40 protein-coding genes and 1 pseudogene (1 of these 41 running past the window's edge) are annotated in these 40,947 nt (G+C 68.5%); 13 read left to right on the top strand and 28 right to left on the bottom strand.

Annotated elements, in window-relative coordinates; genetic code table 11:
- The 4 genes and pseudogenes from LGN19_RS36740 to LGN19_RS36725 form a co-directional block, all read left to right on the top strand.
- A pseudogene (locus tag LGN19_RS36740) lies at positions 1 to 224 on the top strand (putrescine ABC transporter permease PotI); the annotation flags it as partial.
- A 115-nt stretch (positions 225 to 339) separates the two neighbouring features.
- The gene (locus tag LGN19_RS36735; RefSeq protein WP_122946441.1) at positions 340 to 1,917 is read left to right on the top strand and encodes a DUF3138 family protein; all 1,578 of its coding nucleotides are present in this window, start codon (positions 340 to 342) and stop codon (positions 1,915 to 1,917) included.
- Between the two features lie 110 nt (positions 1,918 to 2,027).
- Positions 2,028 to 3,332 carry an NAD(P)/FAD-dependent oxidoreductase gene (locus LGN19_RS36730; RefSeq protein ID WP_226219944.1) on the top strand — a complete coding sequence of 435 codons (1,305 nt, stop codon included), beginning with the start codon at positions 2,028 to 2,030 and terminating at the stop codon, positions 3,330 to 3,332.
- Positions 3,333 to 3,357: 25 nt separating this feature from the next.
- On the top strand, positions 3,358 to 4,659 hold the full coding sequence (locus LGN19_RS36725; protein ID WP_226219943.1) for an NAD(P)/FAD-dependent oxidoreductase: 1,302 nt from the start codon (positions 3,358 to 3,360) through the stop codon (positions 4,657 to 4,659).
- A gap of 113 nt (positions 4,660 to 4,772) precedes the next feature.
- Here the strand turns inward: LGN19_RS36725 and LGN19_RS36720 are convergent, their stop codons facing one another.
- From LGN19_RS36720 to LGN19_RS36690, 7 genes are all read right to left on the bottom strand, one after another.
- Positions 4,773 to 5,438 carry a DUF799 domain-containing protein gene (locus LGN19_RS36720; protein WP_174963246.1) on the bottom strand — a complete coding sequence of 222 codons (666 nt, stop codon included), beginning with the start codon at positions 5,436 to 5,438 and terminating at the stop codon, positions 4,773 to 4,775.
- A 10-nt stretch (positions 5,439 to 5,448) separates the two neighbouring features.
- Positions 5,449 to 5,892: a DUF4810 domain-containing protein gene (locus LGN19_RS36715; protein WP_174963245.1), complete on the bottom strand. Its 444-nt coding sequence runs from the start codon at positions 5,890 to 5,892 to the stop codon at positions 5,449 to 5,451.
- A gap of 67 nt (positions 5,893 to 5,959) precedes the next feature.
- On the bottom strand, positions 5,960 to 6,631 hold the full coding sequence (locus LGN19_RS36710) for a CsgG/HfaB family protein (protein WP_205819808.1): 672 nt from the start codon (positions 6,629 to 6,631) through the stop codon (positions 5,960 to 5,962).
- Between the two features lie 667 nt (positions 6,632 to 7,298).
- Positions 7,299 to 8,657: a glutathione-disulfide reductase gene (gor, locus tag LGN19_RS36705; protein WP_174963243.1), complete on the bottom strand. Its 1,359-nt coding sequence runs from the start codon at positions 8,655 to 8,657 to the stop codon at positions 7,299 to 7,301.
- A gap of 243 nt (positions 8,658 to 8,900) precedes the next feature.
- On the bottom strand, positions 8,901 to 9,125 hold the full coding sequence (locus tag LGN19_RS36700; RefSeq protein ID WP_043185162.1) for a hypothetical protein: 225 nt from the start codon (positions 9,123 to 9,125) through the stop codon (positions 8,901 to 8,903).
- A 375-nt stretch (positions 9,126 to 9,500) separates the two neighbouring features.
- On the bottom strand, positions 9,501 to 10,622 hold the full coding sequence (locus LGN19_RS36695) for a porin (protein WP_122946445.1): 1,122 nt from the start codon (positions 10,620 to 10,622) through the stop codon (positions 9,501 to 9,503).
- 318 nt (positions 10,623 to 10,940) lie between these two features.
- Complete coding sequence (locus tag LGN19_RS36690; protein WP_226219942.1) at positions 10,941 to 11,642, bottom strand: YoaK family protein; 702 nt, start codon at positions 11,640 to 11,642, stop codon at positions 10,941 to 10,943.
- 284 nt (positions 11,643 to 11,926) lie between these two features.
- Here LGN19_RS36690 and LGN19_RS36685 point away from each other — a divergent pair, with 284 nt between their 5' ends.
- Entirely contained in the window at positions 11,927 to 12,265 is a 339-nt protein-coding gene (locus LGN19_RS36685; protein ID WP_226219941.1) for a hypothetical protein, read from the top strand.
- A gap of 43 nt (positions 12,266 to 12,308) precedes the next feature.
- Here the strand turns inward: LGN19_RS36685 and LGN19_RS36680 are convergent, their stop codons facing one another.
- Both LGN19_RS36680 and LGN19_RS36675 read right to left on the bottom strand, forming a co-directional pair.
- Positions 12,309 to 12,836: a chromate transporter gene (locus tag LGN19_RS36680; protein ID WP_122946447.1), complete on the bottom strand. Its 528-nt coding sequence runs from the start codon at positions 12,834 to 12,836 to the stop codon at positions 12,309 to 12,311.
- Positions 12,833 to 13,480, bottom strand: coding sequence for a chromate transporter (locus tag LGN19_RS36675; RefSeq protein WP_226219940.1), 648 nt, complete (start codon positions 13,478 to 13,480; stop codon positions 12,833 to 12,835). Before LGN19_RS36675 ends, LGN19_RS36680 begins: the two co-directional genes overlap by 4 nt.
- A 96-nt stretch (positions 13,481 to 13,576) precedes the next feature.
- Between LGN19_RS36675 and LGN19_RS36670 the strand changes: the two genes are divergently transcribed.
- Positions 13,577 to 14,461, top strand: coding sequence for a transcriptional regulator GcvA (locus LGN19_RS36670; RefSeq protein WP_174963238.1), 885 nt, complete (start codon positions 13,577 to 13,579; stop codon positions 14,459 to 14,461).
- Between the two features lie 58 nt (positions 14,462 to 14,519).
- On the opposite strand, the gene LGN19_RS36665 is transcribed toward LGN19_RS36670, so the two are convergent.
- From LGN19_RS36665 to LGN19_RS36605, 13 genes are all read right to left on the bottom strand, one after another.
- Positions 14,520 to 15,827, bottom strand: a complete 1,308-nt coding sequence (locus LGN19_RS36665; protein ID WP_175222437.1) for a solute carrier family 23 protein — start codon at positions 15,825 to 15,827, stop codon at positions 14,520 to 14,522.
- Positions 15,828 to 16,096: 269 nt separating this feature from the next.
- Positions 16,097 to 17,332 carry a flagellar hook-associated protein FlgL gene (gene flgL / locus LGN19_RS36660; protein ID WP_122946451.1) on the bottom strand — a complete coding sequence of 412 codons (1,236 nt, stop codon included), beginning with the start codon at positions 17,330 to 17,332 and terminating at the stop codon, positions 16,097 to 16,099.
- 17 nt (positions 17,333 to 17,349) lie between these two features.
- Entirely contained in the window at positions 17,350 to 19,287 is a 1,938-nt protein-coding gene (gene flgK / locus LGN19_RS36655) for a flagellar hook-associated protein FlgK (RefSeq protein WP_226219939.1), read from the bottom strand.
- A gap of 195 nt (positions 19,288 to 19,482) precedes the next feature.
- Positions 19,483 to 20,238 (bottom strand): flagellar brake protein, encoded by a 756-nt coding sequence (locus tag LGN19_RS36650; protein ID WP_175017366.1) that lies wholly within the window; start codon positions 20,236 to 20,238, stop codon positions 19,483 to 19,485.
- A 219-nt stretch (positions 20,239 to 20,457) separates the two neighbouring features.
- Entirely contained in the window at positions 20,458 to 21,441 is a 984-nt protein-coding gene (gene flgJ / locus LGN19_RS36645; RefSeq protein WP_226219938.1) for a flagellar assembly peptidoglycan hydrolase FlgJ, read from the bottom strand.
- A complete protein-coding gene (locus LGN19_RS36640; RefSeq protein ID WP_226219937.1) occupies positions 21,442 to 22,620 on the bottom strand; it encodes a flagellar basal body P-ring protein FlgI in 1,179 nt (392 codons plus the stop codon).
- A 5-nt stretch (positions 22,621 to 22,625) separates the two neighbouring features.
- The gene (gene flgH / locus LGN19_RS36635; protein WP_122946455.1) at positions 22,626 to 23,318 is read right to left on the bottom strand and encodes a flagellar basal body L-ring protein FlgH; all 693 of its coding nucleotides are present in this window, start codon (positions 23,316 to 23,318) and stop codon (positions 22,626 to 22,628) included.
- 20 nt (positions 23,319 to 23,338) lie between these two features.
- Entirely contained in the window at positions 23,339 to 24,127 is a 789-nt protein-coding gene (gene flgG, locus LGN19_RS36630; RefSeq protein ID WP_043184643.1) for a flagellar basal-body rod protein FlgG, read from the bottom strand.
- A gap of 34 nt (positions 24,128 to 24,161) precedes the next feature.
- Complete coding sequence (gene flgF / locus LGN19_RS36625) at positions 24,162 to 24,920, bottom strand: flagellar basal-body rod protein FlgF (RefSeq protein ID WP_122946456.1); 759 nt, start codon at positions 24,918 to 24,920, stop codon at positions 24,162 to 24,164.
- 19 nt (positions 24,921 to 24,939) lie between these two features.
- Complete coding sequence (flgE, locus tag LGN19_RS36620) at positions 24,940 to 26,187, bottom strand: flagellar hook protein FlgE (protein ID WP_226219936.1); 1,248 nt, start codon at positions 26,185 to 26,187, stop codon at positions 24,940 to 24,942.
- A 33-nt stretch (positions 26,188 to 26,220) separates the two neighbouring features.
- A complete protein-coding gene (locus tag LGN19_RS36615; RefSeq protein ID WP_226219935.1) occupies positions 26,221 to 26,982 on the bottom strand; it encodes a flagellar hook assembly protein FlgD in 762 nt (253 codons plus the stop codon).
- A 63-nt stretch (positions 26,983 to 27,045) separates the two neighbouring features.
- On the bottom strand, positions 27,046 to 27,471 hold the full coding sequence (flgC, locus tag LGN19_RS36610) for a flagellar basal body rod protein FlgC (protein WP_021164156.1): 426 nt from the start codon (positions 27,469 to 27,471) through the stop codon (positions 27,046 to 27,048).
- 40 nt (positions 27,472 to 27,511) lie between these two features.
- Positions 27,512 to 28,000 (bottom strand): flagellar basal body rod protein FlgB, encoded by a 489-nt coding sequence (locus LGN19_RS36605; protein ID WP_122946459.1) that lies wholly within the window; start codon positions 27,998 to 28,000, stop codon positions 27,512 to 27,514.
- A 204-nt stretch (positions 28,001 to 28,204) separates the two neighbouring features.
- Between LGN19_RS36605 and flgA the strand changes: the two genes are divergently transcribed.
- The 3 genes from flgA (at position 28,205) to LGN19_RS36590 (ending at position 30,423) form a co-directional block, all read left to right on the top strand.
- The gene (gene flgA, locus LGN19_RS36600) at positions 28,205 to 29,464 is read left to right on the top strand and encodes a flagellar basal body P-ring formation chaperone FlgA (RefSeq protein WP_226219934.1); all 1,260 of its coding nucleotides are present in this window, start codon (positions 28,205 to 28,207) and stop codon (positions 29,462 to 29,464) included.
- 118 nt (positions 29,465 to 29,582) lie between these two features.
- Positions 29,583 to 29,912, top strand: a complete 330-nt coding sequence (flgM, locus tag LGN19_RS36595) for a flagellar biosynthesis anti-sigma factor FlgM (protein ID WP_122946460.1) — start codon at positions 29,583 to 29,585, stop codon at positions 29,910 to 29,912.
- A 70-nt stretch (positions 29,913 to 29,982) separates the two neighbouring features.
- A complete protein-coding gene (locus LGN19_RS36590) occupies positions 29,983 to 30,423 on the top strand; it encodes a flagella synthesis protein FlgN (RefSeq protein WP_226219933.1) in 441 nt (146 codons plus the stop codon).
- Between the two features lie 49 nt (positions 30,424 to 30,472).
- On the opposite strand, the gene LGN19_RS36585 is transcribed toward LGN19_RS36590, so the two are convergent.
- Positions 30,473 to 32,323, bottom strand: coding sequence for a M24 family metallopeptidase (locus LGN19_RS36585; protein ID WP_226219932.1), 1,851 nt, complete (start codon positions 32,321 to 32,323; stop codon positions 30,473 to 30,475).
- Between the two features lie 426 nt (positions 32,324 to 32,749).
- Between LGN19_RS36585 and LGN19_RS36580 the strand changes: the two genes are divergently transcribed.
- Positions 32,750 to 33,535: a helix-turn-helix domain-containing protein gene (locus LGN19_RS36580; protein WP_226219931.1), complete on the top strand. Its 786-nt coding sequence runs from the start codon at positions 32,750 to 32,752 to the stop codon at positions 33,533 to 33,535.
- Between the two features lie 45 nt (positions 33,536 to 33,580).
- Here the strand turns inward: LGN19_RS36580 and LGN19_RS36575 are convergent, their stop codons facing one another.
- From LGN19_RS36575 to LGN19_RS36560, 4 genes are all read right to left on the bottom strand, one after another.
- Positions 33,581 to 34,822 (bottom strand): multifunctional CCA addition/repair protein, encoded by a 1,242-nt coding sequence (locus LGN19_RS36575; protein ID WP_174963049.1) that lies wholly within the window; start codon positions 34,820 to 34,822, stop codon positions 33,581 to 33,583.
- Positions 34,819 to 35,466, bottom strand: a complete 648-nt coding sequence (locus tag LGN19_RS36570) for a glutathione S-transferase family protein (RefSeq protein ID WP_226219930.1) — start codon at positions 35,464 to 35,466, stop codon at positions 34,819 to 34,821. The genes LGN19_RS36575 and LGN19_RS36570 overlap by 4 nt, the downstream gene beginning before the upstream one ends.
- A gap of 47 nt (positions 35,467 to 35,513) precedes the next feature.
- A complete protein-coding gene (locus LGN19_RS36565) occupies positions 35,514 to 36,473 on the bottom strand; it encodes a complex I NDUFA9 subunit family protein (RefSeq protein ID WP_226219929.1) in 960 nt (319 codons plus the stop codon).
- 255 nt (positions 36,474 to 36,728) lie between these two features.
- Entirely contained in the window at positions 36,729 to 38,681 is a 1,953-nt protein-coding gene (locus LGN19_RS36560; RefSeq protein WP_226219928.1) for a lytic transglycosylase domain-containing protein, read from the bottom strand.
- An 8-nt stretch (positions 38,682 to 38,689) separates the two neighbouring features.
- Between LGN19_RS36560 and LGN19_RS36555 the strand changes: the two genes are divergently transcribed.
- Complete coding sequence (locus tag LGN19_RS36555) at positions 38,690 to 39,298, top strand: 5-formyltetrahydrofolate cyclo-ligase (RefSeq protein ID WP_226219927.1); 609 nt, start codon at positions 38,690 to 38,692, stop codon at positions 39,296 to 39,298.
- Between the two features lie 86 nt (positions 39,299 to 39,384).
- Here the strand turns inward: LGN19_RS36555 and LGN19_RS36550 are convergent, their stop codons facing one another.
- Complete coding sequence (locus LGN19_RS36550) at positions 39,385 to 39,897, bottom strand: winged helix DNA-binding protein (RefSeq protein ID WP_006483173.1); 513 nt, start codon at positions 39,895 to 39,897, stop codon at positions 39,385 to 39,387.
- 148 nt (positions 39,898 to 40,045) lie between these two features.
- On the opposite strand from LGN19_RS36550, the gene pxpB reads away from it, so the two are divergent.
- Together pxpB and LGN19_RS36540 are read left to right on the top strand one after the other, a co-directional pair.
- A complete protein-coding gene (gene pxpB / locus LGN19_RS36545; RefSeq protein WP_174963055.1) occupies positions 40,046 to 40,702 on the top strand; it encodes a 5-oxoprolinase subunit PxpB in 657 nt (218 codons plus the stop codon).
- On the top strand, positions 40,699 to 40,947 hold the 5' portion of the coding sequence (locus LGN19_RS36540) for a biotin-dependent carboxyltransferase family protein (RefSeq protein ID WP_122946470.1). 819 nt of this gene lie beyond the right edge of the window; the window shows 249 of its 1,068 coding nt (coding positions 1-249); it begins with the start codon at positions 40,699 to 40,701; the stop codon falls past the right edge of the window. Before pxpB ends, LGN19_RS36540 begins: the two co-directional genes overlap by 4 nt.

The raw sequence follows: 40,947 nt of genomic DNA, 5'->3' as shown, positions 1-40,947 counted from the left end.
TCGACGATCTGGTGCTGTCGGCGTTCCTGTCCGGGCCGGGCTCGACGACGCTGCCGCTGGTGGTGTTCTCGCGCGTGCGGCTGGGGCTGAACCCGGAGATGAACGCACTGGCGACGCTGTTCATCACGGCGGTGACGATCGGCGTGATCGTCGTGAACCGGATGATGATCGCGCGTGAGCGGCGCCGCGTGGCCGACATGAAGGCGGCGTTCGCGGTGGCGTGACGCCCCGCCGCCCGCCTCGAAGATAACAAGCACGGCAGACAAGCAAGACGCGCTGCCCCGGGGGGGCGCGCGATTCGATCCCGATTTGACAGGCGCACGACAAGGAGAATCCGCAATGAAGAAGAAACTGATCTGCCTGCTGGTGGCCGGCGCGTTGCCGGGCATCGCGCTGGCCGACTCGACATCCGCCGAGATCAAGGCGCTGCAGGCGCAGGTCACGGCGCTGCAGAAACAGATGAAGGCGATGCAGGCGCAACTGTCGGCGAAGGGCGGCACCGCCACCGCCCAGGCCGGCACGAAGGTCCAGGCCGGCGCCGCGCCGGTCGCGGTGGCCGTCGATCCGAGCTCGCCGGACTATGGCAAGGCACAGGCCACGCTGACCAACGACGAGGTCGGCGAAATGAAGCAGCAGATCGCGAACCAGCAGCTGAAGGTCGACTCGCTGACCGATGCGGCCAACACGGGCCCGCTCGCCGGCCTGTCGGTCACCGGCTACATCGATCCGACCTACATCTACAACCGCGCGCCCGGCACGTCGTCGTTCCTGTTCGCGAACCACGAGAACGCGTACAACTACTTCAACAGCACGTTCGGCGATCTCTACCTGGACATCAAGAAGACCTTCGGCGTCGGCCCGATGGCGCCGTCGGCGGAAATCACGCTGATGCCGAACCGCGGCAACGGCATCACGCTGCTGCAGAACTCGCGCGGCTCGATCACCGACAACCTGCTGAACACGGCGGTCGTCAACGTGCCGATCACCGCCGAGACGACGCTGGTCGCCGGCCTGATCCCGAGCTTCGGCGGCTACGAGGTGCAGCAGTCGAACCAGATGCTCACGCTCACGCACAACCTGCTGTACGATTTCTCGGATCCGGGCAGCTACGTCGGTATCGGCGCGAACTACACGAAGGGCAACTGGGCGTGGAAGTTCTTCCTCGGCAACGAGCAGTACCGCACGTACGGTTCGGTCACGACGACGGGCACCAACGCGCTCGGCGATCCGATCACCACCAGCAACAAGGTGCCGACCTTCACCGCGCGCGCGGACTACACGTGGTCGAGCGCGCTCGATCTCGGCGGTTCGTTCAACATCGGCCGCCAGACGCTCGCGAGCGCGATCGATGCGAACGGCGTCGTCCACTACGGCCCGGGCGGCGCGGCACCGAGCGCATACGGTTCGTTCTTCTTCGGCGAACTCGACGCGACTTACACGCTCGCCGATATTCAGTACAACGCGGAAGTCGACTACGGTCGTCAGCAACATGCGGCGTTCAACGGCGGGCTCGCGCAGTGGTACGGCCTGTCGCTGCTCGCGCACCGCAAGTTCAATGCGCCGGTGGTCGGCCGCATGGGCGTGACGCTGCGCTATGACCTGCTCGCCAACTCGAAGAACGGCGGCGGCGGTGGCGGCATCGCGCTGAACGGTAACGGGATGGATCCGAGCAACGGCTTCGGCGTCGACGCGGACTGCCTCGCGCAGTCGAAGGCCGGCGGCGGCCTGGGCTTCGAGTGCAAGGGGGCGGTACGCCAGGATGTCGCGCTCGACCTGCTGTTCTATCCGACCCAGCAGATCACCGTGAAGGTCGAATACCGGCACGACTGGGCGAACAACAAGGTGTTCCTGCGCAACGACGGGTCGTACGGCAAGTCCAACGACCTGCTCGCCACGCAGTTCATCTATTCGTTCTGACGCGGGGCGCGCGGGACGCCGTGCCGCGCGCACGGCGTCCCGCGCCGTTTTACCGGCCGGATGACGGTGCGCGATGCACCGCCACCGGCTGCAACGAGGGAGTCCGATTCATGACGCAGTCTTTCACCCGCCGCGCCGATGCGCTCGCGCGCGACTCGTACTACGAAGCGACGGCCGTGCGCCCCGCCGTGGACGACCCCGCGCTCGACGGGACGATCGACGTCGACGTCTGCGTGATCGGCGCCGGCTTCGCCGGCCTGTCGACGGCGCTCGACTGCCGCGCACGCGGGCTGTCCGTCGCGGTGATCGACGCCCACCGGCCCGGCTGGGGCGCGTCGGGCCGCAACGGCGGCCAGGCGATCACCGGCTTCGCGAAGGACGAGGAGATCGAGCGGCAACTCGGCGCCGACGGCGCGCGCGCCGCGTGGTCGCTGTCGCTCGACGGCGTCGCACTGATCGCCGAGCGGATCGCGCGCTACGGGATCGACTGCGATTTCACGCGCGGCTACCTGACCGTCGCGACGAAGCCGCGCCGCATCGACGACCTGCACGCGTGGATGGACGCCGCGACGTCACGCTGGGGCCATCCGTCGCTCGCGTGGCTCGAGACCACCGACATCCGCACGCGCATCGCGTCGACACGCTATCTGGCCGGCGTGCACGATCCGCTGTCGGGCCACCTGCATCCGCTCAAGTACTGCCTCGGCCTCGCCGATGCCGCGCGGCGCGAGGGCGTCGCGCTGTACGCGCAGACGCCCGCGCTCGACGTCGTGCGCGGTGCGCGGCCCGTCGTGCGCACGCCGTCGGGCGACGTGCGCTGCCGCTTCGTCGTGTCGTGCTGCAACGCGGGCCCCGGCGGCGTGCTGCCGGCCGCGACGGCCGCCCGCATCGCGCCGATCGCGTCTTACATCATCGCAACCGAGCCGCTCGGCCAGGCTCGCGCCGACGCGCTGATCGCGCAACGCGAAGCCGTGTGCGACAACAACTTCTTCCTCGACTACTTCCGGCTGTCGGCCGACCACCGGATGCTGTTCGGCGGCCGCGCGAATTCGGCCGGCGCGTCGCCCGCCACGCTCGCCGAAACGATCCGGCGCCGCATGGTCGGCGTGTTCCCGCAGCTCGGCGACGTGCGCGTCGACCACGCGTGGGGCGGCTTCGTCGACGTCACGCGCAACCGCGCGCCGGATTTCGGCGCGCTCGACCCGAACTTCTTCTACGTCCAGGGCTTCAGCGGTCATGGCGTCGCGCTCACCGGCATCGCCGGGCGCGCGGTGGCCGGCGCGATCGCGGGCGACTCGCGCGCGTTCGACCTGTTCGCGCGCATGCGTCACCGGCGCTTCCCCGGTGGCGACGCATGGCGGCAACCCGCGCTCGAACTCGGAATGCTGTACCACCGCGTGCGCGAGCTGTTCTGAGCCCAACTTTTCCGTTCTCCTGACCATGCAGACATTCGCCAACCAGCCGCACGTCGCGTCCTACTACGCGGCGACCGCCAACGATTCGACCCGCCACGCGCCGCTCGCCGGCACGATCGATGCCGACGTGTGCGTGATCGGCGCGGGCCTCACGGGCCTGTCCGCCGCGCTCAACCTCGCCGAGCGCGGCCATTCGGTGACCGTGCTCGAAGCGTCGCGGGTCGGATGGGCGGCAAGCGGCCGCAACGGCGGCCAGCTGATCGGCGGGTTTGCGTGCGACATCGACACGTTCGGGCAATTCATGCCGGAAGGCGACGTGAAGCGCATCTGGGACATGGGGCTCGAAACGCTGGCGCTCGTGAAGTCGCGCATCGCAAAGCACGACATCGATTGCGCGCTGGTGCCCGGCTACCTGACCGCCGCGAACACCGAGCGCGACGCCGATGCGCTGAAACGCTGGCGCGACGAGGCCGCGAAGCGCTTCGGCTACGACCGCTTCCACTTCGTCGAAGCCGACGAACTCGGCGACTACGTGCAGTCGGCCCGCTATTGCGGCGGGCTGTACGACCCCGACAGCGGCCACCTCCATCCGCTCAACTACACGCTCGGCCTCGCCCGCGCGGCGACCGACGCGGGCGTGCGGATCCACGAGGACAGCTGCGTGACGCGCGTGCGCGACGTCGCGGGCGGACATGTCGTCGAGACGAGCGGCGGCAATGTGCGGGCGCGCTTCGTCGTGCTCGCGTGCAATACCTTCGTCGGCACGCTCGCGCCCGCGCTGTCGAAGAAGATCATGCCGGTCGGCACCTACGTGATCGCGACCGAGCCGCTCGGCAACGCGCGCGCCGCCGCGCTGATGCCCGCGCGCGCGGCGATCTGCGACAGCCGCTTCGTGCTCGACTATTTCCGGCCGGCGCCCGACACGCGGCTCGTGTGGGGCGGCAAGGTCAGCTATTCGACGCGGGAGCCGCGCGATCTCGCGGCGGCGATGCGCGCGGACATGCTGAAGACGTTCCCGCAGCTCGCGGACGTGAAGGTCGACTACGCGTGGGGCGGCTTCGTCGACATCACGATGAACCGTGCGCCGCACTTCGGCCGCATCGCGCCGACGATGTATTTCGCGCAGGGGTTCTCGGGGCACGGCGTGAACACCACCGCGCTCGCGGGCAAGCTGATCGCCGAGGCGATCGACGGACAGGCGAGCCGCTTCGACCTGTTCGACAAGATCCGCCATCGCGACTTCCCGGGCGGCGAGGCATTGCGCACGCCGGCGCTGGTGCTCGCGATGAGCTGGTACCGGCTGCTCGACGCGTTCGGCGTGCATTGAGCGGCGGCGTACGCGCCGCTTTTCCGGCCCGCCACCCACGCAAAAGGCCGCGCATCCCCGCGCGGCCTTTTTTGCTTCAACGGCGCGCAGCGGCGTCCGTCATGCGTCGCCCGTCAGTCGGTGCCGTACTTCGGCGAGTGCGGGCCGTACAGCAGGCCGGTCGGCGGCCCTGCCGTCAGCAGCCGCCCGCTCGTGAACGCGGCGACGTCGTGGCTCTGGTCCATCAGCGTGTTCGCGATCTGCTTGACCGCCGCCACCACGAGCATGCCGATCAGGCCGCCGCCGCCGCTGTTGCCGCCTTCGTCGCTCGCCGCGCTGGCGTGGCCCTGCCACAGCACGTCGCCGGTGCGCAGGTCGACGAGCTTGGTCGACGCGGATACGACCGTCGCGCTCGCGATGATCCGGTACACGGTGCCGTACTGCGACACCTTCGTGTACAGCGCGGCGTCCGCGCCGAAGATCTCGCGCAGCTTCGCGGGCGGCGTCTCCTGGATCTCGGCCGCGTTGGTCAGGCCGTTCTGCTTGAAGGTCTCGTCCATCACCGCGACCGGCACCACGTAATAGCCGGACTCGGCGAGCGGCAGCGTCATCTGCGACAGCATCCCGTAGGTCGCGCCGACCTCGGAGGTTTCGTTGACCGGCGGCAGCACGAGGATCGAGCGCGGCTGGCTCTTCTTGAATGCCGTGTAGTCGGGGCGTTTCACCGGCTGCGCGCACGCGCTCAGCAGCGCGACGAGCGACAGCACGGACATCAGCTTGAATGAGAGAGACTTGAACATGGCGGGCGCGTCACTGTTTGGCGGTGGTCGGGTCGGCATTTTTCTGGCCGGCGATCGTCTGGCCGGCACCCTTCTGCACGGCGGCCTTCGGATCCGCGGCTTTCGGCGCGCCGGTTTTCTTCTTCAGCAGGAAATCCATGTAGGTCGAGGATTCCGGGAACAGCTGCTTCTCGGCCTGCAATTCCTGTTCAGCCTGCTGTTCGCTGCCGACGCTCGCGTACAGCATCCCCAGATGCGCATGGAAGCCCGGCGGCGGCGTATGGCCCTTCCCGCGGATCTCCTGCAGCGCCTTTTCGAGCGCGTCGATCTGCTCCTGCGGCGACTTCTGCCCCTTGAAGTACTCGTACACCTGCGGCTGATAGCCCGTCCACTGATACAGCGGCGGCGTCGAGCTCGCGCAGCCCGCGAGCAGCAATGCGGCGGCCGTCGCCGGCAGCCAGTTACCCCGTTTCATGGTCTCTTCTCTTTTGATGTCGTGGTGATTCGATCGCCTGCGGCGCCGGCCCCGGCGCGCGCGGCGTTTACGGCGCAGTCTTCAGTGCGCCGGCGTCAACCTGCTCGGTGAGATGGTTCACGGCTTCCTGGATCGCGAGATCGAGCACCTTGCCGTTCAGCGTCGAGTCGTAGCCGGCCGTGCCGCCGAAGCCGATCACCTCGCGGTTCGACAGGCTGAACTCGCCCGCGCCCTGGCTCGATGCGACAACTTCCGACGTCGTCGTGTCGACGATGTTCAGGTTGACCTTCGCGTACGCGACTTGCGTCTTGCCGCGGCCGAGAATGCCGAACAGCTGGTGATCGCCGACGTCCTTGCGGCCGAACTCGGTCACGTCGCCCGTCACCACGTAGTTCGCGCCCTTCACGGCCTGCGCCTTCTTCATGAAGCCCGCTTCCTGCTTGATCTCGTCGAGGTTCTCGCGATCGAGCACGTTGAAGCGGCGGCTCTGTTGAAGGCGCGTGACGAGGATCGTCTTCGCCTGCCCGCCGAGGCGGTCGATGCCGTCCGAGAAGATGCCGCGCATGTAGCTCGAGCGGTTGTCGAACTTGCCGACCGCGATCGCGACGGGTTTGCCCGCATACGGCTTCTGCGCACTGCTGACGGCCGGCACGTCGAGCGTGCGCGACGATTCGGTCGCGCAGCCTGACAGCGCTGCGACGACCGCGGCCGCCACGAGGACGGTACGTCGTGTCTGAATGTTCACTGCTGGTCTCCTTGCATGGAAAGATGGCCCTGTGCGGGCACGCCGGCTCGCGGACGAACCGGCAGTCGAATCGGCTACGGTACGAACATGCGTGCGCGCATCGGTGCGATGCACGCGTACGCATTCATCGCCAGGCTGGCGATCGCGGCAGGTGATGGACGGGTGCGTGCAACGGACGTGTTGCAACACGAAGACGATGCGGATGGGCAACGCGATACGCGACGGGCTCGCGTGCGTGCGTTACTTGTTGATTCTGGTAACTGCGCTGTTGATCGCGCATGATCGGCCCCGAATATGATTTTTCGCGATCATATCAAGCCTGTTTATCGAGACGAGGTGTCTTGATAAAAATTGACGATTTTCTTGCTGATATGAACGGCGCCGTCGAATTCGCCCCAAACCCTTTCCGGGCAATGATTCTCCAGCATCTGAACCGAGTGCCTTGATTATCTGTTTTTGCGGCGGCGCATCGATCGCTGGCCCGACAATATTGAGATATATCGCTTTCGGCGCTTCCCCGCATTGCCAATATATTGAAAACAATCATCGGAAATAATTGCGCTTTGCTAGGCCGACAAATCGCTCGCCGGCCCATTCCCGATCCGGCAATCCTGCGCACATTCGACGCACGCGCGCGCAGGCACGCGCGTGCCCGCTCCCGCTAATCAGCCACCTTCTGCCGCATCGTCACGAACTCCTCGGCCGCGGTCGGATGAATGCCGATCGTGTCGTCGAACTGCGCCTTCGTCGCGCCCGCGCGAATCGCGATCGCGATCCCCTGGATGATCTCGCCCGCATCGCGGCCGACCATGTGCGCGCCGACCACGCGCTGGCTGTCGCGCGCGACGACGAGCTTCATCAGCGTGCGTTCGTCGCGGCCCGACAGCGTATGGCGCAGCGCCTTGAACGACGTGCGGTAGATATCGACGTCGCCGTCGTACAGGTCGCGCGCGGTCGCTTCGGTGAGGCCGACCGTCGCGACTTCGGGCTGGCTGAACACCGCCGACGGCACCCATTCGTGATCGGCCGCGACGCGCGACCCGCCGAACAGCGTGCGGGCGAGCAGCCCGCCATCGCGCGTTGCCACCGGCGTGAGCTGCGGCCGCGACGTGACGTCGCCGATCGCATGGATCGACGGCACCGACGTCGCCGAATACGCATCGACGGCAATCGCGCCGCGCGCATCGAGCGCCACGCCCGCCTGCTCGAGCCCGAGCCCGTCGACGTTCGGCACGCGGCCGGTCGCGTAGAGCACTTGGTCGTACGGCCCGTGCCGCGCATCGCCGACGCGCACGCTCAGCGTGCCGTCGTCCGCGCGCTCGATCGACTCGACCACCGAGCGCGCGTGGATCGCGACGCCCTGCTTCGTCATCTCGTCGGTCAGGAACTGGCGCACGTCGTCGTCGAAGCCGCGCAGGATCTTCTCGCCGCGATAGAACAGGTCGACGTGGCAGCCTAAGCCGTTGAAGATGCCCGCGAACTCGACCGCGATATAGCCGCCGCCGACCACCGCGATGCGTTTGGGCAGCGCGGCGAGCGACAGCGCCTCGCGCGACGTGATCGCGTGCTCGATGCCGGGCCGCGCCGGGTGCGACGGGCGCGAGCCGGTCGCGATCGCGATGTGGCGCGCGCGGATCGTGCGTTCGCCGATCGCGACCGTATGCGCATCGACGAGCGTCGCGCGCCCGGCGTGCATCTCGACGCCCGATTGCCGCAGCAGGTTGATGTAGATGTCGCTGAGCCGGTTGATCTCGCGATCCTTCGCGGCGATCAGCGCGGGCCAGTCGAGCGTGCCGGCGCCAAAGGTCCAGCCGAAGCCCTTCGCGTCCTCGACTTCGTGCGGGTAGTGCGATGCGTAGACGAGCAGCTTCTTCGGGATGCAGCCGCGCAGCACGCAGGTGCCGCCGATCTGCTCCTCTTCCGCTATGCCGACACGCGCGCCGTATGACGCGGACATGCGCGCGAGCCGCACGCCGCCCGAGCCGGCGCCGATGACGAACAGGTCGTAGTCGAATTCCATCGCATTCCCTCATCGCAGTTCGGATGAAGGCACGATAGCAAGATTCCGGCATTCTTGCGGCGCACGGTGCAGCCGGGGGCGCGCCCAATAAAAAACGGCGAGAGACGTGGCCTCTCGCCGATCAAACCAGCTGCCGGGTGTGCCATGCGTCACCGATCGACCGCATGCCCGACTGCCGGCTGCGCGGCACCGGTCCGCCCGGGCGCGCGAAGGGCGCGCCCGCGGCCGGACCAGCCGCCATGCTCAGGCCTGCGACGTGTCGCTGCCGTCCGTCGCCTGCGTGTCGTCCGCCTGCTGCGGCTGCTCTTCCTTCTTCTCGAGCATGCCTTCGATCGCTTCCGCACCCTTGAAGCCGGCGACGGCTGCCGCCGCCTTGGTCAGCAGGCCCGCATCCGGATCCAGCTTTTCCGCGCCTTCGACAGCTGCGACTGCGCCAGCGATTTCACCCACGGTGTTCAGGATACCCATCGTCATCCCCTTTCAAGAAAATCGTGAGCGCATCGTCCCACGAAAAAAACCGGCGGACCGCGATTGTCATCACCGGATACACAAGTTACGCACCTGGCCGGCCGCACTCGCCGAGCGCGACCGGAACGACGCACGCGCGCGCCTCACGGCACGCAACGGGCGATGCACGCAGCGTAGCGGAAAGCCTGCGCGCGTACTGTAAAAGTATGTTCTGGATTGCCGACGGAACCCTTACGGCGCAGGGGTCTCGTGATGAAGCATTCGCCGAATAGTCGTGCGCGCGTATGAAGGTCGCGTGACGAAAAAAAAGAGGCGCCTGGCGGCGCCCCTTCGATGCGTGCCGGACGAGTGCCGGCGCGTGCGTTCCGACGTTCGTCAGAAGATATTGCGCAGGCCGATCGCGATGCCGGTCTGGTTGCTGCGACCCGGCAGCTCGACGTTCGCCGCGCCGGTCGTCTTGTTGAAGTCGACGGTGCCGTAGACTTCCGTGCGCTTGCTGAGCGCGTACTCGGCGATGCCGACGACCGCGTAACGGTTGCCGCTCGCGAGCGTGCCGTTGGTGGTCATCGCGTTACGCATATGGTCGTAGTAGAACGCGCCCGTCAGCGTCAGCGGCGCGCTGACCTGCCAGCTCACGCCGGCGAACGGACCGTCGTCGATCCGGCCGGTGCCCTTCGCGACCGGAATCGACTGCTGCGCGAGCAGGCTGTCGACGAAGCCCGTGTCGTCCTTCGAGCGCAGGTAGCCCGCGTAGATCTTCGCCTTGCTGAACGCATACACGACGTTCGCGTGGTAGATCGTCTGCTTGCGCGCCGAGTTGTCGCTGTTCTGCTGCGCGCCGGCCGCGATGCTGAGCGGGCCCATCACGTACGACAGCGACACGCCCCACGCATTGCCCTTGCCGAGCGAACCCGGGATCTGGCCCGAGAAGCCGCCGGCGCCGGTCGATTCGTAGTTGGTGCCGGTCGAGTACATCGCCTTCGCGGTCAGGCCTTCGAACTTGCCCGTGTACTTGATCTGGTTGTCCGCATACAGGCCGCCGCCGAGTGCGACCGGCAGCCACGCGTTTTCGAGGTAGTTACCGACCGTCAGCGGATCGTAGGTGTCCGACAGCAGGTCGAACAGCGGCGTCTTCTGGCGGCCGAGGGTCACCGTGCCGTACGGGCTCTGCAGGCCGACGTACGCAGCGCGGTTGAACAGGCGGCCGCTGTCGGCGAATCCGCCGTTCTGCAGGTTCACGCCGCTCTCGAGGTTGAACACGGCCTTCAGGCCGCCGCCGAGATCTTCCGTGCCGTAGATGCCGAAGCGGCTGTTCGTGATCGCGCCGTTGGCCATCGACAGCAGGCCGTCGTTCTTGGCGTTGGCGTTGGTCAGGTAGCGGATGCTGGCGTCGGCGACGCCCCAGAGCGTGACCGAGCTTTGTGCGGCCGCGTACTGGCTGGCGAATGCGAGCGCGGCGCCCCCTGCGATGGCTGCGAGTCGGGTGGTCTGCTTCATGAGCTTTCCTATTTGTAGGTGTCTCCATTCATGGCCGGCCGCGTGCGCAGCCGGGTGGCGATCGCTCACGTTCTTGGCGCGCGCGATGTGGGCTGAATCATATGACGAGTGCCATCGCTGAAAGAAATTGAAATGCGCGGTAACGGCGGAACTGTCGCCCGCGCACAACGCCGCGCGTGCGAGGCTTGCCCGGCGGGCGTCAGGTGCCGCGCAGCAGCGTTCGGCCACGCGGCTTACGGTACGTCGGGTCTGTAAGACTCACCCGGCGGCGGGCGCAGGGGAACACGCAGCCGCCGGGCGCACCGGCGGGATGCCCCGTTACGCCGCGACCGGCGGCTCGCCGGGCGTCGCGCGGCGACGCCACGCACGCCGCACGATTTCCGCGAACGCGCCGACGAGCAGCAGCACGGCGCCCCACAACGCGACGTCCGGCATGAGCCGCGTAACGAGGCCGCCGACCACCGCGCCGGCCAGGAAGCAGAAGCTGATCGTCGCGAGCAGCGCCGAGTCGTGCAGCGCGCCCGCGTCGTAGCGCGGGATCAGCCCGACGAACAGCTTCTGCGCGGCGCGCCGCAGGTTGCCGGTCGTCATCACCGACGTATACGACAGTTCCTCGAGATGGGTGAACGACAGTGTCTGCAGCGTCGCGACGAACGAAATCCCCGGAATCAGCCAGGCACTCGACGCGCCGACGAGGCCGCTCGCGGCGACGCCGAGAAAGGCGATCTCGACGAGCAGGCTCGTGAACGCCGTGTGCCGCATCCAGCCGCGCTGCGCGGCGAGGCCGAGCAGGTGCGCGACGAACACCGCGACCACGAAGCCGCCGAGCGGCGGCACGTGATGCAGCGCGGCGGCCCATTCGCCGGCCGACAGGTTGATGCCGAGCAGCGCGACGTTGCCGGTCATCGTGTTCGCGAACACGTGGCCGTGGCCGACATACGTGTACGCGTCGAGGTAACCGCCGGACAGCGTCAGCAACGCGGCGACAGTGAGATTGCGGCTGGCGCCGTCGAGATCCATCGAGCCTCCCGTGGTGCGCGCCGCCCGGCCGCGCGCGGCGGGCGGCGCGAAATTCAGTCCTGCCGGCTGGCGCGAACGCCGCCGGCGCTGCGCGGCCGGGCATCGCCGCGTGCCGCGCGCCAATATAATGCTCGCCGTCGGGGTGCGGATTCCCGCCGCGCGTCGCCGCGCCGGAACGTGTCCATCGCGCAGGTTTCGCCGCCGCGGCGCCGGCCGAGTATACCGGGCGGCCTGAAGCCGGTTGCCCCCGGCGGCGGCCCCGCGCCTCCTCACCGAGTCTTCGAATGACCCTCGCGAAGTTCTTCCTGCGCTTCACCGTGATCCCGTTCGCCGCGATCGTGCTGGTGGCCGTCTGGGCGTTCAACCGTGAATCGGGCGAGATCGATGCGCGCCAGTACGCGGCGCTGGTGGCCGCCTATCCGTCGTTCACGCCGAAGCTGAAACACGAGGTGGCCGACACGTTGCGCGGCGGCAAGATCGCGAAGGCCGACTACGGCACGATCATGCGCGATGCGCTCGAGGCCGGTTACGTGGTCGACTGGCCCGCTGCGACGGACGACGTCGGCAGCGAGCGGGGACGGCTGCTCGGGATCGTGAACGGCGACCTGCCGGCGTCGCAGTAGCCCGCAGTGGCGGTCGGCAACGGCCGGCTGCGGGAAGGACCGCTCACTGCCCGATGCCCGTGAGCCCGATCAGCGCGCCGCCCGCGAGCAGCCACAGCGGATGGATGCGCGTGCGCCACGCGAGCACCGCACACGCGGCCGTGATGCCCCACTGGATCGCCGTGCGGTTCGACGCCTCGGAGATCAGCACCGCGCTCGCCGCGACCAGCCCGGCCGTGACGGGCATCATCCCCTGCTGCACGTAGCGGCGCCACGGCCGGTCGCGAAAGCGCTCCCACGCATGCAGCGCGAGCACGGTGACGATCGACGACGGCCCGAACTTCGCGAGCGACGCGACCAGCAACCCGCTCCAGCCGGCCACGTGCCAGCCGACCAGCGACACGATCATCATGTTCGGCCCGGGCGCCGCCTGGGCCAGCGCGAACAGCGCGGTGAACTCGTGCGCGCTCATCCAGTGATGGACATCGACGACCTCCCGCTGCATCTCCGGCAGGATCGTGTTGCCGCCGCCGAACGCGAGCAGCGACAACTGGCTGAAGATCGTCGCGATGGCGATCAGCGTGTCGTTCATGGCCGGCCCCCTCGCTGCGTGTCGCGCGCCGCGGCCGGGGCCGGCTGCGGCGTATCCGCGTCGCGGCGCCGCGACGCGAGCCAGATGCTGACCGGCGTCAGCACGAGCATCGCGGTCAGCAGCGGGATGCGCAGCACCGCGATCGCGACGAACGCGAGCGCCGCGATGCCGGCTGCCGCGCGGGCATGCCGCAGCGGCTTCGCGACCTTCACGGCCATCGCGACGAGCAGCCCGGCCGCCGCCGCGGCGAGCCCCGCGAACAGGTGCTGCACGCGCGGATCGTTCTGCGTCTTCGCGTACAGCACGCCGAGCGCGACGACGACGAGCGTCGGGCCCGCAATCAGCCCGAGAATGCCGGCGAACGCGCCGGCGACGCCGCGAAAGCGCATGCCGACGGCCACCGACAGGTTGATCACGTTGCCGCCCGGCAGGAACTGGCACAGCCCGAGCAGATCGGTGAATTCGTCGGCGGAGAGCCATTTGCGCTCGTCGACGATGGTGCGGCGCGCGAACGGCAGCGCGCCGCCGAACGACATGAGGCCAAGCGACAGGAAGCCGGTGAACAGCTCGGCGAGGCCGACGCGGCGCGCGGCAGGTGGCGGGGAGGCCGGCGGCGGGGAAGCAGGCGGAAAAGCGGATTGCATGGGGCTCCTCACGAAATGGTGAACCGAGGTTACCGCCGTTCCAGATGCCGGCAAAACGATTTTATCGGAGCGTCCTTGTGATCTAGAATCACAAGCATGGCACGCGATCTCCCACCCTTTTCCGCGCTTCGGGCCTTTGAAGCCGCGGCACGACACGAAAGCTTCAGCGCCGCCGGCGACGAGCTGCATGTGACTCACGGTGCCATCAGCCGGCAGATCGCCGGGTTCGAGGCGTGGCTCGGCAAGCCGGTGTTCCACCGCTACGGCAAGCGCGTGAAGCTCACCGACGAGGGCCGCCGCTACCTGGACACCGTGCGCGCCGCGTTCGACAGCATCGCGCTCGCGACCGAGCAGTTGCGCAACACGGGCGCCGCGCGCGTGCTGCGCATCAACGCGCTGCCGACCTTCGCGATGAAATGGCTGCTGCCGCGCCTGTCGCGGTTCCAGCGCGACGTGCCGAACGTGGAGCTGAAGCTGTCGACGTCGAACGCGCCACTCGACACGCTCGACGGTTTCGACGTCGCGATCCGCCGTGGCCCCGGCCACTGGCCGAACTGCACGAGCGGCCACTTCCTCGACGAAAGCGTGATTCCGGTCTGCAGCCCCGCGCTGCTCAGGCGCGCGCCGATCGCCCGCGCGGACGATCTCGCGCGCCACGTGCTGCTGCATTCGGATACGCGGCCGGAGGGCTGGCGCGACTGGTTCGCGGCGGCCGGCGTGGCGATGAAGGGGCGCAAGCGACAGTCGTTCGACCACTTCTACCTGGCGCTGCAGGCAGCCGTCGACGGGCTCGGCGTCGCGCTCGGCCCGCTGCCGCTGATCGACGACGAACTGGCGAGCGGCCGGCTGGTGATGCCGCTGGAGGGGCCGCGCATCGCGACGCGCAGCTACTGGTGGATCGCGCCGCGCGCGCCGGCGGACGATCCGCTGGTCGCGCAGTTCTGCGCGTGGCTGCAGACGCAGTCGAACGTCGGCGCGTAGCGCAGCGACGTTCGACGCAGACGATGATGCGGGCGGCAGGACGCCGCCCGCCGAAACCTCAGACCACCGGGCCCGGTTCCTTTTCCTTGCGCAGGATCGCGTACAGGATGATCGCGCCGAACGTCGCGGTGCCGATCCCGCCGAGCCCGAAGCCGCCGATCTTCAGCGAGAAGTCGCCGGCGCCGAGCACCAGCGTGACGGCCGCGACGATCAGGTTGCGGTTGTCGGAGAAGTCGACCTTGTTGACGACCCAGATCCGCGCGCCCGTCACCGCGATCAGCCCGAACACGACGATCGACACGCCGCCGAGCACCGGGCCCGGAATCGTCTGGATCACCGCGCCGAACTTCGGCGAGAAACCGAGCCCGATGGCGATCACCGCGGCCACCGCGAACACGAGCGTCGAGTAGATCCGCGTGACGGCCATCACGCCGATGTTCTCCGCGTAAGTCGTCACGCCCGTGCCGCCGACGCTGCCCGACACGATCGTCGCGAGGCCGTCGCCGATGAACGCGCGGCCCACGTAGCGATCGAGGTTGGTGCCCGTCATCGCGCTGACGGCCTTGATGTGGCCGAGGTTTTCCGCGACCAGGATCACCGCGATCGGCGCGAGCATCAGCATCGCGTGCGGATCGAACACCGGCGCCCGGAAGCTCGGCACGCCGAACCATGCGGCATGCGCGACGATCGAGAAATCGATCGGCTTGCCGAGGCCCATCCCGTTGGTCGCGACCGCGTAGATCGCGTACGCGATCACGAGCCCGACGAGGATCAGCAGGCGCTGCATCATCCCGCGCGCGAACACCGCGACGCCGCCGACGGACAGCACCGTGACGAGCGCCATCACCGAGTCGAAGGTCGACGCCGAGACGCCCTTGACCGCGATCGGCGCGAGGTTCAGCCCGATCACCGCGACCACCGCGCCGGTGACGACGGGCGGCATCAGCGCCTCGATCCAGCGCGTGCCGATCGCCTGCACCAGCGCGCCGAGCGCCATGTACACGACGCCGCACGCGATGATCCCACCGAGCGCGACCGGGATGTTCGGGTTCGGGCCGCTGCCGCCGTAGCCCGTCACCGCGATCACCAGGCCGATGAACGCGAAGCTCGAGCCGAGGTAGCTCGGCACGCGGCCGCCCACCAGCACGAAGAACAGCAGCGTGCCGATGCCCGACATGAAGATGCACAGGTTCGGGTCGAAGCCCATCAGCAGCGGCGCGAGCACCGTCGAGCCGAACATCGCGACGACGTGCTGCACGCCCATCGCGATCATCTGCGGCCACGCGAGGCGCTCGTCGGGGCCGACCACGCGCGATGCCGCGCCGGTCGATTGCACCCGCCAGCGCGGGAAGTAGGAATCGGACATGGGGAAAAGGAGCTCCTGTCGGTCGGTCGCCGGCTGCGGAGGATGCGCCGGTCTGGAATCTGGCGCGAGTTTACGGAGCGGAAATGGGGCTGGCAAGCGCACTGATGCGCAGGCCGGCGAGCGCAAGGCACGGCTGGCCGTGCGTGCGAAACGGGGCACGAACGTGCGGCCCGGTGGAGCGCCCGTCCGCGCGTGAAGGTGCGCGGGCGGCGGTCCACGCCGGCACGCGACGCAAGCGTGCGCTCACATCGCGGCCGGCGCGTCGTGCATCAGGGATTGATGTACTGGAACAGCGACAGGTTCTGCAACTGCGCGTAGGCCTTCTGCGAGCCCGTCAGCGCGTTCTGCATCTGCAGGAACTGGCTGATCGTCGACACCATGTTGGTGCTCGTCAGGTCGGACAGGTTGCTGGTGATCTGCAGCGTGTTGGTCTGGTTCACCGCCTGCATCGCCTTGATTTCCTGCTCGCGGCCGCCGACCGACGCCTGCACGGTGAGGACGTTCGTCATCATGTTGTTCAGCTTGGTCGTGCCGGTGGTCATCGTGTTCGCGAGTGCGGTCGCGGCAGCCGTGTTGCTGCTGACCGGCGTCTTCAGCGCGGTGATCATCGAGTCGAGCGCCGCGAACACGTCGGTGCCGGCCTGCGGCGCGGGCGTGACCGTGAACGTGTCGCCCGGCGCAGGCGTGCCCGACACGGGCACCGACAGGCCGTTGCCGAGCGGGATGGCCGAATCGGCCGAATACGGCTGCGCGGCGCCCGGGGTCGGCGGCACGACGGAGTTGTCGGTGACCGTATAGGTCGGCGCGGCGGCCGTGCCGCCAAACGTGATCGTGAACTGGTGCGTGTTGGTCACGGCCGACGGGCTCGTGATCGACACCGCGCCGATCGTACCCGTGCCCGTATTGTTCGCACCGGCGAGCGGCACCGGCTGGCTGCCGAGCATCGGCACCGACAGGAACACGCTGGAACCGCTGTCGCCCTGCGAGATCGCGCGCGTGTCGGCGATCTGCACCTGCCGCGAACCCGTGTCGCCGCTGTAGGTCACGCCGCCGCCCGGCGCGTTCGCGAACGGCGCCGTGGTCGACTGGAAGCCCGCGAACAGGTAGTTGCCCGCGCCGTCCGTCGAGTTCGCGAGCGTCAGCAACTGGTCGCGATAGCCCTGCAACTGGGTCGACAGCGCCGCCCGGTCGCTGTCGGCCAGCGAGCCGTCGCCGGCGTGTATCACGACCGAGTGAATGGTGTTCAGCAGGTCGTTGACGCTGAAGAGCGTCTGGTCTTCCTTCTGCAGCGACGACAGCGCGACGTTCTGGTTCGACGAATACTGCGACAGCGTCGCCGACGTCATCGACAGCTGCACCGCCTGCGCGGCGCCCAGCGGGTTGTCGGCCGGCGTCGACAGGCTCACGCCGCTCGAGATCTGCTGGTAGAGCTGCGACAGCTGCGCCTGCTGGTCGCTCATCTGCGCGACGTTCATCTGGTAGAACTGGGTGGTGGAAATCCGCATCGCTTCGATCCCCGAAATCAGTTGAACAGGCCGAGCACGGTCTGGAACAGCGTCGCCGCCGTCTGGATCACCTTCGCGTTCGCCTGGTAAAGCTGCTGGTACTGCATCAGGTTGGCCGCTTCCTCGTTCTGGTTCACGCCCGACACCGACTGCTGCGCGGACGTGATCTGGCCGACCAGCGCGGTCTGCGCGGCGCTCGACGACTTTAGCTGGCTCGTCGTGTTGCCGATGCCGTTCACGTAGTTCGCGTACGCGCCCGTCAGCGTGGTCGTGCCGTTGCCGAACGATTTCGCGTTGACGAGCTTCGACAGCGCGAGCGCGTTGCTGCCGTCGTTCGTGCCGCCCGAGTTCGGCGCGACCGTGAACGTGTCGCCGGCCGAGGGCGTGCCCGACACCGCCACCGTGACGCCGGCCGTCAGCGTGATCGGCGAGCCGGCCTGGTACGCCTGCGGCGTGCCCGTGCTCGGCGGCGTGACGGAGTTGTCGGTGACCGTGTAGGTCGGGCTGGCGGTCGTGCCGCCCATCGTGATCGTGTAGTTGTGCGGGTTGGCCGCGGCAGTCGCGCTCGTAACCGACAGCGCACCGATCGTGCCGGTGCCCGTGTTCGTCGTGGCGGCCGCCGGCACGAACGGCGCCGCCGCCGCGATCGCGGAGCCGTTCGACGTCGCGAGGCCGAAGCCGTTCAGCGCGCCGCGCGTCGGCTGCACGGTGAACTTGTCGCCCGGCTGCATCTGCGTGCCGGCCGCGGTCGAGAAATTCAGCCCGCCGAGCGACACCGGCATCGGCCCCTGCTTCTGGTCGACCACCGTGCCGCTCGCGCGATCGGTCAGCGTGTAGTTCTTGCCGTCGTACGACAGCGTGTAGTCGCTCGTGGTCGGCTGCGACGCGTTCGCGAACGACACGGACAGCGCCGCGTTGCCGGTATTGCCCTGGTTCGCGTACGTGATCGGCGTGCCGGTCGTGAACAGGTTGCCGCCCACATTGCCCGACAGGTCGACGCCGAGCGCGTTCTGCGCGTTGACCTGCGCGGCGAAGCTGGTTGCGATCGCGCCAAGCTGGGCTTCGGCCGGGTCGAGCGTCTGGCTGCGGAACGAGAGCAGGCCGCCGAGCGTGCCGCCCGACAGCGAAGCGTCGGACAGGTACTGGTTCGGGCCCTGCGGGTTCGCGCCGGCGATGCCCTGCGACACGACGGTCAGCTCGCTCGGATCGGACGGCGACGTGACGGTCGCGAGCTGGTAGCTCTTGTCCGCGACGACGAGCGGCGTGCCGCCCGCGAGAAACACGCTGTAGCCGTCGCTGTTGCGCGCGACCTGCACGCCCGCGAGGTTCGACAGGTTCGATACCGCGAGGTCGCGCTGGTCCATCAGCTGGTTCGGCGGCTGGCCCTGGCTGCTCGCGGCCGAGATCTGCTGGTTCAGTTGCGCGATCTGCGTGGTGTACGCGTTGATCTGCGTCACGGTGCTCGTCAGCTGCGTGTTCACGCTCTGGCGCAGCGCGTCGTACTGCTGGCCTGCCGCCGTGATCTGGTTCGCGAGCGTCTGCGCATTGCTCATCGCGGTCTGCCGCACCGACGAGTCGGACGCGGTGTTCGCGACGTTCTGCAGCCCGGTGAAGTAGCTCGTGATCGCGGTCGAGATGCCGGCCGTCGGGCTGCCGACGTAGTTGTTCAGCTGCGTGACGAGCGAATACCACGTCGACAGCGCACCGCCCTGCGTCTGCGCGCCGTTCAGCTGGTCGCTCAGGTACTGGCTGTACTGGCGCTGCACGGTGGCGGTGTTTACGCCCTGCGGCAGGTAGCCGCTGCTCGTGTACTGGCCGCTCGCCTCGGCATAGACGGGGCGTTCGACCGAGTAGCCCGGCGTCGCCGCGTTGCTGATGTTCTGGCCGGTCGTCGTGAGGCCCCAGAGTGCGGCATTCAGGCCGCTGACGCCGAGGTTCATGAGTGTGTTGGACATGCGCGATCCTGATGAGCCGGCCGCGCTGCGGCCGCCGGGTTGCGTGACTCCCGGTATAACGGCCGCGGATCGAAAAAATTGAGGAAAAAATGCGCGCGCGACGCACGAGCGCGCGTCGCCGCTCGCAACGTCCGGCCGGCGCTGCCGCCAACGCCGCGCGGGCAGCCCCGGGCGGGGCCGGCCGCCGCTTGCGCGTCAGGCTCGCGCGAGCGAGCGGCGCTTCATCTCGAGCTGCGTAATCAGCCGCTGCAGCGTGTTCTCCGCGCTGCCCGGCAGCGACAGGTAGCGAAAGCCGAGCTGGTAGCGCCGCGACCCGTTCGGCATCTGCGTCGAACGCTGCGACACGAGCTGCAGGTCGAGCGACAGCTTGCCGTGGCCGGTCAGCTCGAGCTCGACGTCGGGCAGCTGCGTGCCGACCTCGAGCGCCTCGACGCGTTCGTCGGACGTGCGCAGCCCCACGCCGCCGAGCGACAGGTTATGCACCTCGAACAGGAAACTCTCGCCGTCCGGCAGCTTGCCGCGGCACAGGAACGGATCGACGATCGGCGCGTCGACGCGGAAATATTCGCGGCGCTGGATGCACATCAGCACGTCGGGGAAATCGGCGACGAACGCGGGCAGCCCCTCGTAGCGCGTCTCGCGCGGCGTACCCGTGGAGAATTCGACGCGCACGCCCTCCGGCGCGGCCGCGAACGTGCAGTGCGACGCGCCGAGGATGCCGGCGTTCTGCTCCGACAGCGCACCCCAGTCGAACGTAAACGTCCGCGCGCCGACATCCACCTCGAGCAGGCGCGTGACAAGCTGGCCGCCCGGATACTGGACGGTCAGGAAATCGCCGCGATTGACGAGGTTGCGCAGCTGCACGCCGATTTCCAGCGGATTGCGGCGGGCATAGTCGGGCCCGGAGTGGCCTGCATCCAGGCTGGGGTCCGTCGACGTTTCGATATTCATGGCTAGCCGGTCTTTCTTGTCATGGGCGCCCGGGCAACCGGTGCGCAATAAAACCGGGCCAGAACGGGGGCCCGGTCGCAGGTCTCTCACACTTAGCGGCAGTGCTGACCGAAAGTTTAGATCGAATTGCGGATTTTTTTCGCGCAAACGTTGAAACCGCGCGCGGCGGGCTGCCGGGCGCGGTCCAGAGGGGGCAACGGGCGATCGCCGACTTGTGCGTCAGCCGATCTGCTGCATGATCGAAATCAGCTTCTTCGCGTAGTTCGGGTCGGTCGCGTAGCCGGCCTTCTGCATCCCGTGCGCGAAGCCTTCGACGCTACGGCTCGCGCTCAGCACGCCCGCGTAGCGCGGATTGTTCTTCAGCAGGTTCGCGTAATCGGTCATCGCGTGCTCGTACGAATCATACGCGCGGAATTTCGCGACCACGCGGCGCGGCGTGCCGTTCACGTATTCCGTCGTCAGCGCCGACACCGTGCGGCCGGTCCAGCCCTTGGTCGCCTTGATGCCGAACACGTTGTAGCTCGTCGAGCCGTCGGTTGCGCGGATCTCGCGCTTGCCCCAGCCCGATTCGAGCGCCGCCTGGCCGACGATGAAGCGCGCCGGGATGCCGGTGGTCGCGCTCGCGGCTTGCGCGGGGGCGGCCAGCCGGTCGACGAACGCGTCGGCGTCCTGCACGCCGCTCGCGCCCTTCAGCGGCGGCGTCAGCGCGCTGCCGGCCGAGTAGCCGCGCGTGCCGGCGAGCCCGCCATTGTTCGCCGCGTTCGCATAGGCCTTCGCCATCGCGTTCATCGCGGCGAGGCCGCCTTCGTTGCCGGACGCGCCGAGGCCGGCCGCACCCATCCCGCCCGCGCCGACGTCGGCCGCCGTGTCGCTGCCCGCGCCCGGCCCCGCGTTGCGCAGCAGCTGCTTCATCAGCGCGTCGGCGACGCCGATCCCGCGCGTCGACATCTGCTGGGCGAGCTGCTGGTCGAGCATCGACGTGTACAGCTTCGACGTATGCGAATCGAACAGCCCGCCGTCGGGCGACGCGTCGCGCATGCTCTTGAGCATCATCTGCGTGAACATCGCGTCGAACTGGCCGGCGACCGCCTTCGCGCCGGCCTGCGGCGACTGCTTCGCCTGCGCGCGCAGCGCGTCGAAACCCTGCACGTCGAGCGCAAAGCGCTGCGTGAGGTCGTTCGCGTTCGGGAGAGAGGCTGCCATTTAGATGATCTCCAGGTCGGCGCGCAGCGCGCCGGCGGCCTTCATCGCCTGCAGGATCGACATCAGGTCCGCGGGCGTCGCGCCGAGCGTGTTCAGCGCCTTCACGACGTCGGCGAGATTCGCGCCGGCCGTCACCATCTTCAGCGCGCCGTTGTCCTGCTTCAGCTGGATCTGCGACTGCTGCGCCACCACCGTCTGCCCGTTCGAGAACGGCCCCGGCTGCGACACGACCGGCTGCGTGTTGACGACGACCGACAGGTTGCCGTGCGCGACCGCGCAGCTCTGCAGCGTGACCATCTGGTTCATCACGATCGAGCCGGTGCGCGCGTTCAGGATCACCTTCGCGGCGGCCTTGTCCGGGCTGACATCGAGGTTCTGCAGCCGCGCCATGAACGCGACCTGCTGCGCCGAGTCAGCCGGCGCGGCGAGCTGGATCGTGCGGCCGTCGAGCGCCGTCGCGGTGCCCGGGCCGAAGCTCGAATTGACCGCGGACACGATCCGCTGCGCGGTGCCGTAGTCCATGTCGTTCAGTTGCAGCTGCAGCACGCCGTTCATCTGCGCGATCGCGTTCGGCACCGCGCGTTCGACGATCGCGCCGCCGACGATCCGGCCGGCCGCGAGCTGGTTCACCTGCACGCGGCTGCCGTTCGCGCTGGCGCCAGCGCCGCCGACCGCCATGTTGCCTTGCGAGAGCGCGTAGACCTGGCCATCGGCGCCTTTCAGCGGCGTCAGCAGCAGCGTGCCGCCGCGCAGGCTCTTCGCGTTGCCGAGCGACGACACGGTGACGTCGAGCGCCTCGCCCGGCCGCGCGAACGGCGGCAGCGTGGCGGTCACCATCACGGCCGCGACGTTCTTCAGCTGCATGTTGCTCAGCGACGACGGGCCGCCGTTCGCCGAACCGTTGTTGATCGAGATGCCGAGGTTCGCGAGCATGTTCGCGAGCGTCTGCGTCGTGAACGGCGTCTGCATCGTCTGGTCGCCCGTGCCGTCGAGACCGACGACGAGGCCATAGCCGATCAGCGGGTTGTCGCGCACGCCCTGGATCTGCGCGAGGTCCTTCAGGCGTTCCGCATGCGCGGGCGCCGCGCCGAGCACGCAGGCCACGGCCACGAACGCGACGGCGAGCCGCGCGGCGGCATGCGCGCGGGCCGACATACGGTTGATCAGGGTCTTCTGCATCGTCATCACCACGGCGCGATGTTGAGGAAGAAGCGCTGCAGCCAGCCCATCGTCTCGGCTTCGTTGATGTAGCCCTTCGACGAGTATTCGATCTTCGCGTCGGCGACCTGCGTCGAGTAGACGGAGTTCGCGCCCGAGATCGTGTTCGGGTTCACGACGCCCGAGAAGCGCACGAATTCGTTGCCCTGGTTGATCAGCATCTGCTTCTCGCCGCTGACCACGAGGTTGCCGTTCGGCAGCACGCCGGTGACGGTCACCGTGATCGTGCCGTTGAACGTGTTCGCCGCGCTCGCGCCGCCGGTCGCCGCGAACTTGTTGTTGCCGGTGGCCGACAGGTTCGCCTTCGCGAACAGCCCGCCGAGGAAGCCGGCCGTTGGCACGTTGAAGTCGGTGTTGCCCTGCCGGTTCGTGTTCGCGCCCGACGACTTGGTCGCGTTGATGTTCTCCGCGATCATGATCGTCAGGATGTCGCCGACGTTGCGCGGCCGCTGATCCTCGAAGAGCGGCCGCCCCGCGTAGCCGGGGTTGTAGATCGAGCCGGGCGCCTGCATCGACATCGGCGCCGGCGGCTGCGCCGTCATCGGCTGCTGGATGATCGGATCGCGCGGAATCTGCGCGCAACCGGCGGCGAGCGCCGCCACCGCGACCGCGCATGCGGCGCGGACGGTGGCTGACGGGAGGAGGCGAACCTGCTTCATGGCGACGACGGGTGTTCCGGTTAGCTCTTCATCTGCGTGACGGTCTGCAGCATCTGGTCGGACGTCGTCACGGCCTTGCTGTTGATCTCGTAGGCACGCTGCGTCTGGATCATGTTGACGAGCTCCTGCACGACGTTCACGTTCGACGCTTCGACATAGTTCTGGTTGAGCGTGCCCGCGCCGTTCAGGCCCGGCTGCGACACGTTCGGCGCACCCGACGAGGTGGTCTCGGAGAACAGGTTCTCGCCGCGTGCCTCGAGGCCGGCCGGGTTGATGAAGGTCGCGATCTGCAGCGAGCCGATCTGCACCGAGTTGGTCGAGCCCGCCTGCGTGATCGTCACGACGCCGTCCTTGCCGATCGTCAGCGAGTTCGCGTTCTGCGGGATCGTGATCGCCGGCAGGATCTGGTAGCCGCTCGACGTGACGAGCTGGCCCTGCGCGTTGGTCTGGAACGAGCCGTCGCGCGTGTACGCGTTCGTGCCGTCCGGCATCAGCACCTGGAAGAAGCCCGCGCCGTTGATCGCGACGTCCTTCGAGTTGCCGGTCTGCGTGAGGCCGCCCTGCGTGTACAGGCGCTCGGTCGCGACCTGCTGCACGCCGGTGCCGAGTTGCAGGCCCGACGGCAGCTCGGTCTGCTGCGTCGAGTTCGCGCCGGGCTGGCGGATGGTCTGGTACAGCAGATCCTCGAACACCGCGCGCGACGCCTTGAAGCCGTTCGTGCTGGTGTTCGCGAGGTTGTTCGAAATCACGTCCATCTGCGCCTGCTGCGCATTCATGCCGGTGGCGGCGATGTAGAGCGAACGGTTCACTTGTAAGGTCTCCTGCGTGGGCTGGCGCGGGCGCTCAGCTGAAATTGAGCAGCTGGTTCGCCGACTGCTCGTTCTGGTCGGCCGTCTGGATCAGCTTCGACTGAAGCTGGAACGCGCGCGCGTTGTCGATCATCGCGACCATCGCGGTCACCGGGTTGACGTTGCTGCCTTCGAGCGAATTCGGCGCGACGACCACGTTCGGGTCGGCGTCGGCCGGATTGCCGTCGGCGGTGCGGAACAGCCCGTCGTTGCCGCGCGCGAGCGTGGCCGGATCGGGATTGACCAGCTTCATCTGGTCGACGATCGCGACCGCCGTCGGCGGGTCGCCCGGCATCAGCGCGGAAATCGTGCCGTCCTTGCCGATCGTCACTTCCGCGTTCGGCGGCACCGAGATCGGGCCGCCGTTGCCGACCACCGGCAGGTTGCTCGCGTTGACGAGCTGGCCGTTCTCGTCGACGTGCAGGTTGCCGGCGCGCGTGTACGCCTCGCTGCCGTCGGCCGCCTGCACCGCCAGCCAGCCCGCGCCCTGCACGGCGACGTCGAGCGGGTTGCCGGTGCGCGTGATCGGACCCGGCGCGTAATCGGCGCCGGGCGTCGACGCGAGCACGTAGGTGCGCGTCGTCGTCGGGTCGACCGTACTGCCGTCGCCGAAATTCATCGGCACCGCGCGATACGTCGCGAGCTGCGCGCGAAAACCCGTCGTCGACGCGTTCGCGAGGTTGTTCGCGACGATCGCCTGCTGGTCGAGCGACTGCGACGCACCCGTCATCGCCGTGTAGATCAGTCGGTCCATGGCTGCCCGTTATCCGCGCTTACAGGTTGATGAGCGTCTGGTCGACGGTCTGCTGCGTCTTGATCGTCTGCGCGTTCGCCTGGTAGTTGCGCTGCGCGGTGATCAGATTGACGAGCTGCGACGTGAGGTCGACGTTCGAGTTCTCGAGCGCGCTGCCCTGCAGCGTGCCGTGGTTCGTGCTGCCCGGCGCCGAGATCTGCGGCACGCCCGATGCGGCGGATTCCGCATACTGGTTGCCGCCGAGGTTCACCAGCCCGTTCGGGTTGTTGAAGTTCGCGAGCGCGATCTGGCCGAGCACGGCGGTCTGGCCGTTCGAGTAGTTGCCGGTCAGCTTGCCGTCGGTGCCGATCGTGTAGGTCGTCAGCGTGCCGCTCGCGTAGCCGTCCTGCGCGAGGTTGTTCACGCCGTCCTTGCCGCCGTACTGCGTCGTGCCGGTCAGGTCGAGCGTGAGGCTCTGCGGCGTCGCCGAGCCGTCGGTGTTCGGCACCGTGAACTGGAACTGGCCGAGCGACGTGGTCGGCGCGGCCGGCGTGCCCGTCGTCGTGCTCTTGATCGCGCCCGACGAGTCGAACGTGACCGTGCCGAGATCGTTCGTGCCGCCGCCCTGGACGACCGCGTACGCTTCCCAGACGCCGGACGCCGCCGGCGACTTCACGAAGTACATGTTGACCGGTTGCGAGCCGCCGAGCGAGTCGTACACCTGGATCGACGTCGAGTAGTTGTACGTCGTGTTGTCGGTCGGGTCGAACGGCGTCTTGGCCGGCACCGCGTCCTGCGAGTTCAGGTTGAACTGGGCGGTAATCTTGGTCGTCGCGGTCGGCGCGATGTTGGTCGTCGGCGCCTGCAGCGGCACGGTCTGCGCGGTGTTGATCACGCCGTTCTTGTCGGCCATGTAACCCATCAGGTTCATGCCCTGCGCGTTGATGATGTAGCCGTTCTTGTCGCGCTGGAACGTGCCGTCACGCGAGTACGTCTTCACGCCGTTGTTCGACATCTGGAAGAAGCCGTTGCCGTTGATTGCGACGTCGAGCGACGAGTTCGTCGTGTTGATCGTGCCCTGGCCGAACTGCTGCTCCACCGAGTTCAGCGCCGTGCCGATGCCGATCTGCGAGTTGACCGACGTCGCGACCGAGTTCGCGTACATGTCGGAGAACTGCGCGGTGCTCGACTTGAAGCCGACCGTGTTCGCGTTCGCGATGTTGTTGCCGATCACGTCGAGCGCGTTCGATGCACCCGAGAGGCCGCTCAGACCCTGTTGATAACCCATTTCGGTCTCCGTTTCGAGATTGCTCGATCAGTATCAGTTGGAGGTGGTGCCGCCGGACGACGACGACGACGACGCGGACGACGTGGTGTTCGGGAAGATCGACGCGACCTGGGTCAGCCCCACCGTCGTGCCGTTCGACAGCACGAGCCCCGCCGTACCGTCCGCCTGCTTGATCACGCTCTGCACCGTCGACGCCGCGAGCGTCGTGGCCGGCTGCGGCGTGCCGTTGGCGTCGGTGTACGACGCGCTGACCGTGTACTTGCCGTCCGGCAGCGCGTTGCCCGCCGTATCGGTCGGCGTCCAGTTGAACGGTACGGTGCCGGCCGACTGCGCGCCCGCGTTGATCGTGTTCACCACGGTGCCCGCCGCGTTCTTCACGGTGATCGTCAGGTTCGACACCGAGCTCGACAGCGACACGCCGAACGGCGACGCCGCGCCGCTCTTCACCGCGACCGCGTTGCCCGGCGCGAGCACGTTGGTGCCGATCAGCAGCGCGGCCTGCGTCTGCTGGCCGGCCGTGAGCTGCGTCGACAGCGACGAGAGCGACGTGTTCAGCTGCGCGATGCCGCTCACCGTGTTGATCTGCGCGAGCTGCGACGTCATCTGCGAGCTGTCGACCGGGCTGGTCGGATCCTGGTTCTGCAGCTGCGTGACGAGCAGCTTCAGGAACGTCGCCTGCAGGTCGCTCGCCGACGTGCCGTTGGTCGACGACACGTTGTTGGTGTTCATCGTGTCGGTCGGCAGGTTCGACACGTTGGTGCCGTTGCCGCCGATCGTCGTGCTGGAGGAAGTCATCCTGGGTAGCCTTCTGTCGGAACTGTCGAGTCTTCGAGTCTGTAAGGTCGGTCGGCGCGCGGCTTACGAGCCGATCGTCAGCGTCTTGAGCATCAGCGTCTTCGCGGTGTTCAGCGTCTCGACGTTGGCCTGGTACGAGCGCGACGCCGAGATCATGTTCACCATCTCCTGCACCGGATCGACGTTCGGCATCTGCACGTAGCCGTTCGCGTCGGCGGCCGGGTTCGACGGGTCGTAGGTCGACTTCATCGGCGACGGGTCGTCCATCACCTTCGTCACGCGCACGCCGCCCACGCCCTGGCCGGACGCGGTGCGCGCGCCGCCGATCGGGTCGGTCGCGAACACGACCTGCTTGGCCTTGTACGGCTTGCCGTCGGGGCCGGTCGCGCTGTCGGCGTTCGCGAGGTTCGACGCGGTGACGTTCAGGCGCTGCGACTGCGCGGACAGCGCCGAGCCGGCGACGCCGAAGATGTTCATCAACGAGGGCATGGAAGCTCCTTTTGCTCGGATTCGGGGGCGGTGCGCGCCGTCACTGGTTCGTCGTGATCGCGGCGATCATCGCCTTGATCTGCTGGGTCATCACGGTCATCCCGGTCTGGTAGTGCAGCGCGTTGTTCGCGAACTGCACGCGCTCGACATCGAGATCGACCGTGTTGCCGTCGAGCGACGGCTGCAGCGGCATCCGGTACTGCGCGCGACCGTAGTCGTCCGACGGGCCGCCCGTCGGGATCAGCTTCGCGGTGCCGGCCATGTGGCCCGCCGCCGTCGACACCATCGACATGCCGCTCGTCACGCCGGCCGGCTGCGCCATCGGCAGTTGCGCGGCGTTGCTCGGCGCAACGCCGCCGCCCGTCTGCTTCAGCGAGCGCGCGAGCGTCGACGCGAAATCGACGTCGCGGGCCTGGTAGCCGGGCGTGTCGGAGTTCGCGATGTTCGACGACAGCAGTTCCTGCCGGTAGGCGCGCACGTCCAGCGCCTGTCGGCCGAACGCGAATTCCGCATCGAGTTTGTCCAGCATGTGTGCGTCTCTCCGTATGAAGCGCTGCACGCCCCTCGCGCCGGATGGCGACTCGAGAGGCTTTTTTCCATGACAGCGATGGTAGGCGCCGGACGCAACCGGCAATCGGGCGAATAACGCGGCAAAGGCCCCCTCTATTCATCGTTTGCGCGACGGCCCCGCTCCCTAGAATGCGAAGCGGAGCAACGAATCGGGGATATGGCGATGACTGGCAGCGCACTTCGCGGAAGGCACGGGCGGCTCACGCACGTCCGGCGTGCGTTTGCGCTCGCCGCGGCGCTGTGGATCGCCGCCCCGGCCGCGCACGCGGACGACGGGATGATCGTGATTCCAGGGCGCGGCGAGACGGCCGAAACCGCGCTCGCGCACGCCAATGCGGCGAGCGGCGGGCAGTTCGGCGGGAATGCGGCGATGGCGCCGGGTTCGGGTCCGGCGCCGGACGCGGGTCGCACCGCGAGCGGCACCAGCGCCGCCGCTGCCGCCGGCACGGCCGGCACCGGCTACGCGCCGCAACCGGCCGGCACGATGGTCGTGACGACCGTCCCGCCGCCGGCTCCCGCGCCGGCCCCGGCGCCTCGCCCCGCCTACGCAGCCACCCGCGCGAACGCCGGATACGGCGCGCCGCGCGCGGTCGATCCGAACGCGATCGCGACGGTCGTCGCCGGCACGGCCGAGCCCGCGTCGAATCCCGGCCGGCCGGCCCCGCAGCCGGCCATCGCCGCGCGCATGGCGGCGGCCCGCGCCGCGTCGGCCGCGCCGGCGCCGCGCGCGACACCGGTTTCCGCCATCCCGGCCCCGGCGGCCAATGCAGCCAACCCGGCCCAGCCCGTGACGCCGCCCGGCCAGCAGGATCCCGAGTCGATCCGGCGCGCGGCCCTCGCGTTCCTGCAGCAGCAGATCGCCGGCCTGCCCGGCAAGACCACCGTGACGGTCACGACCGCGTTTCCGCGCGGGCTTGCCGCGTGCACGACGCTCGAGCCGTTCCTGCCGACCGGCGCGCGCCTGTGGGGCCGCACGACGGTCGGCGTGCGCTGCGCGGGCGAGCGGCCGTGGACCGTCTACCTGCAGGCGAAAGTCGCGGTGCAGGCCACCTATTACGTCGCCGCGCGCCAGATCGCGCCCGGCGAGCCGCTCTCCGCGGCCGACCTGATCGCCCGCGACGGCGACCTGACGGTGCTGCCGCTCGCGGTGATCACCGATCCGGCGCAGGCGATCGGCACGACCGCGCTCGCGCGCATCTCGGCCGGGCTGCCGCTGCGGCAGGACCTGCTGAAGAGCGCGGCGTCGGTGTCGGCCGGCCAGACGGTGCGGGTCGTCGCGGCCGGGCCCGGTTTCACGATTTCGGCCGAGGGCAGCGCGCTGGCGAACGCGGCGCCGGGCCAGTCGGTACGGGTGCGGATGGCGGCGGGCCAGATCGTCACGGCGATCGTCAAGGACGCCGGCACCGTGGAAATTCCGCTATAGGGACGGATCTCGCCGCAAGAATGTAAAGAATTGTTTATTCGGAGCATTTCGGGCTCGCGATGCTAAAGTTCGGGCCGACCCGGCCGTTATCTGGGTCAAACCGAACAGGAAACCCATCGTGAAGATCGATTCCACTCCGAACCCGAGCCCCGTGACGCCGACCGGCAACGGCGCGACCCGTGCGCAATCCGGCGCGGCCTCGTCTTCGTCCGCGCAGGCGGCCGACGCAGGATCGACTGGCGGCGACACGACCGTGAACCTGTCGGGTCTGTCCGGCCAGTTGCGTTCGGTATCCGCGTCCGGCAACGCCGATATCGACACGGGCCTGGTCCAGTCGATCAAGGACGCGCTGAACAACGGCACGCTGACGATCGACGCGAACAAGATCGCCGACGGCGTATTGAACACCGCCCGCGAGCTGCTGCAGCAGCAGCGCCCGGGCAGCTGAAGCCGGCCTCGCGAGGCCGGTCCCCCCGGTTTGCCGGCGCCACTCGCGCCGGCGCGACGAGCATGACGCGATGAGAGAAGAGCTGCTGGCCACGGTCAACGACGAACACGCGACGGTCGAGGCGTTCGCGTCGCTGCTCGCCTACGAGGAAAAGGCGCTGACGACGGCCGAGCCGTTCGAGATGCTGCCCGGGATCGTCGAAAAGAAAAGCGCGCTGATCGACCGGCTCGCGCAGCTCGAACGCACGCGCGACACGCAGCTTTCCGCACTCGGCTTTCCGTCCGGCAAGAAAGGGATGGATCAGGCCGCCGAACGCGATGCCCGCCTCGCCGGCCGCTGGCAGTTGCTGCAGCAGTCCGCCGAACGCGCGCGCCAGGCCAATGCGAACAACGGGATGCTGATCCGGATCCGGATGGACTACAACGAGCGCGCGCTCGCGGTACTGCGCTCGGCCCCCGCGCCGGCCGGCGTCTACGGCCCCGACGGGCGCGTATCGGTACTCACGCGCTGACCTCGCGCCGCGCGACCGCCCGGCGGCCGCGCCCCTGCCTGCTTCCCCGTTACAACAGCGGACACGCGGTGACCTGCGTGCCGCGCTCCACGCACAGCCGCTCGTAGTCGCGCAGGTACGCGCGCTCGCCGTCGTCCAGCAGGTCGAGATCGATCAGGTCCCAGTCGTAGCCGACCGTCACGATGTTCTCGAACGTCACGGTATCCGGCTGCGCGTCGTCCTGGCGGATGATCACGATGTTCTCGATCCGCACGCCGCCCTTGCCCTGCACGTAGATGCCCGGCTCGACCGAAATCACCGCATTCGGCACGAGCCCGTACTTCGCCCCCGGCGCGAACCGCACGCCGCCCTCGTGCACGTGAATCCCGACACCATGCCCGGTGCCGTGGCCGAAATCGTGGCCGTGGTCGCGGCACACCTGCCGCACGAGCGCATCGACGTCGCCGCCCTTTGCCGTGCTCGGGAAGCGCGTGACGAGCCCCTTGATGCAGGCCTTCAACGCGACCGTGTAGATCTCCCGCTGCCACGGCTGCGCGACCGTATCCGGGCGGGTCCGGCGCAGCACCACGCGCGTGCAGTCCGTCGCGAAGCCGGCTTCGTAATAGGCGCCGCTGTCGAGCAGCACGAGTTCGCCTTCCGTCAGCTCGACGTCGGCGCTCGCCGCCGTGTAGTGTGCGAACGCGCTGTTCGCGCCGTTCGCCGCGATCGACGGAAACGTCAGCGCCACCGCCGAACGCGCGCCGTACGCGTCGTTGATCGCGCGCGCCAGGTCGTATTCGGTATGGCGTGCGCCCGGCTCGCCGGCCTTTGCCCAGCGCATCGTTTCGGCGATCGCCGCGGAACTGCGTGCGAACGCGTCGCGGAACCGGTCGAGCACGGCCGGCGTCTTGCCGGCCCGGATCGCTTCGACCGGGTTGAAGTCGGCATGCCGCGCCTGCGGCCATACCCGCTTCACCGCGTCGACAAGCGCGCAGTTCACCGATTCGAAGCCGTAGCACACGTGATCGACCGCGAACCGAGCAAGAAAGCGCTCGAGCGCCGCGACATCGCGCCGGATCACCTGCAGCGCCGGATACGACTCGAGCGTGACCTCGCAGCGGTCGCAGCCTTCCGGCAGGAACAGCGCCACCTGCCCGCCGACCGCGAACAGGAAGCCGAGGTGCGACGACGCATTCGGGATGTGATAGCCACGGCTGTTCAGCAGATACGCGAGGTCGTCCGACGCGCAGGTGAAGAATGCGGTTTTGCCGTCCGGCGCGCCGGTATACGCGGCGAGCTGGCGGTTCAGCGCGTCGAGGTTCTGCGCGACGCTCAGGCCGGTCATCGATTCAGGCACCTCGAAGATCGGCCGCTCGACGACCCAGCCCGGCAACGCAATCGCGCGGTCGATCTCGCGCTCGGCGAGGCTCGTCCAGTCGAGCGACGCGGCCTGCGTCTGTTCGAACAGACGATCGCGCTGCGCGACGCTGACCCGCAGCGCGTCGTAACCGACCCGCGCGAGCCGGCTCCCGTGCGCGACCAGCCAGTCGGCCATCGCCTGCCAGATCGTCACGTTCATCCCGAGCTTCTCGATGCGCACGCGCGCCGGATCGCACTGCTGCTCGGCCTGCAGGTGATAGCGGCCGTCGACGAACAGCACGAACGGGGGCAGATCGAGCGCCTGCGCGGTCGCCGCGCTCAGGAAGATCCCGCAGCCGGCCGAGCCGTCGAAACCCGACACCGCGTAGCGCGGGTTGTTGGCGAGCGGCAGGTACTCGGTCACGTATTCGTCCTGCGACGTGACCAGCACCGCGTCGAGCCGCGCGGCGTCGAGCAGGCGCGACAGGCCCGCCTGCGTGTCAGCGACGGACGCGTTGTACGGGGGAAGGCCGGAGAAGCTGTATTTCAGTCGATCGATCATCGGAAGCCCGTTTTGCATGATTGTCGGCGGCCGGCGGTGACGCGGCGGGGAGCAAGCCCGAGGCAGGCCTGACACTGCACGGCGCCGCTGCACGGTCGGCGCTCGACCCCGCATGGCACCGGGCCGCCGCTCCGTTCCGGCGGCAGGCCCTTGAAAAATTTTCGTCCCACTTAACTTTTTTTGATGCGCGCGACAGAATCTAGAGCACGCTGAAATTGAGGTCAAGCCAAAATTTTCGTAGGGCTAAAATCGGCGTGACGCCTGCGCATCGCGGCACAACCCGAATTCGCCCGGCGACGCTGCGCGGTACAATGCGCCGGCATCGCCGTCCCGACGGCCATGCTTCGTGCGATGCGCGGAAATCACTGTCCGGCGGCTGCACCGCCCGTCCGCTCGCCTCCCGACCCGTTGCCACGAAAGAGATTCATGGATTCAGACATCATGCGTATCGGCCAGCGCATTCGCCGCCTGCGCCGGGAAGCGAAGAAGACGCTGCTGGAAGTCGCGACCGAAGCGAAGCTGTCGGTCGGGTTCCTGTCCCAGGTCGAGCGCCACCTCACGGGCATCTCGCTGTCGTCGCTCGTCAACGTCGCGAAGGCACTCGACGTGCCGCTCGGCGCGCTGATCGACCAGCCGCGCCAGCCACAGCCCGATTCGCACGAGGGCAGCCGCAAGCCGTACGCGCTCGACGCCACGTCGCAGTGGTACGAACGCCTCTCCACCACGTTCGACGGCAGCCAGATCAACGCGCTCAAGGTGCAGATGATGGAAGGCTACCGCTCGGAATGGGTGGCGCACGGCGGCGACGAATTCGTGTACGTGCTGACCGGCCGGATCTGCTACACGGTCGGCAAGAAAGATTACCCGCTGTCGCCCGGCGACTCGCTGCACTTCGACGCGCGCAAGCGGCACCGGGTCGCCAACGTGGGCGACGGGCCGGCCGAGGTGATCGCGGTCGGCACGCTGCCGCTGTTCGACGACCGTGGCGCCGGGTTCGTCTCCGCGACGATGGACCTCAAGAAACCGGCGCCCGCCGTGCGTGCGACGCCGGGTGAGCCGCGCGTGAGCCGCCGCGGGCCGGCGCCCAAGCGCTCGGAGCGCGATCGTGACGCCAGCGCGGCAGCAAAAGAAAAGAAGGGCGCGACCAAGCCGCGCGCATCCGCCGGCAAACGCCCGGCGGCCGCCAAGCCGGCGCGCAAGAAGAAGTCGTAACGGCTGTCGGGCGGGAGGCGCGCGATGCGCGCCCTTCCCGTCCCCCTATTCGCCGATCTCGAGCGCCTGCGCGACGGCCTCGATCCGTGCGCGATGCACGGCTTCCTTGATCTTCTCCGTGTCGTTGCCGATGCCGCGTGCGATCGCGCCGGCATCGACGCTGCGCGCGGCCGCGAGCGCGACGCGCAGCCGCTCGGCCTGCGGATACGGCTGGGCTTCGAGCCCGAGCCGCCCGCGCGCATCCGATTCGCACGCCTGCAGCATCTCGGCGAAACGCGCCGGCTTGCGCAGCGCGTCGCTGCGCTCGAACAGCCGCACCAGTGCCGCCGCGCCCATCTCCATCACGCGATGCAGGTTGCCGTGTTCGCGCGCGACCACGAGCGCGAGGTCGCGGCATTCATTCGGCACGCGCAGCCGCTCGCACAACGGCTTGAGCAGGTCGACGCTGCGCCCCTCGTGGCCGACGTGGCGCGGCAGCACGTCGGCCGGCGTCGTCGCCTTGCCGAGATCGTGCGTGAGTGCCGCGAAGCGCACCGGCAGCGAATAACCCTGCTTCGCCGCATAGTCGACGACCATCATCACGTGCACGCCCGTGTCGACTTCCGGGTGGTAGTCGGCGCGCTGCGGCACGCCCCACAACGCGTCGACTTCCGGCAGGATGCGCGCGAGCGCGCCGCAGTCGCGCAGCACCGCGAACATCCGCGACGGCTTCACCTCCATCAGCCCGCGCGCGATCTCCTGCCACACGCGTTCGGGCACGAGCGCGTCGACCTCGCCCGCGTCGACCATCCGCCGCATCAGCGCGAGCGTTTCGTCCGCGACCGTGAAATCCGCGAACCGCGCGGCAAAGCGCGCGATGCGCAGGATCCGCACCGGATCCTCGACGAACGCATCGCTCACATGCCGGAACACGCGCGCGCCCAGGTCGGCCTGCCCGTCGAACGGATCGATCACCGGCCCGACCAGTTCGCCCTCCGGGCTCACCTCGCGCGCCATCGCGTTGATCGTCAGGTCGCGCCGCGCGAGATCCTCGTCGAGCGTCACGTCCGGCGCGTAGTGGAACTGGAAGCCGTGATAGCCGGCCGCCGTCTTGCGCTCGGTGCGCGCCAGCGCGTACTCCTCCTGCGTCCGCGGATGCAGGAATACCGGGAAATCCTTGCCTACCGGCCGGAAACCCTGTGCGGCCATCTGCTCGGGGGTCGCGCCCACCACCACGTAGTCGCGGTCCTGCACGGGCACGCCGAGCAATGCGTCGCGGATGGCGCCACCGACTGCGTAGATGTTCATGGCGTCGGCTCGTATTCGGCGATCACGTTCGTTTCGCGGCGCGCGGCGTCGATCCAGCGCTGAACGGCCGGCAGCGCCGTCACGCGGGCCGCGTAGCCGGCCGCTTCCGGCGACAGGCCGGGCGCATAGGTGTTGAAGCGCATCACGACGGGCGCGTACATCGCATCGGCAATCCCGAATTCACCGAACAGGAACGGCCCGCCCGACGCCTCCAGACACTCACTCCACAGCGCATCGATGCGCGCGACATCGGCGAGCGCGTCGGGCGTCGCACCGCGCCCCGGCATCGACGCGCGCACGTTCATGCCCATCTGCGTGCGCAGCGCCGCGAAGCCCGAATGCATCTCGGCCGCGACGCAGCGCGCATGCACGCGTTCGAGCGGATCGGCCGGCCACATCGGGAACTGCGGATAGCGTTCGGCGAGCGTCTCGGCGATCGCGAGCGAATCCCAGATCGCGACGCCGTGGTCGTCGACCAGGCACGGCACCTTGCCGGACGGCGAATATTCGCGGATGCGTGCGGCCGTGTCGTCGTGGCGCAGCTCGATCGCGATCTCGTCGAACGGGATGCCGAAATGCGCGAGCAGCAGCCACGAGCGCATCGACCACGACGAGTAGTTCTTGTCTCCAATGACGAGTTTCATGACGGTGTTCCGGAAAACGCGAAGGTGGAAAGGAGGATGCTGCCGGCCTAGCGGCGCGAGCGGAACCAGTCGAACCGGGACCGCTGCGCGGCATGGCCGAGATACGCGGGCGCAATGCTTTCGAGACTCGCGGGCGAGATCCCGAGCTCCGGCGCGAGCGGCCCCGACAGCACGTTCGGCACCGACATCGTCGCGAGATTGTCGCGCGTGAGCACGGGCTCGCCGGGCAGCCATTCGAACACGCTCGCCTGCAGCCGCGCGAGCGCGTCGGGCAGCCGCACGATACGTGCCTGCCGGCCGACCAGCGTGCCGCAATAGCGCACCAGCTGCTCGAGCGTGTAGACGGTCGGGCCGCCAAGTTCGTAGGTCTTGCCGTGTGCGGCCACGAGATCGAGCGTGTTGACGAACGCACGCACGACGTCGCCGACGAACACCGGCTGGAAGCGCGCATCCGGCATCGCGAGCGGCAGCACGGGCACCGTGCGCTGCAGGTTCGCGAACGTGTTGAGGAACGCGTCGCCTGGGCCGAACACGACCGACGGGCGGAAGATCGTCAGCGCGAGCGAATCGGTCGCCGCGATCGCATGCAGCGCGGCCTCGCCGTCGCCCTTCGAGCGCTGGTACATGCTCGCGCCATGCGAATCGGCGCCGAGCGCGCTCATGTGCAGCACGCGCTGCACGCCCACCTCGGTGCAGGCGGTCGCGAGCGCGGCCGGCAGCGTGACGTGCGCGCGCTCGAAGCCGGGCCCGTACGGCGTGCCGCGGCCGCCGTGCAGCACGCCGACCAGGTTGATGGCCGCATGCGCACCGGCGACGAAGCGCGTGAGCGTGCGCGTGTCGAGCGCTTCGAGCTCGACGATTTCGACCGGCAGCATCTGCAGGTGGCGCGCGTGGTCACGCCGGCGCGTGCCGATCCGTACCTGCTTGCCGGATTCGATCAGCGCATTGACGAGCCGGCTGCCGATGAAGCCGGTGCCGCCCAGCAGCGCGACGGTCTGGCGATCCATGTTCGAGGCCTCTAAGGGGCTGTTCACGCTAATAACGGGCTTGCGAACGAGCCTTGCCGGCTGCAGTGCAAGAAGTAAGGAGCGCCGTTTGGCCGAGCCAAACAAGCGACGCGCGACGCCGCAATGCGGCCGGCAAGGCTCGTTCCCCTGTTTGGATAAAATCATTCGCGGGGCTGGCCGCCAGAAGGGCCCGTTATTAGCGTGAACAGCCCTTAAACACTGCCGCGTCTCGCGCGGCAGTGTGAAGATTGCGGATCAGGGCGAGATCATGCCTAGACGTTTCTTCAACGACTGCGGTTTGCCCTCGAAGAGCGCCGCGTAGTAGACGGTGTTCGACAGCACGTTCTTCACGTAGTCGCGCGTCTCGTTGAACGGAATCGTTTCTGCGAAGATCGCGCCTTCGACCGGCTGCGTCAACACCTGGCGCCACTGGCGCGGCCGGCCCGGGCCCGCGTTGTAGCCGGCCGTGGCGAGCACCGGCGAGCTGTCGAAGTTGTTGTAGATGTCCGCCAGATACCAGGTGCCGAGCTGGATATTGGTATCGATGTCGTGCATCTGCGCGCGCGAGATCGTGCCCATGCCGAGCTTCTTCGCGACCATCTGCGCGGTGGCCGGCATTAGCTGCATCAGGCCGCCCGCGCCCACCGACGAACGCGCGCTCGTGATGAAGCGCGACTCCTGGCGGATCAGCCCGTACGCCCATTCGGTGTCGAGGCCCGTCGATTGCGCGTAGCGCTCGACGATGTTGCGGTACGGCGACGGGTAACGCAGCGTGAAGTCATGCTCGGCCTTCGTGCGGTCGGCCGTGTTGACCGTGCGGTCGAGCAGCTCGATGCGCTTGCCGTACTCGGCCGCGGCGAGCAGCTGGCGATCGGTCATCCCGCGCAGCGGCCAGTTCCATTCGCGGTTGCCTTCGAGGCGCAGGTTCAGCGCAAAGAAGCGTTGTGCAAGCGCGAAGCCCGGAATCTTGCTCATCGCGTCGATCTCGGCGTCGCTCACCTTCGTGCGCGGCGGGATCGTCGTGCGCTGGCCAAGCTCTTCGCCGGCGAGCTGCCCGTAGAAGTTGAACTGGCCGGCGACCTGCTCGAATTCCTGGTTCGCCTGCAGCGTGTCGCCGCTCTGCTTGAGCGCGCGCGCATGCCAGTAGATCCAGGCCGGATCGTCGCGCAGCGACGGCGGCATCTGCTCGATCGACCAGCGCACCATCGGCCAGTTGCCGGCGAGCAGCGCGGCGCGCGTACGCCATTCGTAGCCCGGGTTCGACAGCGGCGCATTCGCGGATTTCGCGTACCAGACCGACGCGAGCGGCGAGCGCTTGATCGCGCCCTGGTAGCCGATCGCGCCCCACGCGATCGCCTGTTCCGGCTTGGTCAGCGACGCGGCGACCGACGTCAGCATCCCGGCGGCGGCGTCCGGATCGTTGCGCGCCATGCGGCCGAGCGCGATCAGCGCGAGCTGGTGCGACGTCGCGTCGGCGCCGATGCCGCGCGCGAGGTACAGCGGCGGCGCGCTCGTCGCCTGATCGAAGCCGACCGGGCGCGGGCCGAGCGCGTCGACGATCTTGCCGCCGAGCGTCGTGTAGTTCTGTTCGTACGCGAGGCGCGCCTGCTGCCACACGTCGTCGCTCGTGAACTGCTGGTTGACCGTCAGCGCGGTGATCAGGTCGACGCACGCGTCGCCGTAGTTCTTCGGCTCGACGAGCAGCGCGCGCGCCGCATCGGCGACGTTCTCGCCGCGCGAGGCGCGCGATTCGAGCGCATAGCACTTCACCTGCGTGTCGTCGTCGAGCACGAAGCGCTTGTATTGGTCGTCGAAGTTGCGCCAGTCGTGGCGCGCGCCGAGCACGAGCAGATAGTCGTTGCGCAGCCGGTCGGCGATCGCCTGGCCGTCGTAGCGCTGCAGGAACGACTGCACGGGCGCGTCCGGCGCGTCCACGCGCGCGCGGCCCGTCGGATCGAACAGCTGCGGCTTGATCTGGAAATACTCGACGTAGGACGGAACCGGATAGTTCGGGATCATCGACGCGAGCTGCGCGGCTTTCGCGGCGTCGTTGCGGCGTGCGGCTTCACGAAGCTGCACGAAGGTCTGGTCGTCCCCGGAGACCGTATCGTCGTTCGGTGCGGCGCACGCGGCCGTGCCCGCGACGAGCGCGGTGGCCGAAAGCGTCAGCGCGACCGCGCGATATACTCGGAAAAGGCTGTTCGACATCGTTTTGAATGGAGCGCGAAGTGAGCGAAAGCATAGCACGCAACCCTGTGCCAAACCCGAAGGTTGCGCTACGCAAAACGCTGTCCGGCGCGCGGCACGACGCCGCGTCGCAACCCGCCGCGAACGCCGCGCTCGACGCGCGGCTGCGCACGCTGCTGGAACGGCTCGCGCCGCGCACGGTCGGGTTCTACTGGCCGTTGCCGGGCGAATTCGATGCGCGCGACGCGGTGCTCGCGTGGTGCGCGGCCGGTGCCGGCAGGCAGGCCGCGTTGCCCGTGATCGACGAGCGGCACACACCGCTCGAGTTCCATGCATGGGATACGCACACGCCGATGCGCGAAGGTCATCACCGGATTCCGGAACCGGCGTCGGGCATCGTCGTCGTGCCCGACCTGTTGCTGATTCCCTGCGTGGGATTCGATCTGCAGCGCTACCGGCTCGGCTACGGCGGCGGCTACTACGACCGCACGCTCGCCGCATGGCCGGGCAGCGCGCTGCCCGTGACGGTCGGCATCGCCTATGAAGCGTGCCGCGTCGATGAACTGCCGGCCGAAGCGCACGATCTCTCGCTGCGCTGGATCGTGACCGACGGCGCGCTGTACCCCGCCGCCGGATGATGCGACGGGCGGCGCCGCGCCCAGCGCCGCGCCCATCGTCGCTCGCCCGTCAGCGCACCGCCGCGCGCGCCCTTTGGCGCAACCGTTTACAGCGACGCCGCCGCGCGCGCGGCCGTGTCGTACAGGCCCGATGCATGGCGCAGCAACTGCGCCGCGTCGCCGATCTGCTCGTTGGTGAGCCCGCTGTCCTTCAGCGTCTCGATCAGGCAGTGCTCGCGCACCTCGCGGTACTTCAGGCACAGGTCGCGGCCCGCGTCGGTCGCGAAGAAGAACACTTCCTTGCCGTTCTTCTCGCTCTTCACATAGCCGCGGGCGATCAGTTTTTTCAGCGCATAGGTCGCGACGTGCGTATCCTCGATATTGAGCACGAAGCAGATGTCGGCGAGCTTCTTCTTGCGTTCGCGATGGCTGACGTGATGCAGCAGCGACACCTCGACCGCCGTCATGTCCTTCGCGCCGGCCGCCGACATGCAGCGCACCATCCACCGGTTGAACGCGTTGCCTGCCATGATGAGCCCGTATTCGAGCTCCGACAGCTCCGCGCTCGAATCGGAAACGAGGTGTTCGGATGACACGATCTTGGTCGCAGGACGCTTCATGGAAAGGCGGCGCAAGCCGGATGACAGGGTGTGCCGAGTGTACGCCAGAAGCCCCGACATACGAGCTAGGCGAAAACGCTTATTGGGAAGTTGTCGATAATTTATTGACAATGTGCGCTAACATTGCCGTCCGAACCGTGCCAGTCCGATGACGCAACCCCGCATTTATCCGCTCGGCGATGCCGCCCTCGTCTGCGAGGTGCCGCCGCCCGCCACGCTCGATTGCCAGCGCCGCGTCTGGGCCGTTGCCGAGACCGCGCGCGCGTGGCCCGACGTGATCGACGTCGTGCCCGGCATGAACAACCTGACGATCGTGTTCGACGCGCTCGCCACGACGGCCGAGTCGCTCACGCCGGCGCTGCGCGACGCGTGGGAAACCGCCGACGTCGAGCACGCGGACGGCCGCGAGGTCGAGATCCCGGTCGAGTACGGCGGCGCCGCCGGCCCCGATCTTCCGGCCGTCGCCGCGCATACCGGCCTGTCGGCCGACGAGGTCGTCGCGCGCCACGCGGCCGGCGCCTACGTCGTGTTCTTCGTCGGCTTCCAGCCGGGCTTCGCGTATCTCGGCGGGCTCGACGCCGCGCTGCATACGCCGCGCCGCGCGGCGCCGCGCCTCGAGGTGCCGGCCGGCTCGGTCGGCATCGGCGGCGCACAGACGGGCATCTACCCGGCCACGTCGCCCGGCGGCTGGCAACTGATCGGCCGCACGTCGCACGTGCTGTTCGATCCGGCGCGGCCGCAGCCGACGCTGCTGCTGCCCGGCGACCGCGTGCGCTTCACCATTGCGGGAGTCGACGCACGATGACCCAGAGCAACGCACCGGGCACCATCGAGGTGGTGCGAGCCGGCCCGCTGTCGACCGTGCAGGATCTCGGGCGCCACGGCACGCGCCATCTCGGCGTCGCGCAGGGCGGCGCGCTCGACGGCCTCGCGCTCGAGGTCGGCAACCGGCTGGTCGGCAACCGCCCCGACGCGGCGGCCGTCGAGATCACGATCGGCCCGGCCGCCTTCCGCTTCCCGCGCGCGACCCGCATCGCGATCACCGGCACC

Source organism: Burkholderia sp. AU30198, assembly GCF_020419825.1.
In the GTDB taxonomy this organism is placed as follows: domain Bacteria; phylum Pseudomonadota; class Gammaproteobacteria; order Burkholderiales; family Burkholderiaceae; genus Burkholderia.
Note: the sequence above shows the minus strand (reverse complement) of the source record. Positions and strands in the feature narration are given on the sequence as shown.

Excerpts from the sequence above, each read along its gene's own strand:
- LGN19_RS36735 (WP_122946441.1), top strand. The coding sequence starts at position 340 with ATGAAGAAGAAACTGATCTGCCTGCTGGTGGCCGGCGCGTTGCCGGGC.
- LGN19_RS36730 (WP_226219944.1), top strand. The coding sequence starts at position 2,028 with ATGACGCAGTCTTTCACCCGCCGCGCCGATGCGCTCGCGCGCGACTCG.
- LGN19_RS36725 (WP_226219943.1), top strand. The coding sequence starts at position 3,358 with ATGCAGACATTCGCCAACCAGCCGCACGTCGCGTCCTACTACGCGGCG.
- LGN19_RS36720 (WP_174963246.1), bottom strand. The coding sequence starts at position 5,438 with ATGTTCAAGTCTCTCTCATTCAAGCTGATGTCCGTGCTGTCGCTCGTC.
- LGN19_RS36715 (WP_174963245.1), bottom strand. The coding sequence starts at position 5,892 with ATGAAACGGGGTAACTGGCTGCCGGCGACGGCCGCCGCATTGCTGCTC.
- gor (WP_174963243.1), bottom strand. The coding sequence starts at position 8,657 with ATGGAATTCGACTACGACCTGTTCGTCATCGGCGCCGGCTCGGGCGGC.
- LGN19_RS36700 (WP_043185162.1), bottom strand. The coding sequence starts at position 9,125 with ATGGGTATCCTGAACACCGTGGGTGAAATCGCTGGCGCAGTCGCAGCT.
- LGN19_RS36695 (WP_122946445.1), bottom strand. The coding sequence starts at position 10,622 with ATGAAGCAGACCACCCGACTCGCAGCCATCGCAGGGGGCGCCGCGCTC.
- LGN19_RS36690 (WP_226219942.1), bottom strand. The coding sequence starts at position 11,642 with ATGGATCTCGACGGCGCCAGCCGCAATCTCACTGTCGCCGCGTTGCTG.
- LGN19_RS36685 (WP_226219941.1), top strand. The coding sequence starts at position 11,927 with ATGACCCTCGCGAAGTTCTTCCTGCGCTTCACCGTGATCCCGTTCGCC.
- LGN19_RS36680 (WP_122946447.1), bottom strand. The coding sequence starts at position 12,836 with ATGAACGACACGCTGATCGCCATCGCGACGATCTTCAGCCAGTTGTCG.
- LGN19_RS36675 (WP_226219940.1), bottom strand. The coding sequence starts at position 13,480 with ATGCAATCCGCTTTTCCGCCTGCTTCCCCGCCGCCGGCCTCCCCGCCA.
- LGN19_RS36670 (WP_174963238.1), top strand. The coding sequence starts at position 13,577 with ATGGCACGCGATCTCCCACCCTTTTCCGCGCTTCGGGCCTTTGAAGCC.
- LGN19_RS36665 (WP_175222437.1), bottom strand. The coding sequence starts at position 15,827 with ATGTCCGATTCCTACTTCCCGCGCTGGCGGGTGCAATCGACCGGCGCG.
- flgL (WP_122946451.1), bottom strand. The coding sequence starts at position 17,332 with ATGCGGATTTCCACCACCCAGTTCTACCAGATGAACGTCGCGCAGATG.
- flgK (WP_226219939.1), bottom strand. The coding sequence starts at position 19,287 with ATGTCCAACACACTCATGAACCTCGGCGTCAGCGGCCTGAATGCCGCA.
- LGN19_RS36650 (WP_175017366.1), bottom strand. The coding sequence starts at position 20,238 with ATGAATATCGAAACGTCGACGGACCCCAGCCTGGATGCAGGCCACTCC.
- flgJ (WP_226219938.1), bottom strand. The coding sequence starts at position 21,441 with ATGGCAGCCTCTCTCCCGAACGCGAACGACCTCACGCAGCGCTTTGCG.
- LGN19_RS36640 (WP_226219937.1), bottom strand. The coding sequence starts at position 22,620 with ATGCAGAAGACCCTGATCAACCGTATGTCGGCCCGCGCGCATGCCGCC.
- flgH (WP_122946455.1), bottom strand. The coding sequence starts at position 23,318 with ATGAAGCAGGTTCGCCTCCTCCCGTCAGCCACCGTCCGCGCCGCATGC.
- flgF (WP_122946456.1), bottom strand. The coding sequence starts at position 24,920 with ATGGACCGACTGATCTACACGGCGATGACGGGTGCGTCGCAGTCGCTC.
- flgE (WP_226219936.1), bottom strand. The coding sequence starts at position 26,187 with ATGGGTTATCAACAGGGTCTGAGCGGCCTCTCGGGTGCATCGAACGCG.
- LGN19_RS36615 (WP_226219935.1), bottom strand. The coding sequence starts at position 26,982 with ATGACTTCCTCCAGCACGACGATCGGCGGCAACGGCACCAACGTGTCG.
- flgC (WP_021164156.1), bottom strand. The coding sequence starts at position 27,471 with ATGCCCTCGTTGATGAACATCTTCGGCGTCGCCGGCTCGGCGCTGTCC.
- LGN19_RS36605 (WP_122946459.1), bottom strand. The coding sequence starts at position 28,000 with ATGCTGGACAAACTCGATGCGGAATTCGCGTTCGGCCGACAGGCGCTG.
- flgA (WP_226219934.1), top strand. The coding sequence starts at position 28,205 with ATGACTGGCAGCGCACTTCGCGGAAGGCACGGGCGGCTCACGCACGTC.
- LGN19_RS36590 (WP_226219933.1), top strand. The coding sequence starts at position 29,983 with ATGAGAGAAGAGCTGCTGGCCACGGTCAACGACGAACACGCGACGGTC.
- LGN19_RS36585 (WP_226219932.1), bottom strand. The coding sequence starts at position 32,323 with ATGATCGATCGACTGAAATACAGCTTCTCCGGCCTTCCCCCGTACAAC.
- LGN19_RS36580 (WP_226219931.1), top strand. The coding sequence starts at position 32,750 with ATGGATTCAGACATCATGCGTATCGGCCAGCGCATTCGCCGCCTGCGC.
- LGN19_RS36575 (WP_174963049.1), bottom strand. The coding sequence starts at position 34,822 with ATGAACATCTACGCAGTCGGTGGCGCCATCCGCGACGCATTGCTCGGC.
- LGN19_RS36570 (WP_226219930.1), bottom strand. The coding sequence starts at position 35,466 with ATGAAACTCGTCATTGGAGACAAGAACTACTCGTCGTGGTCGATGCGC.
- LGN19_RS36565 (WP_226219929.1), bottom strand. The coding sequence starts at position 36,473 with ATGGATCGCCAGACCGTCGCGCTGCTGGGCGGCACCGGCTTCATCGGC.
- LGN19_RS36560 (WP_226219928.1), bottom strand. The coding sequence starts at position 38,681 with ATGTCGAACAGCCTTTTCCGAGTATATCGCGCGGTCGCGCTGACGCTT.
- LGN19_RS36555 (WP_226219927.1), top strand. The coding sequence starts at position 38,690 with ATGGAGCGCGAAGTGAGCGAAAGCATAGCACGCAACCCTGTGCCAAAC.
- LGN19_RS36550 (WP_006483173.1), bottom strand. The coding sequence starts at position 39,897 with ATGAAGCGTCCTGCGACCAAGATCGTGTCATCCGAACACCTCGTTTCC.
- pxpB (WP_174963055.1), top strand. The coding sequence starts at position 40,046 with ATGACGCAACCCCGCATTTATCCGCTCGGCGATGCCGCCCTCGTCTGC.